At 75.5% G+C, this 57,671-nt stretch carries 33 protein-coding genes (1 of these 33 running past the window's edge); 12 read left to right on the forward strand and 21 right to left on the reverse strand.

Annotation, left to right across the window (positions count from 1 at the left end):
* Positions 1-870 precede the first annotated feature (870 nt).
* Positions 871-1,857, forward strand: a complete 987-nt coding sequence (locus OP18_RS36940; RefSeq protein WP_052387902.1) for a LacI family DNA-binding transcriptional regulator — start codon at positions 871-873, stop codon at positions 1,855-1,857.
* A 34-nt stretch (positions 1,858-1,891) separates the two neighbouring features.
* Here the strand turns inward: OP18_RS36940 and OP18_RS36945 are convergent, their stop codons facing one another.
* Positions 1,892-2,998: a type III PLP-dependent enzyme gene (locus tag OP18_RS36945; RefSeq protein ID WP_052387886.1), complete on the reverse strand. Its 1,107-nt coding sequence runs from the start codon at positions 2,996-2,998 to the stop codon at positions 1,892-1,894.
* 125 nt (positions 2,999-3,123) lie between these two features.
* Here OP18_RS36945 and OP18_RS36950 point away from each other — a divergent pair, with 125 nt between their 5' ends.
* A complete protein-coding gene (locus tag OP18_RS36950; protein ID WP_033363819.1) occupies positions 3,124-3,672 on the forward strand; it encodes a hypothetical protein in 549 nt (182 codons plus the stop codon).
* Between the two features lie 3 nt (positions 3,673-3,675).
* Here OP18_RS36950 and OP18_RS36955 read toward each other — a convergent pair whose 3' ends face one another.
* From OP18_RS36955 to OP18_RS36965, 3 genes are all read right to left on the reverse strand, one after another.
* Positions 3,676-4,290: a GNAT family N-acetyltransferase gene (locus tag OP18_RS36955; RefSeq protein WP_033363872.1), complete on the reverse strand. Its 615-nt coding sequence runs from the start codon at positions 4,288-4,290 to the stop codon at positions 3,676-3,678.
* A 47-nt stretch (positions 4,291-4,337) separates the two neighbouring features.
* Positions 4,338-5,867 carry an APC family permease gene (locus tag OP18_RS36960; protein WP_081971425.1) on the reverse strand — a complete coding sequence of 510 codons (1,530 nt, stop codon included), beginning with the start codon at positions 5,865-5,867 and terminating at the stop codon, positions 4,338-4,340.
* A 75-nt stretch (positions 5,868-5,942) separates the two neighbouring features.
* Positions 5,943-6,581 (reverse strand): GOLPH3/VPS74 family protein, encoded by a 639-nt coding sequence (locus tag OP18_RS36965; protein WP_033363874.1) that lies wholly within the window; start codon positions 6,579-6,581, stop codon positions 5,943-5,945.
* Between the two features lie 156 nt (positions 6,582-6,737).
* Here OP18_RS36965 and OP18_RS36970 point away from each other — a divergent pair, with 156 nt between their 5' ends.
* From OP18_RS36970 to OP18_RS36980, 4 genes are all read left to right on the forward strand, one after another.
* Entirely contained in the window at positions 6,738-7,607 is an 870-nt protein-coding gene (locus tag OP18_RS36970; protein ID WP_033363820.1) for a helix-turn-helix domain-containing protein, read from the forward strand.
* A gap of 49 nt (positions 7,608-7,656) precedes the next feature.
* Complete coding sequence (locus OP18_RS55910) at positions 7,657-7,869, forward strand: DUF397 domain-containing protein (RefSeq protein ID WP_245635650.1); 213 nt, start codon at positions 7,657-7,659, stop codon at positions 7,867-7,869.
* A 182-nt stretch (positions 7,870-8,051) separates the two neighbouring features.
* Entirely contained in the window at positions 8,052-8,456 is a 405-nt protein-coding gene (locus tag OP18_RS36975) for a sigma factor (RefSeq protein WP_052387887.1), read from the forward strand.
* Positions 8,457-8,672: 216 nt separating this feature from the next.
* On the forward strand, positions 8,673-8,978 hold the full coding sequence (locus OP18_RS36980; RefSeq protein WP_033363821.1) for a hypothetical protein: 306 nt from the start codon (positions 8,673-8,675) through the stop codon (positions 8,976-8,978).
* 290 nt (positions 8,979-9,268) lie between these two features.
* Here the strand turns inward: OP18_RS36980 and OP18_RS36985 are convergent, their stop codons facing one another.
* Both OP18_RS36985 and OP18_RS61155 read right to left on the reverse strand, forming a co-directional pair.
* Positions 9,269-10,270 carry a LacI family DNA-binding transcriptional regulator gene (locus OP18_RS36985; RefSeq protein WP_156090062.1) on the reverse strand — a complete coding sequence of 334 codons (1,002 nt, stop codon included), beginning with the start codon at positions 10,268-10,270 and terminating at the stop codon, positions 9,269-9,271.
* Entirely contained in the window at positions 10,179-10,775 is a 597-nt protein-coding gene (locus tag OP18_RS61155; protein ID WP_245635651.1) for a VOC family protein, read from the reverse strand. Before OP18_RS61155 ends, OP18_RS36985 begins: the two co-directional genes overlap by 92 nt.
* Positions 10,776-10,859: 84 nt before the next feature.
* Here OP18_RS61155 and ligA point away from each other — a divergent pair, with 84 nt between their 5' ends.
* Positions 10,860-12,998: an NAD-dependent DNA ligase LigA gene (gene ligA / locus OP18_RS36995; protein ID WP_245635652.1), complete on the forward strand. Its 2,139-nt coding sequence runs from the start codon at positions 10,860-10,862 to the stop codon at positions 12,996-12,998.
* Between the two features lie 1,368 nt (positions 12,999-14,366).
* Entirely contained in the window at positions 14,367-15,275 is a 909-nt protein-coding gene (locus tag OP18_RS37000; RefSeq protein WP_033363877.1) for a class I SAM-dependent methyltransferase, read from the forward strand.
* A gap of 193 nt (positions 15,276-15,468) precedes the next feature.
* Here the strand turns inward: OP18_RS37000 and OP18_RS51570 are convergent, their stop codons facing one another.
* The 7 genes from OP18_RS51570 to OP18_RS37030 form a co-directional block, all read right to left on the reverse strand.
* Positions 15,469-16,653 carry a pyridoxal-dependent decarboxylase gene (locus OP18_RS51570; protein WP_052387889.1) on the reverse strand — a complete coding sequence of 395 codons (1,185 nt, stop codon included), beginning with the start codon at positions 16,651-16,653 and terminating at the stop codon, positions 15,469-15,471.
* Positions 16,650-17,594 (reverse strand): hypothetical protein, encoded by a 945-nt coding sequence (locus OP18_RS37010; RefSeq protein ID WP_156090063.1) that lies wholly within the window; start codon positions 17,592-17,594, stop codon positions 16,650-16,652. Before OP18_RS37010 ends, OP18_RS51570 begins: the two co-directional genes overlap by 4 nt.
* A complete protein-coding gene (locus tag OP18_RS37015) occupies positions 17,587-19,047 on the reverse strand; it encodes an APC family permease (protein WP_052387890.1) in 1,461 nt (486 codons plus the stop codon). The genes OP18_RS37010 and OP18_RS37015 overlap by 8 nt, the downstream gene beginning before the upstream one ends.
* Before the next feature lie 414 nt (positions 19,048-19,461).
* Entirely contained in the window at positions 19,462-21,678 is a 2,217-nt protein-coding gene (locus OP18_RS62065; RefSeq protein WP_081971427.1) for a carbohydrate-binding protein, read from the reverse strand.
* A 78-nt stretch (positions 21,679-21,756) separates the two neighbouring features.
* Positions 21,757-22,725, reverse strand: coding sequence for a hypothetical protein (locus OP18_RS62685; protein ID WP_052387891.1), 969 nt, complete (start codon positions 22,723-22,725; stop codon positions 21,757-21,759).
* Positions 22,722-23,348 (reverse strand): RICIN domain-containing protein, encoded by a 627-nt coding sequence (locus tag OP18_RS62690; RefSeq protein ID WP_052387892.1) that lies wholly within the window; start codon positions 23,346-23,348, stop codon positions 22,722-22,724. Before OP18_RS62690 ends, OP18_RS62685 begins: the two co-directional genes overlap by 4 nt.
* A gap of 419 nt (positions 23,349-23,767) precedes the next feature.
* On the reverse strand, positions 23,768-24,820 hold the full coding sequence (locus tag OP18_RS37030; protein WP_052387893.1) for a LacI family DNA-binding transcriptional regulator: 1,053 nt from the start codon (positions 24,818-24,820) through the stop codon (positions 23,768-23,770).
* Between the two features lie 140 nt (positions 24,821-24,960).
* On the opposite strand from OP18_RS37030, the gene OP18_RS53595 reads away from it, so the two are divergent.
* Positions 24,961-25,923, forward strand: coding sequence for an alpha/beta fold hydrolase (locus OP18_RS53595; RefSeq protein ID WP_052387894.1), 963 nt, complete (start codon positions 24,961-24,963; stop codon positions 25,921-25,923).
* Here the strand turns inward: OP18_RS53595 and OP18_RS37040 are convergent.
* The gene (locus OP18_RS37040) at positions 25,844-28,246 is read right to left on the reverse strand and encodes an ABC transporter permease (RefSeq protein WP_033363825.1); all 2,403 of its coding nucleotides are present in this window, start codon (positions 28,244-28,246) and stop codon (positions 25,844-25,846) included. The genes OP18_RS53595 and OP18_RS37040 overlap by 80 nt on opposite strands.
* On the reverse strand, positions 28,243-28,950 hold the full coding sequence (locus OP18_RS37045) for an ABC transporter ATP-binding protein (RefSeq protein ID WP_052387895.1): 708 nt from the start codon (positions 28,948-28,950) through the stop codon (positions 28,243-28,245). The genes OP18_RS37040 and OP18_RS37045 overlap by 4 nt, the downstream gene beginning before the upstream one ends.
* Before the next feature lie 181 nt (positions 28,951-29,131).
* Between OP18_RS37045 and OP18_RS37050 the strand changes: the two genes are divergently transcribed.
* Positions 29,132-30,406, forward strand: coding sequence for a sensor histidine kinase (locus tag OP18_RS37050; protein WP_033363827.1), 1,275 nt, complete (start codon positions 29,132-29,134; stop codon positions 30,404-30,406).
* 151 nt (positions 30,407-30,557) lie between these two features.
* Positions 30,558-31,235: a response regulator gene (locus tag OP18_RS37055; RefSeq protein WP_033363828.1), complete on the forward strand. Its 678-nt coding sequence runs from the start codon at positions 30,558-30,560 to the stop codon at positions 31,233-31,235.
* On the opposite strand, the gene OP18_RS37060 is transcribed toward OP18_RS37055, so the two are convergent.
* The 5 genes from OP18_RS37060 to panD all read right to left on the reverse strand — a co-directional run bounded on the left by OP18_RS37060 (position 31,232) and on the right by panD (position 40,096).
* On the reverse strand, positions 31,232-33,340 hold the full coding sequence (locus OP18_RS37060; RefSeq protein WP_033363829.1) for a hypothetical protein: 2,109 nt from the start codon (positions 33,338-33,340) through the stop codon (positions 31,232-31,234). The two genes, OP18_RS37055 and OP18_RS37060, sit on opposite strands and share 4 nt — an antisense overlap.
* Positions 33,330-33,746 carry a hypothetical protein gene (locus OP18_RS53600; RefSeq protein WP_156090064.1) on the reverse strand — a complete coding sequence of 139 codons (417 nt, stop codon included), beginning with the start codon at positions 33,744-33,746 and terminating at the stop codon, positions 33,330-33,332. The genes OP18_RS37060 and OP18_RS53600 overlap by 11 nt, the downstream gene beginning before the upstream one ends.
* A gap of 89 nt (positions 33,747-33,835) precedes the next feature.
* Complete coding sequence (locus OP18_RS62070) at positions 33,836-38,536, reverse strand: HEAT repeat domain-containing protein (RefSeq protein WP_033363830.1); 4,701 nt, start codon at positions 38,534-38,536, stop codon at positions 33,836-33,838.
* A gap of 118 nt (positions 38,537-38,654) precedes the next feature.
* On the reverse strand, positions 38,655-39,533 hold the full coding sequence (locus OP18_RS37075) for an alpha/beta fold hydrolase (RefSeq protein ID WP_033363831.1): 879 nt from the start codon (positions 39,531-39,533) through the stop codon (positions 38,655-38,657).
* A gap of 128 nt (positions 39,534-39,661) precedes the next feature.
* Complete coding sequence (gene panD / locus OP18_RS37080) at positions 39,662-40,096, reverse strand: aspartate 1-decarboxylase (protein WP_033363832.1); 435 nt, start codon at positions 40,094-40,096, stop codon at positions 39,662-39,664.
* A gap of 124 nt (positions 40,097-40,220) precedes the next feature.
* On the opposite strand from panD, the gene OP18_RS37085 reads away from it, so the two are divergent.
* Complete coding sequence (locus tag OP18_RS37085; protein WP_052387897.1) at positions 40,221-41,240, forward strand: ABC transporter substrate-binding protein; 1,020 nt, start codon at positions 40,221-40,223, stop codon at positions 41,238-41,240.
* Positions 41,241-41,297: 57 nt separating this feature from the next.
* Here OP18_RS37085 and OP18_RS37090 read toward each other — a convergent pair whose 3' ends face one another.
* Positions 41,298-57,671, reverse strand: the 3' portion of a protein-coding gene (locus OP18_RS37090; protein WP_081971428.1) for a non-ribosomal peptide synthetase. 6,711 nt of this gene lie beyond the right edge of the window; 16,374 of the gene's 23,085 nt are visible here — the last part of the coding sequence; its start codon lies off the right edge, out of view — the gene reads right to left on this strand; the stop codon is at positions 41,298-41,300.

Genomic DNA, 57,671 nt, shown 5'->3' on the forward strand with positions numbered 1-57,671 from the left:
CGACTTGGTGTTCGCGGTACGCCAGCCACTCTCCGCGCCGACCTGCGCGAAGCCCATCGTGATCTTGCCGTCGTCCTTCTTACCGCTACCGGCGTCCTCGCTCTCGCCGCCGCAGGCGCTGAGCGCGCCGACCACCAACAGACCGCCGAGCACGGCCGCCGACCACTTCTTCAGCACTACGCCTTCTCCTCACGGGGTGTCTGTGCCACTACGAGTGAACGTTCACATTCAAGGGCGGACCACCCTACCGCCGGGGTGTATGGCGATAGGGGTACCTCGCTTCGGCCTGGGTTACATTGGCCGTCGCGGTTGTATGTCGAGAGTGTTAGCGTTCTCATCCCCGACGTCAAGTCCGTGACGTCGATTCGTGACCGGAGGTGCTCGTTGGCCCACCCCGCGCGCTCCGGGCGGGACCGCGGAGCCTCCGCCCGCGCCGCCGCTACCGCTGCCGCTCCCACCGATCGTGTCGCCATTCCTACGGAACGTAGCGCCTCCGCGACCACCGGCGGCGCCGCTTCCCGCGACAGCGACGCCCTGGATCCCGGCCGCGACCTGGGCGGACGGCGGACACCGCGGGCAGTCGCCGGCGGTGGGGCGTCGCGGCCGGTCCCCGATGGTGGGATGCCGCGGCCGGTCGCCGGCGGTGGGGCGCCACGGCCGGTCGCCGATGGTCGGGCGCCGCGGCCGGTCGCCGGTGGTGGGGGGCCACGGCCGCGCCAGGCCGGCGGGACGCCGGAGGAGCGGGCCGGGATGCCCGGGCCTGCCCTGCCCGGGCCGACGGGACCGGACCGCAACCGGCGGGGGCCGGTCGCGCACGCCGGTGGGGGCGCGCCCGACGCGGTAGCGGTGCCGCCGCCGCGCAAGGTCGGGATGCGCGACGTGGCCCGCCTCGCCGGGGTGTCCCACCAGACGGTGTCGCGGGTGCTCAACGACCTGCCCAACGTCAGCGACGGCACGCGCAGCCGGGTGCTGGACGCGGTGCGGATCCTCAACTACCGTCGCAACCTGGCCGCGCGGACCCTGGTCACGAGCCGGTCCCGCACGATCGGCCTGATCGGCTTCGAGACCACCCTGGCCGGTCCGGCCTCGATGATCTACGGCATCGAGAAGGCCGCCCGGGAGGCCGGGTACTACGTCAGCATCGCCACCGTGCGGTCGCTGGACCGCCACGCCGTGCTCGACGCCGTGGAGCAGCTGTGCGCGCAGGCGGTCGAGGGCATCATCGCCATCGCGCCGAAGAACTCCGTCGCCGACGCGCTCGCCCAGGCGCCGCCGGGCACCCCGGCCGTCGGGGTCGGCGGGGCCGACGAGGGCGCCGTGCCGATGCTGCGGGTCGACAACGTGCGCGGCGCCTGCCTGGCCACCCGGCACCTGCTCGACCTCGGGCACCGCACCGTGCACCACGTGCCGGGCCCGGCCGACTGGCCCGAGGGCCGCGACCGCATCGACGGCTGGCGGCAGACCCTGCACGCGGCGGGCGCCCCGGTGCCCCCGGTCACCGCCGGCGACTGGTCCGCCCGCTCCGGCTACCAGCGCGGCCAGCTCCTCGCCGCCGACCCCGCGGTCACCGCCGTCTTCTGCGGCAACGACCACATCGCCCTGGGCGTGCTGCGCGCGTTCCACGAGGCGGGCCGGTCGGTGCCCGAGGACGCCAGCATCGTCGGCTTCGACGACATGCCCGAATCCGGCTACTTCCTGCCCCCGCTGACCACCGTCCACCAGGACTTCGCCGAGCTCGGCCGGCGCAGCGTCGACCTGCTCGTCGCCCGCCTCGACGGCGCGCCGGCCCCCACCGCTCCCGTCCACCTCACCCCGTCCCTGGTGGTCCGCGCCAGCGCCGCCCGCAGCAGCGCCTGACCGGGGCGATCCCGAACGGCTTCGGCGGCCCCGGCTACCGGAACCGTCCGGGATCACGGGTGCACCGGACGTGCGGCGGGTCGAAGCCGTTGAACGAGGAGGCGTAGACGCTGGTGTACGAGCCGGCGCTGCCGATGTACACCTCGTCGCCGGCGCGCAGGCCGGCGGACAGTTCGACGTCGAACATGATGGTGTCCTGGCTGTCGCAGGTCGGGCCGGTGAGGTGGCAGCGCTCGCGGGTCGCGGCGCGGCGCGAGTCGGTCACCGGGAAGCGCAGCTCGTTGCCGGTCTCCAGGCACTCCATGAGGCCGTTGAACGCGCCGACGTCGAGGTGCACCCAGCGCCGGCCGTGCCGCACGGCGGTGCCGATGACGGTGGCGCGCAGCGTGCCGGCGGCCGCGACCACGGCCCGGCCCGGTTCGATCACCACCGGGACCGGGTACGGCAGCGCGGCCAGACCAGTTTCGATCGCCGCCGCGTATTCCGACAAAGGCGGCACCGCGCGGCCGTACCGGGCGGGGAACCCGCCGCCGACGTCGACCATGTCGAGCAGCACCTGCTCGGCGGCGAGCTTCTCCATCACCTGCCCGACGGCGCGCAGCGGTGCCCGCCACGCCTGCGGCAGCAGCATCTGCGAGCCGACGTGGAAGGCGACGCCGAACGGGCGCAGGCCGCGGTCGCGGGCGGCGAGCAGCAGCGCGGTGGCGGCGGCCGGGTCGACGCCGAACTTGCCCTCGCTGGGCACGCCGCTGCGGATCTGGTGCGCGGCGAGGCGCACGTAGACGGCCGCGCCCGGGGCCGCCGCGGCGAGCTTGTCCAGCTCCTCCTCGGAGTCGAAGGCGAAGCGCCACAGGCCGCTCGCGTGCGCGTGCTCGATGTGGGCCAGGGGCTTCACCGGGTTGCTGAACAGCGTCTCGGCGGGGTCGACACCGACCCCGGTGAGCAGGTCCAGCTCGGCGGCGGAGGCGATCTCGAAGCGGCAGCCGAGCCCGTGCAGCTCGGCCAGGATCTCGGGGTGGGGGTTGCACTTCATGGCGTAGTGCACCGTCATCCCCGGCAGGCCCGCGACGAGTGCATGATACTCCGCCGCGACCCGATCGAGGTCGATGAGCAGCTCCGGTGTTGGGCGGCTGTGGTCCACCCGGCCTCCCGTCCACTTGATTCTCCGTGGTCAGGATATTGCGGATCGTGACATCTGTACTACCGTCAATGAACCATCTATCGAAATACACTGATCAAAGCCGACGCGGATCGGAAGTGTTGGACATGAACGTCAAGACCGTCGACCAGGTGCAGGCCGAACTCCGCGAAGCGGCCTGGACGCTCTACTCCGAGGCGTTCGAGGAGCTCAACGCCCTGGCGGTGCAGCGGCACCTCATGCACCGCCACGAGTTCGACGACGTGATGGGCGACCCGCGCGTCCAGAAGTACCTCTGCCTGGACGACGACGACACGCTGCGCGGACTGGCCGTCTACACCAACGACCTGGACTCCATGCCGCTGATCTCGCCCCAGTACTTCCAGCGGCGCTGGCCGCAGCACTACGCCGAACGGCGCATCTGGTACTGCGGCTTCGTCGCCGTCCAGCGCGACGGGCGGGCCGCCACCGCGTTCGGTGAGCTCGTCACCGCCATGTACCTCGCGGCGGCCAGCCAGAACGGCCTCATCGCGCTGGACTTCTGCCGGCGCACCGACGAGGTCCGGCACATGTCCCGGGTGGTGCGGCTGATGCTGCACCGGCTCTCCGGCGACGTGCGCACGCACCGCCTCGACGAGCAGCAGTACTGGCTGTACGAGTTCCCGACCGCCGCCTGAGGATCAGGTGCAGGGCGGGCGCCACATCGGCCAGAGCGGCGGGCCGTCCGGCAGCGTGATCGGCGGGCGGCTCTGGTAGCCGTGGCGCAGGTACAGCTCACGGTTGCGGGGGTCGTTGGCCTCCAGGTACGCCGGGACGCCGGCCCGGTCCAGCCGGCTGTGGTGACGGGCGAGCATCGCGCTGCCGATGCCGAGGTTCTGCCGCTCCGGACGCACCGCCAGGAACGCCAGGTAGTGGTGCGGCACGATCGGGTGTTCCTCCTCCAGCAGCGCGTCGAGCTGGCACGCCCGGTCGAACGCCGGGCCCGACGCCTCCTTGAGCCGCCGGTCGTAGTCGACCGGCGGCGGGAGCGCCCGGGTCAGCGGGAACCACAGCGCGACCCCGGACAGCCGGCCGTCGATCGGGTCGACGGTGGCGTACACCTCGCCGAAGCGCACCGCGTGCTCGGCGAAGATGGCGAAGTACTCGGGGGCGTAGGCGCGGCGGTCGTCGGGGTCGGGCGCCATCCACCGGGCGACCGCGCCGTCGCACATCGCGGCGGTGAGGACCTCGGTGAGCTCGTCGGTGTCGACCGGTTCGATGTCGCGGACGACGACGTCCTGTATGGCGTGCGTCATGACCATCTCTCTCTCGGTGTCCACAGTGGAGGAACGGGGGTGCGCGGTCAGGAGTGGTGCGCGACGTCCGAGGTGCGGGGCAGCGAGTGCGACACCGGCAGGCCGACGCCCTCCGGGATGACCCGCTGCTCGGCGCCGCGGCCGATCCCGGCGTAGAGCTCCGGCCGCGCGGCGCGCATGACGAGCGCCCACAGGACGCCCACGAAGGCGAACACGGCGTACGCCACCGAGAACACCCAGTTGAAGACGGAGTCCGACGCGACCTGCAGCAGGTCGCCCAGCCCGATGACCGTCGCCGCGAGCACCACGCTGAGCAGCAGGAACGCCAGCAGCGGGGCGATCTGTGCGCGCCACAGGTTCTCCCGCCGGCGGTGCCGGACGAAGAAGGCGATGACCGCCGCGGACGCGCCCCACATCAGCATCAGCACGCCGAGGCCGCCGACGGTCGTGCCCCAGGCGAACAGGTGGATGAGCGCGTCGGCGCCCGTCACCTGGTACACGATGAGGACGGCCAACGCGAGCAGGCTCTGGGTGATGGAGCCCAGCAGCGGCGCGCCGGTGCGCGGGTGCGCGACACCCCACAGCCTCGGCAGCACCCGCTCCCGGCCGAGGGCGAACTGGTAGCGGGCCACGGCCGCGTGGAACGCCAGGGCGGCGGCGAACACGCTGGTCAGGAACAGCACGTAGCCGACGTTGATGAGCGCCTCGGGCACGTGCGGCTTGACCAGCGCGAACACCAGGTCGGTCTCCTCGTCCTTCGCCGCCTGCACGATGTTGGCGGGCCCGGTGTTCACCGACATCGCCCACGCCGACACACCGCAGAGCAGCCCGGGCAGCAGGACCGCCCAGTGGGTGGCCCGGCCGATGGTGCGCTTGGGGTCCTTCGCCTCCTCCGACAGCACCACGGTCGCCTCGAACCCGACGAAGCCGGCGATCGCGAGGACCAGCATCGCGGCGACCTCGGGGGTCAGCAGTTGCGCCGGGGCCAGCGACTCGGTGCTGACCCGGCCGCCGGCCGGGTGCGCGACCATGATCGCGTCGTAGATGAGCACGATGGTGATCTCGGCGGTCAGCAGCACGGCGAGGACCTTGCCGCTGAGGTCGACCCACAGCACGCCGAGCACGGCCACGAGGAACCAGCCGACGAGCGCGCAGACGAACCAGCTCGCCTTGACCCCGCTGGCCTCGAGGATGCCGGAGGCGACGACGCCGAGCAGGCCGAACAGGCCGATCTGCATCGCGGCGTACGCCGGCAGCGCGATGAACGCCGCCGCCACGCCGGTGACGCGGCCCAGCCCGTGGCTGATGTAGGAGTAGAAGGCGCCGGAGTTGACGATGTGCCGGCTCATCGCCACGAACCCGACGGTGAACACCGACAGGATCAGCGCGGCGACGAAGTACACCAGCGGCACCGCGGTGTTGCCCACCACGGCGTAGATGGTGGAGATGGCGCCCAGGATGACGGTCAGCGGCGCCGCGCCGGCGACGCCGAAGAACACCACGGACGGCACCCCCAGCCGGTTGCTGGCCAGTCCCCGGGTGACGATGTCCGGCCCGATCGCGGTGCTCCGCGCCATGTTCGGTCTCCTCACGCGGTCAGTCGTGCTGGTGCGCAACGCGCCGCGGTGATAGTGGTGGCGGCCCACCGAATGTCACCGACGACCCACGGCGAGCGCAGAGCCCACCGCGGCCTCGGTGTACTGCACGAGCTGCACGAGGTCGTCCGGCAGGGACGCCATGATCGCCGGCAGCTGGCGCATGCACTCGCGCTGCTCCTGCACGCCGGCGAACACGTGCCTGGTCAGCCCGGTGGCCACGACGAGCGCGATGAGCGCCCGGTCGTTGAGGCCCATCGAGCGCCGGTGCGCGAGCGCCTCCGACAGCCGGATCGACTCCCAGGCCGCGGTGTTGCGCTGCTCGGCGCTCAGCGGCAGGTACAGCGTCTGCGCGCTGAGCAGCTTGCGCCGGGTCACCGGCTCGACCACGCCGGCGCGCAGCAGCCGCTCGCCGACCTGGTCGGTGGCGTCGGCGGCGAGGTACGCCAGCCAGGTGCGGATCTCGCGGTGCTGCGGCTGCGCGATCAGCAGGTCGAGCACCGAGTGGGCGAGCGAGTCGCCAGGCGGCTCCTGGCTGACGACATACAGGTCGCCGGTCATGGCGCGCAGCCGCCCGTACACCATCAGCTCGCCCAGCAGCGCTGAGGCGAGGCCGAGGCCGGCGGCTCTTGGATGCAGCCGGGAACGGCCGGTTCGATCGTCGTGGGCAATCAGGTAATAGCTGTTGGCAAGCATCGCGACCACGCTCCCTCGAGTCTGCCCCGAGCACGTCAGCGAAATGGACCAGCATGCGCATGTGCTGGCTTCGATGTCCCCGAGCATCATGTACCAGACACGGCGCGTAGTGCAACGAGTACTAGACTCGGGGTATGCGCATCACGCAAATTGCATATGATCACTACCGTGGACATTGACGCCGGAAAGGACGAGGGCCCGACGCTTCGCCGCCGTCGACTGGCTGCGGAACTGAAGAAAAGTCGCGAAGAGGCCGGATTCACGCAGGAATCCGTGTCGCGGCACTTCGAATGGCACTCGGCCAAGGTCACCAGAATCGAGAACGCGCGCGTGCCGGTGACCGCCCGGGACGTGAACGACCTGCTGACCCTGTACGGGGTCCGCGACCCGGACTACCGCGAGGCGCTGCTGGCGCTGGCCCGCCAGGGCAAGCAGCGCACGTGGTGGACCGACTACCGCGACGTCATGCGGCCGGGCAACTTCGTCGGCATGGAGGCGGACGCGTCGATCACCCGCGTCTGGGAGCCGATCGTGCTGCCGGGGCTGCTGCAGTCCGAGGCGTACATGCGGGCGTTGATCGGCACCGGCCGCCGGCACGACCCGAAGGAGTCGATCGAGCGGCGGGTCGCGCTGCGCAAGATGCGGCAGGCCCGCCTGACCGCGAAGGTCCCGCTGCAGCTGGTGGCCCTGATCGACGAGTCGGTGATCCACCGCGTGGTCGGTGGCCCGTCAGTGATGCAGGAGCAGCGCCGCAAGCTCATCGAGGTCGCCGCACTGCCGAACGTGTCGATGCGGATCGTGCCGTACGGCGCCGGCGAGCACCCGTTCATGGGCGGCTCGGTCGCGTTGCTCGAGTTTCCCGACGTCGCCCACTTGGATGTCATATACCTGGAGGGTCTTGCCGGGGACTACTACGAGGAGCAGCCTGCTGAGGTCAAGCGCTACCGCGACGAGTTCGAACGGCTGAGGAGCAGGGCTCTCAGCGAGACCTCGACGATCGCCTTGATCGAACGCCTGCTCGACTGAACTCCCGCGTCCGCCACGGCTCGCCCGAAGCTGAAAGGAGGTGTGCGTTTTGTCCGCTCAATTCGCCGGTGTCAGCTGGCACAAAAGCAGCCGCAGCAACGGCAACGGCGGCAACAACTGCGTGGAAGTCGCAGTCGTTGCCTCCGCTGTCGGTGTCCGCGACAGCAAGAATCCGGACGGACCGGTGCTACGGTTCGATCCGGCGGCCTGGCAGTCGTTCGTATCCGACGCCAAGCTCGGCAATTTCGACGTGACCAGCTGAATGCTTTTCCCGGTTGCCTCAAATCCCGAACACCATTGATCCGCGCACGGGCTGATGCAGGAATGCATCAGCCCTCCGCGAAGATACTGGTCGATGCTATTACCGGCCGTCCGGACACGCCACCGTCGGCTTTCGCAGTATCTGTAACACGGCCGCGCCGTCATTGATCGCCGCGAGCTGCGGTGCGCCCGGAGCGGGAACGTGACTTCAGCGAGTACGTGCGGGCCCGGATACCGCGGCTGCACCGGGTCGCGTACCAGGTGCTCGGCGACCGGGACCGCGCCGACGACGCGGTGCAGAGCACGCCGACGGTGCTGTACCAGCGCTGGAACCGGATGCACGACGTGGAGAACCTCGACGCGAACGTCCACACGATGCTCGTGCGGTCCTGCCTGAGCGACCGGCGCCGGTGGTGGTCGAAGGTGCAGCTGTGGGAGACGACCCCGGACGTGCCGGTCGCCGCCGGTGACCCGCTCGTCGGGCAGCGGATGCTGCTGCGGGCGGCGCTGCGGCGGCTGCCGGAGGGGCAGCGCACGGTGCTGGACCCACATCGGCGAAGACAACCCGTTCGGCATCCTGACCGATGAGGCCGTGCCGGACAGTCGGGTGCGGGTCGAGGACGTCATCGCCGGTGGGCGGGCACGGGTGCGGCGGCGGCGCGGGACCCCCGTGGACCACCGCCGACGGCGCCGTCGTCACGCTGCGCAAGCCGGCGGGAGCGCTGCGGGTGTCGGCGTACGGCGTCAACACGGCCGGCGATGTCGTCGGCGAGGCGTCGATGCCGGGCAGGACGTTTCCGCGCGGTGCTGTGGCGGCACACCGCCCTCGACGCGCCGGTGCTGCTGCCGACCCCGGCCGGCAGGTCGTCGGCGGCCCACGGCATCACCGACGACGGGCGCGTCGTGGGCGACCTGGACCAGGGGGCGGTCCCGTACCGGCTCAGCGACGCCGGCCTGTGGCGCGGCGGTGCGGTGACCCCGCTGCCGGCGCCGGCCGGGTACGACCACGTATCGGTCACCTCGATCAGCGCCGACGGCCGGGTGGTCGCCGGGACCGCGACGAAGGCGACCGGGGGGTCGGTCGAGCCGTTCCGGTGGGACTGCCGCTGAGGATCCACGTCGCGGGGTGCCCCTGGGCGTCGCGGATCGCCCGGTGGTCGCGGCCTCGGCCGTGCGGGCCGCGGATGCGGGCCGTGCGGCGGTCGCGGGTCTGTCGCGGCCGTCAGGCCGCGTCGCGGCCGTCCGCGGCCGCGGGCTTGTCGCGGCCGTCAGGTCGCGGCTGGGTGACTATCGGCGGACCTGGCAGGGAGGGCCGCCAAGGCCCGACCGGTGGCTGACGGGAGCTGCGGACCGCGCCCACGACGGACCGGAGCCATGCCCTTGCTCCTGCTCGTGGCTTCTCAGCGCTTGGGGGCGGCGGTGCTGCGGCGCAGGACCAGGGTCGGCGCCACATACGGGTCGGGCTCGGGGCGGTCGGGGCCTTCCGGGAGGTCGGCCTCGATGGCGCGCAGCAGGGCGGCGATGCAGCGGCGGCCGACCTCGTCGAAGTCCTGGCGGATCGTGGTCAGCGGCGGCGACAGGAACTCGGCCTCGGGGATGTCGTCGAACCCGACGATGCTGACGTCGTCGGGGACGCGGATGCCGTGCTCGTGGAAGGCGCGCATCATGCCCAGCGCCATCTGGTCGTTGCCGGCGAAGACGGCGGTGACGTCGTCGCGGCGGGCCAGCTCCAGGCCTGCCTGGTAGCCGGAGCGGGCGGACCAGTCGCCGGTCATGAGCGGCGGGGCGGGCAGGCCGGCGTCCTCCAGGGTGCTGCGCCAGCCCTCGATGCGCCCGTGCGTCTCCAACCAGTCGCGCGGCCCGGACAGGTGCCAGACCTTGCGGTGGCCGAGGCCGAGCAGGTGCTGCACGGCGAGGCGGGCGCCGGTGACCTGGTCGACGGAGATCGCGGGGATCTCGCCGCCGACGTTGGACTCCACGGCGACGGCGGCCACGCCGAGCGGGAGGCTGTGCAGGGCGGCGGCGGCCGCGGTCTGCGGGGCGATGACGACGACCCCGGCGACGGACTGGTCGGCGAGCGCCTCCAGGGCGGCGACCATGCCGCTGTGGTCGACCTGCTCGAGGGTTACGATGCTGACCCCGTACCCCGCGGCGCGGGCGGCGCGTTCGATGCCCAGCAGCGTGGAGGCGGGCCCGTAGAGAATCGTGTCGAAACTGACCACGCCGATCACGCGGGAGCGCCGGCCGGCGAGGCCGCGGGCCATCGCGTTGGGGCGGTAGTTGAGCTGCCGGACCGCTTCGAGGACCCGCTCACGCGTGGCGGGGCTGACGCTGGGGTGCTGGTTGAGCACCCGCGACACGGTCTGATGGGAGACGCCGGCGAGTCGCGCGACATCGTTCATGACCGCAGCCCGGCCCTGGCTCGTTGGACGCATCGCCCTCCCCCCACGCTGATGTTAGCGCTGCCACGATATGCCGTCTCAGGCGGTACGCCGTGTCCCGCGGGCGGGAATGACCGTTCGGATGATGCCGGGCTCGTTCGGACGCGGTGCATGTTTCGGGAACTGGCCTCCATTCGACGCAGAACTCGTTGCCCTCAGGGTCTGCCATGACCGTCAGCTCGTCCCCGGCGTGCAGGACCGTGGCGCCGAGCGCCTCCAGCCGGGCGACCTCGTCGGCGACGGTGCCGGGCGCCCGGAGGTCGAAGTGCATGCGGTTCTTCGCGGTCTTGCCCTCCGGGACGCGGGCGAACCACATGTTGGGCCCGCCCCAGCCCGGCGCCTCCACGAACGCCTTGTCCGATGTGGACTCCTCGTCGACGTCGGTGCCGAGCGCCGCGGCCCAGAACCGGGCGAGCACGAGCGCGTCGGCGCTGTCGAACGTCACGGACTTGATGTAAGCGGCCATCGCGGCAGGCTACTGCGGGGCCCGGAATTTTGTCGTACCCCCTGACTAGGCTGCGGACAGTCATCGTCGCAGGGAGCTCATGCTGTGGAGGCCGTCGTGCAGGAAGCTGGTGCGGGTCTGGTCGTCGACGCCGCCAGGGCGGAGCCGTTCGCCAGTGTCGAGGACTACCGGGCCGCGGTCGGCCGGGTCCGCGAGGCGGCCGCCGCCTATTACAGCGGCCCCGACCTCGCTATGGACGACGCGGTCTATGACGCGTTGCTGGCCCGGGTCGCGGCGACCGAGGCGGCGCGGCCGGACTGGAAGGCCGACGAATCCCCCACCGAGGTCGTCGGCGCCGGCGGCGGGGTCGTCGGCGACGTGGTGCACAGCGCGCCGATGCTGAGCCTGGACAACGTGTTCGACGAGGACACGCTGCGCAGGTGGGCGGTGCGGCTGGAGCGGATCCTGGGCCGGCCCGCCGGCGGGTTCACCGTCGAGCCGAAGATCGACGGGCTGGCGGTCGCCGCCCGTTATGTCGACGGCCGCCTGGTGCAGGTCGCGACCCGCGGCGACGGCCGCGCCGGTGAGGACGTCACCGGGCAGGCGCGGCGGGCGGCGGGGTTGCCGGAGCGGCTCGCCGAGCCGGTGACCCTCGAGGTGCGCGGCGAGGTGTTCATGACCGACGCCGACTTCGAGCGGGCCAACGCGATGCGCACTGGCGCCGGCGAGCCGGCGTTCGCGCACCCGCGCAGCGCGGCCGCCGGCACCCTGCGGGCGCAGGACCGCACATATGACGCGCCGCTGTCGTTCTTCGCCTATTCGGTGCACCGTGCGGAGCCGCCCACGGTCGCGCACTCCGATGCGATGGCGGAGCTGGAGCGGCTCGGCGTCGCCACCACCGGCGGATCGGTCGCCGGCACGCCGGTCTGCGCGACCGTCGAGGAGGTCCTCGCCGCGGTGCAGGTGCTCAGCGCGAGCCGCGGCACGCTCGGGTTCGGCATCGACGGCGCGGTCATCAAGGCCGACCAGCCCGCCGACCGGGACGCCGCGGGCTCGTCGAGCCGGGCGCCGCGGTGGGGCGTGGCGTACAAGTTCCCGGCGGACACCCGCATGACCCGGCTGCTGGGGATCGAGGTGCAGATCGGCCGGACCGGCGTCATCACGCCCGTCGCGGTCCTGGAGCCGGTGCAGATCGACGGTGTCACGGTCACGTCGGCCACCCTGCACAACTTCGACGACCTGGTCCGGCGCAACGTGCGCCCCGGCGACGTGGTGTTCGTGCGCCGGGCCGGCGACGTCATCCCCGAGGTCACCGGCGCGAAGCTCGACGAGCGGCCGGCGGACTCGGTGCCGTTCGAGCCGCCGGTCCGCTGCCCCCGCTGCGACGGCGAGATCGACCGCACCCAGAAGCGGTGGCGGTGCACCCGCGGCCGGGCCTGCGGCGCGCACGAGTCCCTTGCGTATTACGCGGCCCGCCACTCGATGGACATCGAGGGCCTCGGCGGCAAGATCATCGACCTGGTCGTCGCGGCGGGTCTCGTCACCGACCCCGCCGACCTGTACGACCTGGACGTGCCGACCGTCGCCGGTCTCGACCGGATGGGCGAGGTGTCGGCGACGAAGCTGGTCGCGGGCATCCAGGCGTCGAAGGGGCAGCCACTCGCCCGGGTCCTGACCGGCCTCGGCGTGCGCATGACGGGCCGGTCCATGTCCCGTCGCCTGGCCCGCCACTTCGGCACCATGCAGGCGCTGCTGGACGCGTCGGTGGAGGACCTGCAGCAGGTCGAGGGCGTCGGGCCGGAGCGGGCCGTGACCATCGCCGCCGAGCTGGTCGAGCTGGCCCCGGTCATCGCGAAGCTCGCCGCCCGCGGCGTCAACATGTCCGAGCCCGACCTGCCCCCGCCGGCCGTCGCCGGCGCGCCGGCCGCCGCCGACGGTTCCGCCACGGCGGTGCCGCTGCCGCTGCGCCGCCCCGACGGCACCCCGATGACGGTCGTGGTCACGGGTTCGGTGCCGGGCCTGACCCGCGACGAGGGCAACGAGGCCGTCGAACGGCTCGGCGGCAAGTCCTCCGGCTCCGTGTCCAAGCGCACCGACCTGGTCGTCGTCGGCGACGGCGCCGGCTCGAAGGCCGACAAGGCCGAGCAGCTCGGCGTGCGCATCCTGCCGGCGGAGCGGTTCGCGACCCTGTTGGCGGCGTTCCAGGCCGGGGACGAGGCGGGCGTCGCGGAGGCGCTGGCCTGAGGCGGGGGCGGTCGCGGGAGGAATGGCCTGTCGGGCGACGGTTTGCGGTTGGAACGGGCGGGCGCGGGTGGGCCAGGCGGGCCGGGCCAGGCGGGCCGGGCCAGGCGGGCCGGGTCGGGGGTCGATAACCAGGGCGTCGACGGTCAGGGTGCGCCGGGCGGGGGTGTCTGGCGTGGTTCGGGGCAGCTGGCGGTCAGTGACTCGGCGACGGTCGGCGGGTAGCGGTCAGGGTTGACGACCGTCTGCATCAGCGTGGTAGCGGCGGTCGCTGCTGCACGTCTGGCTGAGGTGGCGCGCCGCCCCGCAGCAGGGAGCCTGCCACCGATGAAGCGGCTCGGGCCCTCGTCGCGCTCAGGCACCTGACGCTGCCGCACGGCGACACGTCTGGCGTAGTCGCAGCAAGCCGGCGATCAGCAAGCAGGCGAAGGTCGGCGGCTAACGGTCGGGGTTTGACGACCGTCTGCATCAGCCTGGTGGCGACTGTCGCTGCTGCGCGTCTGGCTGAGATGGCACGCCGCCCCGCAGCAGGAAACCTGCCACCAGCGAGCGGCCCGGGCCCTCGTCGCGCTCAGGCACCTGACGCTGCGGCACGGCGACACGTCTGGCGTAGTCGCAGCAAGCCGGCGATCAGCGACTCGGCGACGATCGGCGGGTAGCGGTCGGGGTTGACGACCGTCTGCGTCAGTGTGGTAGCGGCGGTCGCTGCTGCGCGTCTGGCTGAGACGGCACGCCGCCCCGCAGCACGGAACCTGCCAACAGCGAGCGGCCCGGACACTCGTCGCGCTCAGGCACCTGACGCTGCCGCACGGCGACACGTCTGGCGTAGTCGCACGTCTGCATCAGCGTGGTAGCGGCGGTCGCTGCTGCACGTCTGGCTGAGGTGGCGCGCCGCCCCGCAGCAGGGAACCTGCCACCAGCGAGCGGCCCGGACCCCCGTCGCGCTCAGGCACCTGACGATCAGCAAGCAGGCGAAGGTCAGCTTGTAGCGGACGGCGACTTTGACGCCCGTCTGCATCAGCGTGGCGGCGACGGTCGCTGCGCGTCTGACTGAGATGGCATGCCGCCCTGCAGGGGACCTGCTGGCAGTCAGTGACTCGGCGACGGCCCGACCGGTAGCGGTCAGCGTGTGAGGACCGTCTGAGTCAGCGTGGTCGCGGTAGTCGATGCTGCGGGTCTGCCTGCGGTGGCACGCCCCCACTGTTCAGACCTGCCGCCAGTGAGCGAGGTGGGCCGTCGTCCTGGCACCAGATGGGTATGACTGTCAGGGGTCGACGGTGGGGCTGGGCATGATGGGGGCGGGAGCGCTGGTGATCGGCATTGGTGGAGAGGGGCCCGGTGGTGGGTGGGTTTGACGAGCGGGAGCGGGCCATGTGGGCGGGGCGGGCGGAGGCGTACCTGGGCAGTTTCGCGGGGTTGTGTGCACATCCGGCGGGGACGTTGCTGGACGCGGCCGGGGTTGGGGTGGGTTGCCGGGTGCTCGATGTGGGGACGGGGCCGGGGACAGTGGCGGCGCTCGCTCGGGAGCGGGGGGCTGTGGTTGTGGCGGTGGATGCCGAGGCGAGCATGGTCGAGGCGGCGCGGCGGCGGGTGCGTGGGGTGCGGGTGGCGGAGGCGAGGTTGCCGGAGCTGCCGTTCGAGGGCGGGGCGTTCGACGTGGCGGTGGCGAACTTCGTGGTCAACCACGTCGGTGACCCGGCGGCGGCGGTCCGGGAGCTGCGGCGGGTGGTGCGGCCGGGCGGGCGGGTCGCGGTCACGATCTGGCCGCAGCCGGCGCCGCCGTTGCAGCGGATGTGGGGAGAGGTACTCGAGGCCACGGGGCTGGCGCCGGTGGCCACCGCTGCGCACGGGCAGACGCCGGCGGCAGGAGAAGCGCCGGTGACCGTCGGCACGCGGCTGGACACGCGCGGCGAAGCCGGGGTGCGGGGGCACGGCCCGACCGGCACGCCACCGGTTGGGGGGCGGGTGCGGGTCAGTGCGGAGCGGGACTTCGCACGGACGGCTGAAGGGCTGGCGGGGTTGCTGGCGGGAGCGGGGCTGACCGGCGTGCGGTGCGAGACGGTGGCGTGGACGCATCGGGTCGGGGTGGACGAGTGGTGGACCGGGCCGGCGAACGGGCTCGGGGCGCTCGGGATGGTGCTGGACGGGCAGCCGGTGGCGGTCGTGGAGCGGGTGCGGCGGGCGTACGACCAGGTCAGCGCGGCCTACCTCGGGGCGGACGGGCGGTTGGCGCTGCCGACGGCGGCACTGCTGGCGTCGGGGACGGTGACCGGACCGTGACCTCGGTCGTGGGACACGCCAGTGGAGAAGGGTGCCGGCGAGGGTCGGGCCTTGTTAGGTTCGGGGAACACGGGGATTGATGGTCGGCGTGGCGGCAGGTGCATCCCGTAGGGACCACCGCCTCCGCAGCACGGCAGCCGCCGCGCCGGTCACGGTCCATGCACCAATCGAACCGAGCGAACCGAGCGAACCGTCAGCAGGCGATCGTCTTCGGCACGGACACGGCGCCGGTCAGGGCGTGGGCGAGGTCCGCGACGAACCGGTCGACCAGTTCGCGCGTCTTGCCCGGCATGCAGACCACGTGGGCGTTGCCGCGCTCGTCCGTGGCGAGGGGCCACCGTTCCAGGAGAGGCTGCGGCGGGCGGGGGAACACCACGGTGAACGCGTGCTCCTGCGCGCGCCAGGCCGGCCAGCCGATCCCCCGCAGCTGCCGCTCCGTGTACCCGGCCAGCTCCCGGGCGGCGGCGGCGCGGCCGCGTAGGCCCGGGCGGCCCCAGTACCGCAGCAGATACCACAGCCACAGTGGGGCGTGGCCGGAGCGGGAGCCGGTGATGGTGCTGTCCGGGGCGGCCGTGTAGGTGATGCTGCCGCGGCCGGTGTGCCGGTCGGCCAGGGCGACGACGATGCCGCACGGGAACGGGGTGGCGAGGAACTTGTGACCGCTGACGGCGAAGGAGTGCACGCCGTCGGCGAAGGTGAACCCGGGGCGGCTCAGCGGGTCGCACAGCGCGAGGGGGATGCCGGCGAGGGCGGCGTCGGCGTGGATCCAGCGGTGGCCGGGGTCGACGCCGGCGAGGTTGAGGGCCTCGTCGACGAGGGCGGCGTCGTCGACGGCCTCGGTCATGGTCGTACCGATGGTGGCGACCACGATCGCGCCGGTGCCGTACCGGCGGCGACGGTGCTCGGCGACGGCGGCGCGCAGCAGGTCGTAGCGGATCTCGCCGCGGTCGTCGGCGGGGATGAGGTGCAGGGGCATGCCGAGCAGCTCGGCGTTCTTGGCGACGCTGTAGTGCGCGGCGGTGGAGGCGAACACGGCCGCGCCGGGCAGGTGCCGGCGGGCCTGCCACAGCGCCCACAGGTTGCTCTCGGTGCTGCCGGTGGTGACGTACCCGTGCCGGTTGTCCAGCGGCGCGTCGACGAGGTCCGCGACGAACTGGACGACCTCGTGCTCGACGACCTTGGTGTGCAGCCGGTACGAGCCGCCCGCGGCGTACGGGTGGCCGACGTTGTTGAGCAGCACCCGCTCGAAGCGGGACACGGCGGTCATGTCGGGCAGGTCGGTGGCGCCCGGGAAGCCGAGGTCGTACTCGGCGTGCCGGGCGAGGTCGGCGTACAGCTGGTCGAGCCGGCCGAGGATGGAGGGGTCCTCGGTGCTCACCGCGGCTGCGACCCGATGTCGATGATGCGGCCGAGCTCGCTCATCCAGCGCCAGACGTGGTATGTCGGGTCGTTCGGCTCGATCTCGGCGAGGGACGGGTTCCAGCGCCACTGCATGCTCGGCACGCCGTAGTGGGCGTTGGTGTCGTCGACGGAGCTCTCCACGGCCAGGCCGTTGAACTGCTTGCGGCCGCCGCGGTCCAGCAGCAGCCGGGTGCCGTCGATGAGGCGGGCGAAGCAGCGGCCGGGCAGGTCGAACTCGTTGGCGGCGTGCCGTTGCGCCTCGGCCCAGGTGCCGTACGGGGTGTCCAGGGTGCACACGCCGACGCCGGCGAAGACCGCGGTGGCGGACATGGGGTCGCACTTGTTGGCCATCGTGGTGCGCGGGTCGAAGCGGGGATCGCCCTGGTACCCCTCGTGCGCGTGCCGGGCCATGCCGTACAGCAGCATCGGCAGGTCGTTGGCCTCGTCGTCGGCGAGGAAGATCCGGGTCGCGGTGCGCAGCTGCTGCAGCACCGGCACGCCGCGCTCCAGGTAGAACAGGGCGATGCCGTGCGGGCTGAGCGGGTCGCGCCGGCGGCGTTCCCACGCGTGGCGGGTGTGCAGCACCGAGAAGCGGCGCAGCCGCGACACGACCTCGCCGCGGAAGGCGGCGGTGATGTCGGCCGCCGGGTCGCCGTTCGGCCCGCGGGGCGCCTCCACCGGCACCGCGTGCAGGTGCCGGCTCTCGGGTTCGTCCGGTGTGGCGGCGGCGGTACGACGGTGCGACGCCGACCGCGGCACCCCCGCCCCGGCGCCGGACGGCATGCCCTGCGGGGGGACGGAAGGCGGGTACTCGTACGACGAGGCGGCCGGCGGTGGCAGGGGCGCCGAGGACGGGTACTCGAACGGCGGGCCGGCGGGCGCGGGCGGCGGCGTCACCGTCTGGTTCGGCTCAAACATCGAGGTCCTTCAGCCGGCGGTCCAGCACCCGCAGCGGGTCCGGTCTCCCCCGCCCGACCTCGGCCAGCACCGGCGCGCGCCGGGAGCGCAGCGCCAGCGCCCACACGGCCCCGGCCAGGACGGTGATCAGCACGGCGGCCGGGATGACCGCCTGCAGCACCGGGTCGCCGGCGATGCCCAGCAGCGAGGACAGGTTGGCGACGGTGACGAGCAGGACGCCGGTGCCGGCGATGACGCCCAGCGACGGCAGGACCGTGCTGACGAGCAGGCCTTCGCTGGTACCGCCGCCGCGCCGGTAGTACCGGATGCTGCCGGCGGAGATGAGCACCAGCATCAGCAGGATGCCGATGGCGCCGGCCGCGGACAGCCAGGTGAACAGTACGGTGATCGGGTCCGCGCCGAGCGCCACGAACAGGCCGACGACGAGCAGCGCGGTCGCGCTCTGCAGGATCGACCCGCCGGTCGGTGCGCCCTCGGCCTGGCCGCCGGCGCCGGTACGGGCCAGCCATGCGGGCAGGACGCCTTCGCGGGCCATGCCGAACGCGTACCGGGCGAGCACGTTGTGGAACGAGAGCATGGCCACGAAGACGCTGGTGATGAGCAGCATGGTGGCGAGCAGGCTCAGGCCGCTGCCGTACCAGTCGTCGAGGACCGTGAACGGCAGGCCGGCGTCGGGGTCGGCGGCGACGGCGGCGATGCGGTCGGCGCCGACGGTCGCGGCGAGCGCCCACGCCGACAGCCCGTAGAACAGCGGCATGAAGATCAGGGCGGCGGTGGTGGCGCGGGTGATGCTGCGGCTGGTGCGGACCTCCTCGCTGTACGCGGGGGCGGTGTCGAAGCCGATGAACGCGGCGATGCCGAGGGCGAGCGCGCCACCGATGCCGGGCGCCCACAGCCCGTTCGGGCTGATCGGCGCGGTGGTGATCGCGCCGCCGGCGGGGTGGGAGAACGCGGCGAGGTCGAACAGGGCGATGACGACCAGCTCGACGCACAGCACGGAGCCGACGACGAACGCGGACAGCGACACGTGCAGCAGGCCGCAGATCGCGACCGCGAGCCAGAGCACGCCGGCCCACACGATCCAGTTGCCGCCGAGGAGGCCGGCGAGGGTGGCGCCGACCAGGCCGTACAGGCTCATCTGGATGCACGAGTAGAACACCAGGGCGAGGGCGCCGCCGATGATGCCGGCGGTCGGGCCGAAGCCGTGGGCGAGCAGCGCGTACGCGGGGGCGGCGTGCGGGACGTTGCGGGCCATCGACACGTAGCCGACGGCGAGCAGCGCCAGCGCGATGCCGAGCAGGGGGAAGGTCAGGGGCGTGGCCACCATGCCGGTCGTGGCGTAGGTGGCGACGATACCGCCGGCCAGGACCGCCATCGGGGAGCTGGCGCCGATCTGGAAGAGCCAGACGCCGCCGCCGGACATCTGCCGGCGGGTGAGCCCGTACCCGGTCACCGAGCGCCGGCCGGCGAGGTGCGCGGGGACGGTGCTGCGGTCGTGAGCGCAGGGGAAGGACGCATCGCGGCGCGTACTCCGATTCTGAAGTTGGCCGGTCCGTGAGGACCGCACTGCCGTGCGTGGTCAATATCGCAGCGCAGTGTATAAGCGAAGTCACTCAATGCAGGACCCCGGAAACCTCCACCGGACATCCCGGATTGTTCGGTCCCGAAGGCCCCGGAGCAGGGACGCATCGACGGATGGCGTCACCCGATCAGGTGACGGGCGGGGTCCGGGCGGCGGCAAAGTTTACCGTCGCGTGTTCGGCTCGTAACGTGCCGCGGTGCCCGGGTCCACAGGTGGCCGACCGGGGTCCAGACGTGCCGGAGCGCCCCACCGGGTAGTCCCGGTGGGGCGCCGCCGCGCCGGCCGCTACGCGGTGAGCCGCAGGTAGTCGACGTTGAACCCGCCGGTCTCGCAGTACAGGGTCAGCCGCTGGTCGCCGGCGGCGACGGTGACGGGGACGTGCACCGACTGGTAGGCGCCCCAGCCGCCGGTGTCGGGGACGGTCGCGGTGGCCAGGACCTGACCGGCCGCGTCCCGCAGCGAGATGGCGCCGGTCGCGGGGGCGCCGGTGCCGTTGGCGACGCGCAGCTCCACGTCGTACGTGCCGGCCTCGGCGACGTCGAGGCGGTACGCGAGCCAGTTGCCGGCGGCGGTCCAGCCGACGTTGCGCCCGCCGCTGGCCGCCGGGTTGGTCTCGACGAAGTTCGGCCCGCCGTCGGTCCAGCCGTGCTGGGCGACGTACGCCTCGGCCTCGATCTTCTCCCCCACCGGCGCGCCGTGCGGCTGGACGGTGACGCGGACGGTGGCCCGGTCGCTGGCGCGGCCGTCGGTGACGGTGACGGCGAGGTCGATGGTGCCGGGCACCGTCGGGTGCAGCGTGACGACGCCGGTGGCCGCGTCCACGGTCACCCCGTCGGGCAGGTCCGTGGCGTAGAAGGCGAGGGCGTCGCGGTCGGCGTCGGTGGCCCGCAGCCGCACCTGTGCGGTGCTGTACTGGTCGACCACGACCGGGCCCGGGTCGGCGAGGACCGGGGCGTGGTTGCGGCCGCGGGGCACGTCGGCGTTCCAGCGGAACGTGGCGTACGCGTGGGCGGGCACCGTCGCGACGAACGACCTGCCGGCGAGCACGACCCGCACGGTGGCGTCGGCGGCGTTCGCGTTGCCGATCACCGCGACGTAGCCGTCGTGGCGGTCGCGGTACACGACGTTGCCGATGCCGCCGGCGGTACCGCTGGACTCGACCCGCACGTGGTCGGGGCCGAGGTACCGCGCGAACTGGCCGAGCTGGTAGAGCTCGTCGCGGACGGTGAACGTGCGGGTGGTCGTGTCGACCTTGACCAGCCGGTCGGGCCACTTGGTGGTGCGGGCGACCTCGTCCCAGTCGACGTTGTTGTCGCGGGCCGGGGTCCAGTGCAGGGTGCCGCCGTCCTGGTCGGTCGCCTGCGCCCAGAGGATGTAGGACGACGCGTCGAGGCGGAAGTCGGCCAGGACCGTGGCCGGGGACAGGTCGCTGGTCTCGGTGAGGTGCACCGGCTTGCCGGTCTGCTCGTACGCGTCGCGCATGACGGTGGGGTCGCCCCAGTACGGGTGGAACGCGATCGCGTCCGCCGCGCGGGCCGCCGCCGGGTCGTCCAGGACGCGGTAGTAGTTCTTGGTGGCGGTGCTGTTGGGGTCGCGCCAGTCCCAGAAGTTGAAGTCGTGGATGTACAGGTCGACGTCGAGGCGGGCCTCGCGCAGCTCGCGGTCGATGGCGACGGCGAGCCGCCGCTGCTGCTCGACGCTGATGTCCATGGCCGGGTAGACGACGTCCATGCCGGGCTCGTTGAGCAGCGTGAGCGCGTCGACGTGGATGCCGAGGCGGGCGTACGCCTGCACGTACTTGACGTAGTAGCGGGCGAACACGTCGATGCGGTCGTCGCGCAGCTTGCCGACCTGGTAGTACTCGCTGGTGCTGCCCGGCTTGAGGGCGACCTCGCCGAGGAAGCGGTTGTTGGTCTTCATCCACGCCGGTGCGCTCCACGCCGAGGCGAGGAACGTGGCCTTCGGGTTGTACTTCTGGATCAGCTTGATCGTGTCGACGATGTGCAGGTCGATGTCGCGCTGGATGGTGAAGTACCGCAGCTCGGGGTCCTCGGTGACGCCGGCGGGCAGGTCGTCGTAGGACCAGAACGGCAGGTGCTCGATGAGGTCGGGGCTGCCGATGGTGAGCCGGAACCGGTCGAGGCCGGCGCCGGTGCGCGGGTCGACGAGCAGCCGCACCGCGTCCTCCCGCTGCGGCGGGGTGAGCTTCCACAGGTTCGACACCGTGGTCTCGTCGATGGAGAAGCCGATGCCGGTGTACGACTGCCGCGTCCTGCTCGGGTCGACCACGACCGTGGCGTCGGCGTGCACGCCGGTGCCGTCGCCGACCCGTACGTCCGGCAGCGGCTGCCAGGCGTGGGCGGCGCCGGTCGAGTAGGTGCCGGTGACGAGCGCGCCGCGGCCGGGCCGGGCCGCGTTCGCCGGGCCGGCCGCGACGGTCGCCCCGGTCAGGGTGCCCGCGGTGACCAGGGCGACGGTCGCCGCGGAGATGGATCGCCTCACGGCGCCTCCTGAGGGGTCGCGGTGCGGCGCCGCCCCGTTCGGACGGCGCCGTACCTGTCGGATCGGGCGGTGCGTGCGTTACGGGCCGCTGACCAGGTAGGTGACCTGGTTGCCGCTGTTGACGGTCCCGCCGCTGTTGTTGATCACGCGGGAGATGGTGCCGGTGCCGCCCAGCGACACGGTGACCATGTTGTGGAACTTGACGTTGGTGGTGACGGGGACCTCGAAGGAGTGGCCGAGCACGACGCTGGGGTTGGTGGAGAAGTAGCAGTAGCTGGTGTTCCAGCCGACGGTGCCGCTGTTGCCGTGGTCGGCGCGCCAGATCCAGGCGTGGTCGCCGATGACGTCGTTGCTGTTGATGCGGAGGCTGACCGTCGCCTTGCCGGCGATGGCGCCGCCGATGCGGAAGAACACGTCGTGCAGCGAGGTCGGGTTCGCCGCGTGGCTCGCCGCCGACCCGGCCGGGCCGACCTCCATGAGCACCTGCGAGTTGGTGGTGCCGGCGTCGAACAGGATGCCGGCGACCTTGACCCCGTCCACGTCGGCGACCGTCATCGCGGTGAGGGCGGCGTTGATGCTGGCGGCGGTCGCGCCGGCCTTCACGATGTAGAACTGGCTGATCGGCAGGGAGCTGCCGGCGGTCGTGCCGGTGGACCAGCTGGTGCCGCTGCTGTTGCTGCGCAGCGACGGCACGAACACCTGGTAGGCGCCGGCGTTGTCGACGTACAGGAACGGCTTCTCCCGCACCACCGGGGTGCTGCCGACGGTGGTGTACGGCGGGTTCGGGAAGCTGTTGCCGGGGGCGCCCTGCACACCGACGAAGACCTGGTTCCAGTTGGAGCCCGACCACGAGCCGATCTGGCTGTTGCGGGTGATCCACTGCTGCTGCGTACCGGACTGGATCTGCCCGTCGATCTTACTGTCGGAGATCCAGCCACCGCTGGACCAGCCACCGTCGGACAGCGCGAGGTTGCCCCGCACATGCATCCGCCGGTACGGGGCGGCCTGGGACACCGCCCACCGGTCCAGGCCACCGGTCGGCGTCACCGACAGGTTCTCCGCCGACCGCCAGAAGTTCTGCCGAACACCGACACGTTCGGACCCAGGTCCGGATTGTTCGGGTTGTTCGGCACGCCGGTGGCGGTCGCGGTGGGGGTCGGGTTGGTGGTGCCGCCGCTGAACGTCCACTTCTGGTTCGCGGTGCCGGCGCACGACCACAGCTGCAGCTTCGCGCCGTCGGCGAGGTTGTTGTCCTTGATGTCCAGGCACTTGCCGGCCGCGGTGTTGACCAGGTCGCCGGCCGCGTTCAGCTGCCACTTCTGGCTGGCGACGGTGCTGTAGCAGGTCCACATGTGCACGACGGCGCCGTCCGCGGTGGAGCCGTTGGCGACGTCGAGACACTTGCCGAGGCCCCGCACGGAGCCGTCGTCGGCGAACGTCCAGGTCTGGTTGGCGCTGCCGGTGTAGCAGGTCCACATCTGCGGCTGGTTGCCGTCCGCGGTGGAGCCGTCGGTCACGTCGAGGCACTTGCCGTTGGCGGCGCTGGTGATGCGGCCGGTCGTGGCGGCGGAGGCGGTGGTCATGGCGATCGCGCCGATCGTGCCGACGGCGGCGACGGTGGCGCCGACCGCCAGCAGGGCGGTGCGCCACCTGCGGTGCGTTCGTTGCATGCGGGAATCCTGTTCTGGGGCATGACCGGGTGCCCGGCGACTGAGCGGGTCGCCGGGTCGGGGGCGGGGGTACGTGCGCCGGGATCCATCGGCGCTTGTAACGATGGGTGTAACAGGAAGGAAACACGTCAACGCATCGACGTGTCAACACGAGGCAGCAACTTTTTTCGCGACACAATGAAAGTGGCACTGAAACACGCAGCATCGCGGGGGCGGCAGGGGTGAGCCCGCCGCCGCGGCGGTGGTCAGGACCAGCATGCCGGCGGCGGTGGTGAGCGCCCGAGTATGCCGCGGCGCCGGGGGCCACGGCCGGCGGTCAGGGCGGGCAGCATGGGCGGCCGCGAGGGCGAGGCCGAACGGCTGGGCGCTCTGCGGGCCGTCATCGCCAGCGCGCCGGCGACCGGCGTCTGCGCGAGGGCTCAGGCCGCCGGGCCGGTGGAGCCGCGCACGACGAGGTCCGTGGCGAGCTCCACGTGCAGCGCGTCGAGCTCGTGCCCGGCGAGCATGCGGCCGAGGAGGCTCACGGCCATCCGGCCCATCTCGCCGAGCGGCTGGCGCACGGTGGTCAGCGCCGGGTGGGTGGCCCGGGCCACGTCGATGTCGTCGAAGCCGGCGACCGACAGGTCGTGCGGGACGCGCAGGCCGCGGTCGGCGGCGGCGTGCAGGGCGCCGACGGCCATCTTGTCGTTGAACGCGACCAGCGCCGTCGGGCGGTCGCGGCGGTCGAGCAGCTCGGCGGCGACCCGGTAGCCCTCCTCCACGGTCGGGTCGGTCACGGAGCGGACCAGGTCGGGGGTGGGCAGCACGCCGACGCCGACGAGCGGGGCCAGGTAGCCGGCGAGGCGGTCGGTGCTGGCCATCCACTCCGGCGGGCCGCCGAGCACGCCGATGCGCCGGTGGCCGAGCTCGGTCAGGTGGGTGACCAGCCGGCGGGCGCCGGCGAAGTTGGCGGCGGAGACCGCGGCGATGTCGCGCGGCGGTGACGTGCGCGGGTCCACCACGACGAACGGGAAGCCCTGGTCGCGCAGCCGCTCCAGGTCCGCCTCGGGCTCCGAGGGCAGGATGAGCAGGGCCCCGGCGACCTGGGGCCAGCCGGTGAGGGTCTTGAGCACCTCGGTGCGCTTCCACGACGACTCGCCGGCGTCGACGATCGCGTGCATGCCGTGCACGTCGAGGGCCTCGGCGATCGCGGAGACGATCAGCCCGAAGTAGTCCGTCAGCACGTACGGGCACCGCACGTAGACGCCGTTGTCCGCCTTCTTCGCGCCGGAGCCGCGCCGGCGCGGTGCCTGCCGGCCCAGCCCGCCCATCGCCTCGAGGACCCGGTCACGGGTGTCGGGGGCGACGTTGGAACGGCCGTTGAGCACGCGCGACACCGTCGCGATCGACAGACCGGTCTGCTGTGCCACGTCCCGGATCGTGACGCGCTGCGGTGCCGCGGTGCGCTGCGTTGTTTCACGGACTTGTTCCATCACCGTCGAGCATAGTCGGCCGGCTGATACGTCGGTGTGGCGACAGCGCGAGCACGTCGTTGTACGCAGTGCGCCGGCGCGTCCGGCGGTGCCATACGAGGGTCAACCGTCCTCGATGCCCGCCCGCAAGGAGCGCCCCGATGCGGCTGCCGGTGATCAGATGGCCGGCGAAGGACCAGACCCGGCGCATCGGGTCGCTGTTCGTCAACCCCGGCGGGCCCGGCGGGTCCGGGGTGGCGTTCCTGCGCGGGGCGCCGCCCGGGGCGCTGGACGCGTTCGCCCGCTTCGACGTGGTCAGCTGGGACCCGCGCGGGATCGGCGGCAGCGTCCCCGCCGTGGACTGCACCACGCCCGAGGAGGACGACGCGGCGGTCAGCACCACGTTCACGCCGCTGGTCGAGGCCGACGTGCCGGCGGCGGTGCGCGACGCCCGCCGGGCCGTGCGGGCCTGCGCCGAGCGCAACCCCGGCGTCCTGCCGTACCTGGCGACGGCGAACACCGCGCGGGACCTCGACCTGCTGCGCCGGGCCGTCGGCGACGAGCGGCTGACGTACCTCGGCATGTCCTACGGCGCGCACATCGGCGCCACGTACGCGAGCCTGTTCCCCGGCCGGGCCCGGGCGATGATGCTGGACTTCCCCGTCGACCCGGACGCGTGGGCGAACCGGCCGTTCGAGTTCCGGCGGGAGCAGAACGCGTCGTTCGAGGACTCCCTGGACCGGTTCTTCGCCGCCGGCGGGTTCACCGAGGACGGCTTCGACGACCTGGTCGCGGCGATGAACCGGGCGCCGCTGCCCGCGCCCGGCGCCACCCACCCCGACCCGGTCCGCGGCGACGACGCGCTGCGGGTGGCGACCCTGGCCATGTGCTCCCGCGCCGACTGGACCGGGCTCGTGTACGCAACGTGCCCCCGCCGCGGCCGTCGCGGGCGGCACGGCGCGGTGGGCGGTGCCACTGGAGCGCTGAACGGGCCGCGGGGCCGGACCGGTCGACGTTCCCCGGTCCGGCCCCGCGGCGCCGCCGTCATTCGGTGCGCAGGGCGGTGGCGGTGCGGATGCGGGCCGCCCAGCCCGCCGGCAGCAGCGCGCCGCAGCCGGCTATGACGAGCCCGCCGAGGACCAGCGGCAGCACCGTCAGCGGGTCGAACACCGCGATGTACCCGGGCGGGATCCCGGTGCCCGCGGCCCGGCCCATCGCCGGCAGCACCGCGTGGTGCAGCAGCACCCCGGCCGGCACCCCGATCACCCCGGCGAGCAGGCCGGTGCCGGCGACGGACGTGAGGACCATGGCGACGGTCTGCCGCGGCGACATGCCGAGAGCCTTGAACACGCCGAGGTCGTGGACGCGTTCGCGGGTGTCGAGCACGACCGTGTTGAGCACGCCCATCCCGGCGACGACCACGAGCATGACGGTGAGCGTGCCGGCGAGGGTGTCCATCGCCACGACGGTGCTGCTGATCTCGCCGACGTTGACCTGCGCGCCGGCGCCCAACGGCTGCAGGACGGTGTTCAAGGCGTCCACGTACGCCTTGGCGCCGACGCCCGCGTCGAGGTCGACGTGCAGCTCGAACCCGCGCGGCTCGACGGCGTCGCCGAGGCCCGCGAGGGTGTCCGCGTCGGTGACGACGACCCGGCCGTCCTGGCTGAGGTCCAGGGACTCCCCGACGATGCGCGCCTTCACGGAGCGCCCGGCGTCGGACAGGGTGACCGCGTCGCCGAGGCGCAGGCCGGTCGCGCGCAGGAACGCCGTCGGCACGACCACCTGCCCCGGACCGTCGAACCAGCGCCCGGAGATGATCTCGTAGCTGCCCCAGGAGGCGTCGCCGTCGAAGGCGATGACGCTGGTCGCGCCGGCCAGGCCCGAGACGCTGAGCTCCACCTCGGCGGTGCTGAACATGCGGCGGGTCCCCGGCTGCGCCTCGACCGCGGCGGTCACCTTCTCGGCGGCCGCGTCCCGCTCGGCCTGCGTCTGCGGTCCGGCCGCCCCCTGCCCCGGCGCGCCCGGCCCCGGCGCGCCCTGGCCGGGCGGCGGGCCCACCCGGGTCTGCACGATGACCGCGCCCGCGTCCCGCCGGTTCAGCCCCTGCTGGATGTCGGCGAGGGAGGTGGCGAGGCCGACGCCGAACGTGACGCCGAGCGCGCCCAGGGCGACCGCGGCGACGATCGTCGCCGACCGCGACGGGCTGGTGAACGGGTTGGCCAGGCCCAGGCTGACCGGCCGGGGCAGCGGCAGGCGGCCCAGCAGCCGCCGGGCCGTGCGGCCGCGCCCGGTGACCGGGGTCCGGCCCACCGACAGCGCGCCGACGGTGTGCAGCCGGCCGGCCCGCAGCGCCGGGACGAACGCGGTGGCGGCGACCGCGACCAGCGCGACGACCGGCACCACGACGCTCACCCACGGCTCGATCGTCATCGTGGCGGTGCCGAACGCCTCGCTCTCGTCCCGCAGCACCGGCACCGCGGCGAGGTTGCCCAGCACGACACCGAGGACGGTGCCGACCCCGGCGGGGATCAGCGCCTGGCCGACGTAGGCCCGGGTGACCTGCGCCGGGGTGAACCCGACCGCCTTCAGGATGCCGATGCGCCGGGTGGCGGCGCCGACGGACCCGCTGACCACGACGCCGATGATGAGCACCGACATGCACAGGCCCAGCACGCCGAACGCGACCACGAACGGCACGAACGTCGCCGCGGTGCGCTCCGCCGTGTGCTTCACCGTGAGGTACGAGGTGGCGCCGGTCATCGCGTCGGCCGGCACGGCACCGGCGATCGCGGTGCGGTGCGCGGTCAGCTGCGCCTCGGTGGCGGCGTCGGTGAAGCGGTACAGCATCTGGTAACCGCCGGCCTTGTCGGCGACCATCGCGGCGAGCTGCTGCGGGGTCGTCCACGCCTCGGCGGTGCCGCTGACGGACCGGGCCAGCCCGACGACGGTCAGCGTCGGCCGGCCGGGCGCGTCGGCGAACGTGACCCGGTCCCCGACGGCGAACGGTGCCCGCCCCGCCGCCCACACGATCTCCCCGGTCGCGGTCGCCCACCGTCCGGCGGTCAGGTCGAGCCGGTCGACGGGGCCGGCGGCGTCGGGCCGGCCGACCAGCGCCGCCGGTGGCAGCGTGACCCCCTCGGGGATCTCCCGGCCGGAGGACGCCGTCGTCGGGCGCAGCGACACGGTCCGGAACGGGCCCGCGGACGCGGCCGACCCCGCGGCGGTGGCGGCCACGGCGTCCCGGGTGACGAGCGCCGCGTCGAACGCGGCGGTCAGGTGGGCGCCCTGCTGCTTGGCGAACCCCTTGTCGAACGGGGCCCGCGACGCGACCAGCAGCCCCGCCGCGAGGACCGACGCGGTGACGGCGAGCAGCGTCGTCAGCGCCATCACGACCGACTGCACGCGGCGCCGACCGCCGGCGCGCACGATCCGGCCGACGCCGCTCACCGGGCACCACCGGCGGGCGCGCCGGCGTGCCGCACGTCGCGGCTGAGGCGGCCGTCGACGAGCTCGACGGTGCGGGTCGCGCACTCCTGCGCGAGGGTGGTGTCGTGGGTGACCAGGACGACCGTCTGCCCGTCACGGTGCAGGGCGGTCAGCAGGTCACGGACCTCCCGGCCGGAGGCGGTGTCCAGCGCGCCGGTCGGCTCGTCGGCCAGCAGCAGCGACGGCCGGTTCATCAGCGCCCGGGCGACCGCGACCCGCTGCCGCTCCCCGCCGGACAGCCGGCCGGGGAACGCCCGCGCGTGCCGCTGCACGCCGAGCCGCTCCAGCAGTTCGCCGGCGCGGGCGGCGGCCTCGCCGCGGGGCACCCCGGCGAGCTGGGCGGGCAGCAGCACGTTGTCGTGCACGGTCAGGTCGTCGACGAGGTTGAAGAACTGGAAGACCATGCCGATGCGGGCGCGGCGGTACTTCGCCGACGCGGCCTCGCCCAGCCCGTCGACCCGGACCCCGTCGACGGTGACGCTGCCGGACGTCGGCCGGTCCAGCCCGGCGATGAGGTTGAGCAGGGTCGACTTGCCGCTGCCGGACGCGCCCAGCACGGCGACGGCCTCGCCGGCGTCGATGCGCAGGGTCAGGCCGGCGAGGGCCGGCGGTCCGTCGTCGTAGCGTTTGCTCACGTCGCTGATCTGGATGAGTGGCGCGGTCACGGGTACCTCCACGGCTGCGGTGACTTTCACGCACCGACCGTAGGAACGGGACGGGGCCGCGCACGTCGCCCGCAGTGACGCAATCCGGTCCCGGCGTCATCACAACGGACTACGCCGCGCGGCGCCCGCATGGTCACCGAAGCCGATGCCGCGCGGCGGGACCGGTTGGCAGACTGGTGCGATGGACACGGGCGACCTCAGGCGGCGGCTGCGGGCGATCACCGCCGAGCTGTGGCGCGTCACGGGACCGCCGCCGAAGCTGAGCCGGTGGGCGTGGGCCGCCGACGCCGTCCTCGCCCTCGTGCTCACCATCGCCTCCGTCGACGCCGCCATAAACCGGGGCGACGAGCAGGCGCCGGTGGAGGTGTCGCCGGCCGACCGGTTCCCGGCGCCCCCGGAGCTGCCCGGCCTGCGGCCGCCGGCGCCCTGGGAGCGCAGCGAGGTCACCGGCTGGCCCCTGGCGCTGGTGGCGTTGACCGCGCTGCCGCTGCTGACCCGCCGCCGGTACCCGCTGGCGTCGCTGTGGGTCATCGTGGCCGCCACGCAGGCGCTGCAGCGGGAGCTGCCCACGCTCGACCTGACCCCGGCGCTGGTGTGCTTCGCGATCGCCGCCTACAGCGCCGCCCTGTACAGCCGCCGCCGGGTCCTCGCGATCGGCAGCGTCGTCGTGGGCGCGGCGCTGGTGGTCTCCGTCGACAGCGAGAACGCGCCGGCGCCCGGGTACGCGATGTTCCTGCTGCTGTGCGCGGTCAGCCTCATCGCCAACGCGATCCACACCTGGAAGCAGCGGGCCCTCGCCCTGCAGCGGGAGCAGGAGGCGGTGGCCGGCCTCGCCGTGCAGCGGGAACGGGCCCGGCTCGCCGGGGAGCTGCACGACGTGGTCAGCCACAACGTGAGCATGATGGTGGTGCAGGCCGGCGCAGCCCGTACGGTGCTCGACACGGCGCCGGAGCTGGCCCGGGAGGCGCTGCTCGCGGTCGAGTCCAGCGGCCGGGCCGCGATGGTCGAGCTGCGCCACGTCATGGGGCTGCTGACGATGGACGGCGACGGGCCCGGCCTCGCCCCCACGCCGGGCCTCGACCAGCTCGAGGTCCTCGCCGACGGGGTCCGCCGGGCCGGGGTGCCGGTCGGGCTCGTCCAGACCGGCACGCGGGTGCCGCTGCCGGCCGGGGTGGAGCTGGCCGCGTACCGGGTCGTGCAGGAGGCGCTCACCAACACCGTCAAGCACGCGGTCGGCGCGTCGGTCACCGTCACCGTCGAGCACGCGCCGGACGCGCTGCGCGTCGAGGTGACCGACACCGGCGGCACCGGCGCCGCGCGGGCCGACCACGGCAGCGGCCGGGGCCTCGCCGGGCTGCGGGAACGACTCGACGTGCACGGCGGTAGCCTGGCCGCGGGCCCGACCGGCACCGGCGGCTTCCGGGTCCGCGCCGTGATACCGACCGGGAACTCATGAGCGGCCCGCAGCGCAGCGGAGGTGGCGGCATGAGCGGCCCGCAGCGCAGCGGAGGTGGCGGCATGAGCGGGCCGCAGCGCAGCGAGGAGCCGCGAATCATGGGCTCAGAGTGCAGCTCAGGCCGACGCCGGAGCGCAGCGGAGGTGGCGGCATGAGCGGGTCTTTGCGGGTGGTGGTCGCCGATGACCAGGCGCTGGTGCGCACCGGTTTCCGGATGATCCTGACCGCGGCCGGCATCGAGGTCGTCGCCGAGGCCGTCGACGGCGCGGAGGCGGTCGACGCGGTGCGCCGCACGGGGCCCGACGTGGTGCTGATGGACGTGCGGATGCCGCGGATGGACGGCCTGGAGGCGACCCGCCGCATCCTGGGCGGCCCCGGCGGCCCGGGCGGGGCGCCGCGGGTCATCATTCTCACCACGTTCGACCTGGACCAGTACGTGTACGCGGCGCTGTCGGCGGGCGCGAGCGGGTTCCTGCTCAAGGACGTCAGCCCCGAGCAGCTGGTCGCGGCGGTGCGGCTGGTGCGGGCCGGCGACGCCCTGCTGGCGCCGACGATCACGCGGCGGCTCATCGAGCGGTACGCCAACCGCGACGGCCGCACGGCGAGCCTGCACCGGGACCTGTCCGGGCTGACGCCCCGCGAGGTCGAGGTGCTGCGGCTGCTCGCGCGCGGGCTGAGCAACGCCGAGCTCGCCGCCGAGCTGCAGCTCAGCGACGCCACGGTGAAGACCCACATCGCCCGCATCCTGTCGAAGCTGCAGCTGCGCGACCGGGCGCAGGCGATCGTCGCGGCGTACGAGACCGGCCTGGTCACGCCCGGGGCGCGTTAACGGGCGGCCGGCACCTCGGCGCGGAACGCGGCGGCGTCCAGGTCGTAGCGTTCCAGGAAGTCCGCGACCGCCTCGACCACGACCCGTTCGACGATCTTCACGTACTTGGCCGCCTCCAGCGCGGGCAGCGCGGCGCCGGGGTCGCCGACCAGCTCCCGCACGCCGAGCCGGGCGCTGTGGTCGTGCCAGCCGCCCCGCCGCCGGCGTCGCGCCGCCGCCCGCGCCCGGTGCGCCGCCGTGCGGGCCAGCCGCCACGGCGCGCCCGTCAGGTGTGTCAGCAGCTCCACCGGTACGGCCACCGCCGGCGGCTCGGCGCACGACGTACCGATCGGTGGCAGGACGTGCGCGGACAGCTCGACGTACAGGACGGACGCCTCGATCGCCGTGTGCACGAACACCGACACGTGCCCGTCGCCGTCGTCCGACGGCAGGACGGGCCGGCCCTCGGCGGTGGTGACGGCGCGGGCCCGGGGCACGATCACCACCCGGTCGTAGTGGCGCAGCCCTTCCTGGGGGCCGCGCACGACGGCGTCGAGGGCCTCCCGGGACGCCAGCGGCAGTGGGGTGCCGCCGTCCAGCAGCGGGTCGCCGGCGCCGCGGATGCCGTCCGCGGCGAGGTACGGGGTGACGCTCAGCCCCGGCAGCCCCGCGTGGCCGGCACCGTCGCCGAGGCCCTGCAACGCCTGGCCGACGTGCCGGCGCAGCAGCACCGGGTCGAGCGTCGCGGGGCCGCGCGGCCGGTAGCCGCCGGCGTCGTCGGTCCGTAGCGCGACCGCGACGGACCAGCCGCGCATCCGCGGCCCGGCGCCGACGAACGGGTCGGCGCGGCTGAACACCACGTTGCCGCGCTGGGCGGCGGCGACGGTCGCGACCCGGGCGGCCGTGGCCGCCCGGCGCGGCACGGGGTGGGTGGCGGCGGTGAGGGCGGCGCCGGTCCACCACAGGTGCCCGAGGTGCGCGGCGACCGTGCCGGCCACGAGGACCGCGACCCCGGCCCACATCCGGGGGCCGGGCGCGGCGGTGAGCCAGCCGGCGCCGGGCGCGACGCCGAGCCAGCCGCCGGGCGGCACCGCGGCGGACCCGCCACCGCCGGGCGGCGGGCCGGCGAACCCACCGCCGGCCGGCGCGACCGCGGCGAGCACGGTCAGCGCCGCACCAACCGCGGCGACCAGCGCGAACACGAGCGCGGCGGCGAACAGCGCCCGGCCGGCCGGGGGCGCCGCCCGCACCACCCGGGCCCGGCACAAGGCGACCGCCGCGCCGGCCAGCAGCACGGCGGCGGCGGTGCGGGGCGCGAGGACCAGCGCGGCGACCAGCACGGCGGTGAGGGACACGTCGCGGGCGGTGACGAGGAGCCTGGCCCGCAGCGCGTGGCACAGCACCGGCTCCAGGTCGAAGCCGACGGACGGCACGACGGCGCGGCGCGGGTCGTCGGTGAGCTCCGCGACGACCCGCGCGGCGAGGCCGGGGTCGAGGTGGACGGCCGTGCGCAGCCGCCGGGTCGTGGTCGACGGCAGGCGCCGGGCCGGGGCCGCGTCGGGCATGGAGAACAGCGGCGGCGGCCACGGCTCCCGCGTCGCCTGCCGCGGCGGGTCCGCGCGCCCGGCGGTGCGGGCCGGGCGGACCTCGCCGGGCTCCGGCGGCTGACCGGCCGGGGCGGGTGGCGCCACGGCCGTGCGGCGCAGTCGCGCGACGAGCGCGGTCAGAGCCTTCCGGCGCAGTCCGCCGTCCCGCGCGGGCGCGGCGGTGCCGCCGACGGCAGGGCTGGTCAGGGGTCCGCCGTCCCGCGCGGACGCCGCGGTGGTGCCGCCGACGGCAAGGGTGGTCAGAGGTCCGCCGTCCCGCGCGGACGCCGTGGTGGTGCCGCCGACGGCAGGGGTGGTCAGGGATCCGCCGTCCCGCGCGGGCGCGATGGTGCCGCCGACGGCGGGGGTGGTCAGGGCCTTCCGCCGGGGTCCGGCGTCCCGGGTGGACGCGGTCGTGGTGCCGCCGAAGGCCGGGGTGTCGCGGCTGAGGGCGGCGAGCAGCGGGACCCGGGTCACCGCGTCACCGCCGGTGCGGGCGAGGGCGGCGGCGACCCGCGCGGCGAGGCGGTCAACCGGCACGGTAGTCGTCGCCGGTCTTCTTGCGGGCGGCGGGCAGCTTCACCCGCAGCCGCGCCGGCCGGGCCCTGACGGGCAGCGGCGGCACGGCGACGGGCGGTGCGGCGGGACCGGCCTCGGCGGCGGGCCGGGCGAGCCGGACGAGGTGCGTCAGCAGCAGCGGCGCCGCGACCCCGGCGGCGGCCGCCCCGCCCGCGGTGGTGACCTGTCCCGACGCGGCGAGGGCGGCGGCGGTGCCCGCGCCGGCGAGGCAGCGCAGCGCGACCGAGATGGCGTACGGCGCCGCGCCCGCCTCCCCTGCCCCGCGCCACGGTGGCCTGCCCGACCGGCGCAGGGCCCCGAGCAGGTCGAGGGATTCGAGCGCGAGCGCCGCGAACAGACCCCACATGGCGGCACCCGCTGCGCTCATCGGACCACCATAGGGACGGCCCGGTCCGCCGCCCGGAAGATCGACGGTCCTTCACCCGGTCGGGTGTCCCCCTCGGGTGTCGCCGTTCGTCAGCCGGCGGCGGCGATGCCGTCCAGGACGGTGGTGTACACGCCCCTGCGGTCGGGGCGGGCGCGGCCGGCGGCCTTGGTGAGGGCGGGTACGGCGGCCGGGCCGAAGCGGGTGAGTCCCGCCTCGGCGGTGCGCCGTACGGTGGGATCGGGGTGCAGCAGGAGCCCGACCACGGCCCCGATCGCCGGGGTCCACGCGGCGCCGCTGACGGCCCGGACCGCGGCGCGGACGATGTCCGGTTGCGGGTCGGCGAGCAGGATCTCGCTGTGCCGCAGGTACGCGGGCCGGTCCAGCACCTGCCGCGACACCCGGTGGGCGTGCAGGCGCACCTTGGCGTCGGGGTGGCGCAGCAGGGACGCCAGCAGCTCGGCCAGCTCGGCGTCCGTGCCGCTCTCGCCCGGGCCGGGGCCGGTCCCGGTGCCGCTCGTCTCGGCGAGGGTGGTCAGGGCGGCCCGGATCTGCGCGGTGTCGCCGTTGCCGGCGCGGTCGAAGAGGTCCCGGCGGGTCGGCGGGGCGGCGGCGCGGGGCGGCGCGGGGCGGCGCAGCAGGGCGGCCGGCAGGAGCGGGTCGACGGGCTCCGGGGTGAGCAGCGGCGCGACGGGTTCGCCGAGGACGGCGGCGCGGATCGGGTCCGGCAACCGGCGCAGGACGCCGTCGGCCGCGCTCCGGGCGGCCGGGGTGCCGTGCTCGCGCAGCCGCCGCAGCGCTGGCAGGAGCGGCGCGAGCTCCGCCGGGGCGAGGTGGCCGGCGAGCCGTGCCGCCCGCACCAGGACCGCGTCGCCGGTGCCGTCCCCCGCGGTGAGGTCGCCGGGGGTGAGCGTGCGGGCCAGGGTGGCGCTCGCCGGTACGTCGGGGTCGCCGCGCAGGTGCGCGTCGAGCAGCCGCCGCCTGATGTCCGGTTCGGGCCAGTGCAGCAGGGTCGCGGCGGCGCGGCGGCGCTGGGTGGTGCCCGGGGCCGGGGAGTCGAGCATGGCGAGGAGGCGGTCACGCTGGGTGGCCGAGCGGGGCTGGTCCAGGTCCCCGTCGTGCGGCGACCTGACCGGCGGGCCCGGCCGGTGCGCCTCCTCCGAGATCGTCCACAGTGGAGCATCCACGGGCTGCAGGGCGGCCATCCTCGCCAGCAGCGCCGGCCGGTCGCCGGGAGCGGCCGCGGGCCACGCGTCGATCAGCGCCGCGAGCCGCCTCCGCGACCCGTCGACCAGCCGCGCGCCGGAGCCGCCGACCGGCCGCTCGCCGGATCCGTCGGCCGGCCGCGCGCCGGATCCGTCGGCCGGCCGCTCGCCGGACCAGTCTGCCGGGCCGCGCCGCGACCCGTCGGCGGGCACGTCGTCGGGGACCCCGAACGCTTCCCGCAGCACCCGCACCTCCCCCTGCCACGGGTCGGCGCCGAGCGCGGCGTCGGCCAGGGCCCGCTCGACGTCGGCGACGGTGAGCACCGCACCGCAGCGGCGCAGCACCGCCAGGACGCCGCGGCGCCCCGCGGGGGCGGCCGGTGCCCGGCGCAGCCCGCACACCACGTCGAACGCGGCGGCCGGGGTGAGGTGCCCGGCCAGGTCCTCGAGGACGGCGAGCAGCGCGTCGCGGTCCGCGCCCGCCAGCTCCCCGGCGCCGGCCACCAGGACGTGCCGCCAGGTGGTGCCCGAGGCCCGTTCCGCGGCGGTCCACGGCGGCGGGCAGCAGCGCAGGACGAGGCGCAGCACGGCGGGGCGGATCGCGGGGGCCGTCGCGGCGAGGCGCAGCCAGTCCGGCAGCAGCCGCCGCAGCGCGGGCAGCAGCGGCGCGGGCAGGTCCGCGGGGTCGTGGCCGGTGGCGACGCGGCGGGCGGCGCGTTCGTGCCAGCCGTCGCGGGTCAGCGCGACCAGGTCGGGGTGTGGCTCGGCGGCCGGGCACACCGCCGGCGGGGTCACGCCGTGGGCGGCCATCAGGCCGGCGAGGTCGGCGGGGGTGCCGTGGGTGAGGCGTACCGTCGCGGCGGCCACCAACCGCAGCAGCGCGGGGGCGGCCGGGGAGCCCTGCTCCGTCAGCGCCGCGACCGCGTGGGCCGGCAGCGCCCGGTCGAGGGACTCCAGCAGCAGGTCCCGGGTGCGGCCCGGCTCGGCCTGCTCGGCGGCGGCGAGGACGGTCGCCTCGGTGGCCGCGCCGAGGACGGCCCGCAGCGCGGCGGTGAGCGCCGCCCGCAGGCCCGGGTTGTCGTGCCGGCCCAGCCAGTCGAGCAGCCGCGGCACGGTCGCCGGGGTGCCGGCGGTGCGCAGCGCGTCGGCGGCGGCCTTCTTCACGTTCATGTTCGGGTGGTCGAGGCAGGCGGCGACCGCGTGCGCCGCCCAGCGGGCGCCGACCTCGCCGAGCGCGATGAGCGCGTGCCGGGCCGTCTGCACGTCGGCGGCGCCGGTGAGCACGGCCAGCGTCGCGGACAGGGCCTCGGCGCCGCCGCCGTCGCCGGCCAGCAGCGCGATGACGTGTTTGCGCACGTGCGGGTCGCGGTGGCGGAGCAGGCGGTGCACGCGGGCGCGGGTGCCGGCGTACGGTGCCCGCCGCAGCACCTCGAGCAGCACCGCCAGCTCGGTCGGCGACGGCCCGGGCCGCTCGATCAGGTCCAGCGCGACACCGGCCACGAGGGCGTCGCCGGCGGCCTGCTCCGATGCGGCGTCCAGGATGCAGACCGGGCGGATGCGGCGTCGGCGGTACAGCCTGCGCCCCAGCTCGTGCACCGCGTCGACGGCCGGCTGCGGCACGACGGGCATCGTGGTGGTGGCGGGCCGGTCCGCGGCGGCGAGGTCGGCGAGGTCGGCCGGGAGCCGGTGCCGCTGCCCGGGTGGGTTGCCGCGGGTGTCCCAGGCGGCCGCCAGCTCGGCGACGACGCGGCCGAGGAGGTCGGTGACGGCGGGCAGGGTGCCGGTGTCCGCGTGCCGGGCGAGACCGACGAGGGCGTCGACCGGCCGGCCGGGGTCGGCCCGGGCGCGCAGCACGGCGAGCTCCGCCTCGGCGGGGTGGCCGAGGTCGGCGGCGATCGTGTCGCTGAGCGCCGCCGGGTCGAGCCGCCGCAGCAGCGCGTGCCGGTCGCCCGGGTCACCGGTCAGCCGCCAGCACAGCTCCAGGGCCTGGCGCCGCCACGGTCGCAGGTGCTCCGGCACCTCCCCGTCGAGCGCTCCGAGCAGCTGCGCCACGGTCCGCGCACCACCCACCGCCTCCAGCGCGTCCAGCGCGGCGGCGGGCGCCGTGGGCAGGGCGGCGAGGACGGCGTCCTCGGCGGGGGCGTACCGCAGCGCCCGGATCGCGGCGAGCACCGGCCCCGGGTCGGCGGCCCCCGGCAGCAGCGCGGTCACGTCGGCGCCGAGGTCGAGGTCCGGCGCCCCCTGCCGGGCGAGCGCGACGAGCAGCGCCAGCCGCCGCGGCCATCCCGGGTCGGCGGGCCCGGCGTCCAGGAGCGCGTCGCGGAGGCGGTGCCGGCTGGTGTACAGCAGCATCGCCACGTCCTCGGCGCCGATCGTATGGTCGGCGAGCGCGATCCCGGCGACGGCCGCCGCGTCCCCGGCGCCGACGAACAGCCCCCTGTGGTGCATGCCGGCGAGGCACTCGACGGCGGGCGCCCCGAGCAGCAGCGGGTCGCCCCCGGCGAGACGGACCACGGCGGGGATGTCGCCCCGGTCGAGCAGCCCACCGAGCGCCCGGAGCGCGGCCTGCCGCACCCGGGGCGGCCTGCCCGGGTCGGCGGCGACGGCGAGCAACGGCTCACGCAACCCGTGCCGGGCCGCGGCGGCCGTGGCGGCAGCGGCCACGTCGGGCGCGGTGTCCGGCACGGTTTCGGGCCGGGTGTCAGACGCGGTGTCAGACGCGGTGTCAGGCACGGTGTCGGGCCCGGTGTCGGGCCCGGTGTCGGGCCCGGTGTCGGGCCCGGTGTCGGGCCCGGTGTCGGGCCCGGTGTCGGGCGCGGTGGCCGGGAGGCGCGTCGTGGCGGCGGTGGGGGCGGCGGCGGTCGGGTCAGCTTCGGCGGGGGCGGTGGTGGGGCCAGGAGCGAGCAGGGTGTGCAGGCGGGGCGGGGCGACCGGGTCGACGGCCGCCCACGGCTCGGCGAGCTCGGTGAGGGCGCCCGCGACGACGGAGGCGGCGGGGCTGTCCAGCAGGCGGGTCAGGACGCGGCGGGCGGGTGCCGGGGCGAGGACCGCGGCGTGCAGCGCCTCCCGGCACAGGCGCAGGGCGGCGGCGTGCAGGACCGGGTCGTCGCCGGCGGCGAGGTCCTCGACGAGCCGGCGCGGGTCGGGCGCGTCGGTGGCCCGCAGCCCCGCCACGGCCTGGTACAGCGGCTCGCCGGGCGGCTCGGCGGCGGCTCGGCCCGGCAGGTGCAGCAGCTCGGCCCGCAGCCAGGCGACCCGCACGACGGCCGGCGGCGGGCGGTCCCGCCACCGTGGCCAGGCGGCGGGCAGGAGCCGGCCGTGGCGCTGGAACAGCTCGGCGGTGGCCAGGGCCACCTCGGGGGTGTCGTCGAGGTGCTCCGGCAGGAGTCGCGCGACGTCGTCGGGGTCGTCGCGCAGCCGGTCGCCGAGCCAGCGGACCGCGAGCAGCCGCAGCCGCGGGTCGGCGTGGCGGGCGAGCCGGGACAGCAGGGTGGGCGGGCAGGCGGTGCCGTCGACGGCGGTGGCGAGCCAGTCGGCGTCTCCCCGCTCCACGGCGGCGGCGATGGACGACTCCGACGGCTGGGTCACGGACCGATCCTAGGCAGCGCCGCAACCGCTGCCCCGGCTCGCGCCGCCCGGACGGCGACGCGAAGCAGCGGGCCGCCCGCGGAAGACGACCGCCAGGCCGAGCGGGGAAGAACGGCGGTCAGGCGGCGCGGCGGGCGACCCCGGTGAGCGCGCCGAGCTCGCCGACGAACTCCGGCCACAGCGGCCGGGGCAGGTCGTGGCCCATGCCCGGGTACACGACCAGGCGGGCGCCGGGCACGGCGGCGGCGGTGGCGCGGCCGCCCGAGACGCGCACGAGCGGGTCGGCGTCGCCGTGCAGCACGAGGGTCGGCACGCGGACCCCGGCGAGGCCCGGCCGGCGGTCGCCGGAGGCGCGGATCGCGGCGAGCTGGCGGCGGGCGCCGGCGGGGTCGTGGCCGCGGTCGTACGCGCGGCGGCCCACGTCCCGCAGCCACTGCTCCTCCACGGGGTAGCGGGGCGAGCCGATGGCGCGGAACACCCGGACCATGCGCTCGCCCGCGGCGTCCCGGGACGCGGCGGGCGGGATGCCGAGCGCCGCGAGCGCGCCGGGGCGGGGGCGGCCGATGCGCGGTGACGGGGTGGACATGATGGACGTGAGGGTGCGGACCCGGCCGGGGTGCCGGATGGCGAGGGTCTGGCTGATCATGCCGCCGAGGGAGGCGCCGGCCACGTGGGCGGTGGGCCAGCCGACCGCGTCGAGGACGGCGGCGGCGTCGTCGGCCATGTCGGTGAGGCGGTACGGCGCGACGGCCGCCGGTCGGGTCAGCAGCGGCAGCAGCCCGGGGTTGCCGGTGAAGTGGGTGGACTGCCCGGCGTCGCGGTTGTCGAAGCGCACGACGCTGAAGCCGCGGTCGACGAGCATCGCGCAGAACTCGTCGGGCCACGACAGCAGCTGCATGCCGAGGCCCATGACGAGCAGCAGCGGCTCGCCGCCGGCGGGGCCGAGCCGCTCGTAGGCGATGGTGACGTCATGGTGCCGCGCCAGTCCGGTGACCATCGGGCCAGCATCCGTCATGAGACGCGATCTCTGGAAGGGCCGCCGCGGCGGGTCACGCGATCCGGTCGACCGGGTGGGGGTGCGGCCGCCCGGGCATCACGGCGACGCCCGGGCCGCCGCTCATTACCTCAGCGGCCCGCCGTCAGCACGGCCGGCCCGCGGCCGGAACGCTGGCCGGAGTCGCCGGGCACCGGGGCGGCCGGGTCGCTGCCCAGCTCGACGATGCGGTTGGCCCGGTCGACGTGCACGACCCGGGGGCGGTGCCGGGCGAGCTCGGTGGCGTCGACCAGCTCGAACGACATGATGATGACCAGGTCGCCGGGCGAGACGAGGCGGGCCGCGGCGCCGTTGACGCCGATGATCCCGCTGTCGCGGGGGCCCTCGATGACGTACGTGGTGAGGCGTGCACCGGTGTCGATGTCGACGACCTGCACCTGCTCCCCCTCGACGAGACCGGCGGCCTCCAGCAGCGTGCCGTCGATCGTGATCGATCCGACGTAGTGCAGGTCGGCCTGGGTCACCGTCGCGCGGTGGATCTTGCCGCCGAGCAGGGTGCGCAGCATGCGTCGTCCTCTCCGAAAGGGGGAAGCGCCAATTAAGTTAGGCAATGCTAACCTACATTTCTGCCGCACGGCGCTGAAGGGCCCGGCCGGCTGTGACGACCCGAATCCCTCCAAGGAGCCCTTGATGATCCGCGCCCCCCGATCCGGGAACTGGCTGCGCCGAACGGCGCTCGCCGCCGCGGCGGTGCTCGCCGCGACCGCCCTCACCGCCTGCGGCGGCGACGACCAGGAGACCGCCGCCCCGGCGAGCGGATCCGCCGCGCCCGCCGCGTTCCCGGTGAGCATCGAGCACAAGTTCGGCACCACGAAGATCGAGGCCGAGCCGAAGCGGGTCCTCACCGTCGGCTGGAACGACCAGGACTTCGTCCTCGCCCTCGGCGTCACGCCGGTCAGCACCCGCGAGTGGTTCACCGAGTACCCGAACTACCCGTGGGTCAGGTCGGCGCTCGGCGGCAAGCCGCTGCCGACCTTCTCCGCCGAGATCAACTTCGAGGCGATCCTCAAGGAGAAGCCGGACCTGATCCTGGCCATCTACGAGACGATCAACCAGGAGACGTACGACCGGCTCAGCCAGATCGCCCCGACGGTCGTGCAGTCCAAGGACTACGCCGACGAGCAGACCCCGTGGGACGTGCAGACCCTCACCACCGGCAAGGCGCTGGGAAAGCACGCCGAGGCGAAGGCGCTCGTCGACAAGGTGAACGCGAAGCTCGCCGAGGTCCGCAAGGCGCACCCCGAGTTCGCCGGCAAGGTGCTCGTGGAGGACTTCGGCCCGGAGAACGGCCAGCACTGGCTGATCGCCGCCAAGGACCCGCGCCGCGCGCTGTTCGACGCCCTCGGCTTCGCCGCCCAGGCGGAGCAGGACGAGATCAGCGAGGAGCGGCTGGACCTGCTCGACAAGGACGTGCTGTTCGTCAACGGCGCCACGAAGGCCACGATGACCGCCTCGCCGGTGTTCGCCAAGCTCAAGGTCGTCACGTCCGACCGCACCCTGTACACCACGTTCGAGACCCCGCTGTCGGGCGCGCTGTCCTACAGCGGCCCCAACGCGCTGCTGTTCGCGCTGGACCTGCTGGTGCCCGCGCTCGCCGCCGCCGTCGACAACGACCCGGCCACCAAGGTCCCGGACCTCGCGGCCGGGTAACCGCACGAGCACACCGAGGGGGCGGCGCCGGGACCGGCGCCGCCCCCTTCCGTCCGCTCAGAGCGCCCCGGCCACCAGCGGCCCGAGCCGCTCCAGCACCCCGGGGTCGAGCAGCTCCGAGTGCCCGCAGGCGATCCCGACCGTCCTCAGTCGACCGTCCACATGGGATCGCCAGCCGTCCGACGCCGTACCGGCGAAACCGCGCTCCGGCACGGTCGCGTCGACGAACAGCACGTCGGCGGCGAGGACCCCGGGCCGCGTCCCGGCCGTCATCCGGTCGCTGTCGAGGTAGTTCTCCACCACCCGGGCGATCTGCGCGTCGGTGAGCGCGGCCACGCCACCACCGGCCGCCCGCACGAACGCCACCGCGTCCGCCACGGTCGGTGCCGCGTCCACCGGTACGTCGTAGCCCAGCTCCCGCAGCAGCGCCGCGACCGCCTCCGGCCCGTCCCAGTCGCCGGAGGTCCCGGTGGTCGCGGGGATCCGGGTGTCGAGCATGCCGACGAACGGCACGTCCCGCCCGGCCGCGAGCAGCCGGCCGGCGAGCGCGTGCGCGACCGCGCCGCCGAACGACCAGCCGAGCAGCCGCACCGGCCCGTCCGGGGCGATCTCGGTGACCCGGGCGGCCAGCTCGGCGGCGAGGTCGTCGAGGGTGGCCGGCAGGTCGGTGGCCCGGCTCAGCCTCGGCGACTGCAGCCCGATGACCGGCACGTCGGCCGGCAGGTGCCGCTTGAGCCCGGCGAACTGCCACACCAGGCCGCTGGCCGGCGGCAGGCAGAACAGCGGCGGCGCGCCCCCACCGGCGTGCAGCGTGACGACCGGGGCCAGGGCGTCGCCGGGCGGCAGGGCACCGTCGAGCCGGCGGGCCAGGCCCCGCACGGTCGGCGCGGTGAACAGGTCCGCGACCGGCACGTCGACGCCGAGCTCCCGCCGGACCGCGGCGGCGAGCCGGACCAGCAGCAGCGAGTGCGCGCCGAGGGCGAAGAAGTCGTCGCCGACCCCGACCGCCGCGACCCCGAGCACCTCGGCGGTCAGCTCGCACAGCCGGGCCTCGGTGCGGCTGCGCGGCCGGTCCCCCGCCGTCGCGGCGGTGAACTCAGGATCGGGCAGCGCGGCCCGGTCGACCTTGCCGTTCGGCGTCTGCGGCACCGCGTCGAGGACCACGAACGCCGCCGGCACCATGTACCCGGGCAGCCGGTCGGCGAGGTACCGGCCGAGGTCACCCACGTCGCCACCGTCCACTGTGGTCACGTAGCCGATGAGCCGGCCGTCGCGGGCGGCGACGACCGCGCGGGCCACCGCCGGGTGCGCGGCGAGGACCGCCTCGACCTCGCCCAGCTCGATGCGGTGGCCGCGGACCTTCACCTGGAAGTCGGTGCGGCCCAGGAACTCCAGGTCCCCGCCGGGCAGCCGGCGCACGAGGTCGCCGGTGCGGTACAGGCGGCCGCCACCGTCGGTGGCCACGAACCGGCCCGCGGTGAGCCCGGGCCGGCCGAGGTAGCCGCGGGTCACCTGGGCGCCGCCGAGGTACAGCTCGCCGGCCACCCCCGGGGGCACCGGCCGCAGCGCCGCGTCCAGCACGACGGCGGTGGTGCCGGGCAGCGGCCGGCCGATGGTGGGCCGGTCCGCGCCGACGGCGGCGGCGGTCGCCCAGACGGTGACCTCGGTGGGCCCGTACAGGTTGGTCACCGACCGGGTCCGCCGGTGCAGCCGCGCGGCGAGGGACGGCGGCAGCGCCTCACCGCCGACCAGGGCCCGCACGCCGGTGAGGTCCACGTCGGACGCCTCCAGCAGCGCCGCCCACAGTGACGGCGTGGCCTGCACGACGGTCGCGCCGCCCGCGAGGGGCGCCAGCAGCGCCGGGTCGCGGACCTCGGCGCCGGAGGCGAGCACGACGCAGCCGCCGGTGCGCAGCGGCTGCAGCAGCTCCAGGACCGAGATGTCGAACGACAGGGTGGTCACGGCGAGGAGCCGGTCCGCGGCGGTCATCGGCACGGCCTCCCCGACCGCGGCGAGGAACGCCTCGAGGTCCCGGTGGGTGACCACGACGCCCTTCGGCCGCCCCGTGGACCCGGAGGTGTAGATGACGTACGCGGCGCTGTCCGGCGCCACCGGCACCTGCGGTGGCGCGTCGCCGGAAGGCAGGTCGGTGTCCGGGTCGAGCACCACGACCGGCCGGGCGTCGTCCACCATGAACGCCAGCCGCTCGGCCGGGAACGCGGGGTCCAGCGGCAGGTAGGCCGCGCCGGTCTTGTGCACCGCGAGGACCGCCACGACGAGGTCGGCGGTGCGCGGCAGCGCGATCCCGACGAGCCGCTCCGGCCCGGCGCCCTGGGCGGCCAGCGCCGCGGCGAGCCGGTCGGAGGCGGCGTCGAGCTCGGCGTAGCTCCAGGTGCGCCCGGCGCTGACGAGCGCGTCGGCGTGCGGGGCCCGGGCCGCGTGACCACGGAACGCGGCGACCCACGACCCGGTGGCCGGCAGCGGACCGCCGGCCTGCCAGGCGGCGAGGTCGGCCTCGTCGGCGGGGGCGAGCAGCGCCGCCTCGCGGACCGGGCGGCCGGGGTGCCCGGCCAGGTCGGTGAGGAGCCGCACGAGCCGCCCGGTGAGCCGTTCGGCGGTGCCGGCGGTGAAGCGGGCGGTGTCGTACTCGACGGTGACGTCGACGGTGTCTCCGGCGGTGTCTCCGGCGGTGTCTCCGGCGGTGACGAACGTGACGTTGAGGTCGACCTTCGCGTCGGCGGCGTGGCCGGGCTCCGGCCCGACTGGCAGGCCCAGGACGGTGCCGTCGCCGCCGGAGCGCTGATGGTAGCCGATCATCACCTGGAACAGCGGGTTGCGCCCGGCCGCGCGTGGCGGGTTGACCGCCTCGACGACCTGCTGGAACGGCAGCTCGGCGTGGTCGAACGCGGCGAGGTCGGCGGCGCGGACCCGCCGCAGCAGGTCGGTGTAGGTCGGCGTGCCCGACAGGTCCGTGCGCAGCACCACGGTGTTGACGAAGAAGCCGACGAGGTCGGTCAGCGCCGGGTCGCCGCGGCCCGACGTGGGGGTGCCGATCGGGATGTCGTCGCCGGCGCCGTGCCGCGACAGCAGGACCGCGAGCCCGGCGTGCAGGGCCATGAACAGGCTCGCGGACTGCTCCGCGGCGATGGCGCGCAGCCGGGCGACGAGGCCGGCGGGCAGCGTCGCGGTGGCCTGCCCGGCGGGGCCGGGCGCGGTGCGCGGCAGCGCGCCGGGCAGCGGGATCTCCTCCGGCAGGCCGCGCAGCCGCTCCTGCCAGAACCGCCGGGACGTCGCGTGGCCGCTGTCCGGGTCGGCCGGGTCGCCGAGCACGTCGGCCTGCCAGGCGGCGTAGTCGGCGTACTGCACCGGCAGCGGCGCCCACGCCGGGGCCTGCCCGGCGAGGCGGGCCGTGTACGCCTCGGTGAGGTCGCGCAGCAGCGGCCGGTCCGACCACTCGTCCATCGCGATGTGGTGCAGCACCAGCGCGAGCAGCGTGCCGCCGCCGGGCCCGGCGACGACGGCGGCCCGGATCGGCGGCTCCACGGCGAGATCGAACGGGCGGGACAGAGCGTCGTCGAACCGGTCGTGCACCGGCACCCGCACCGACGGCAGGATCCGCTGCCCGTCGAGGGTGACGAGGGTGCGCAGCACCTCGTGCCGGTCGGTCACGTCGCCCAGCGCGGCCCGCAGGGCAGCGGGGTCCACGGTCCCCCGCAGCCGCATGACGAGCGGGTAGTTGTACGCGGTGGAGGCCGGGTCGAGGTGGTGCAGCAGCAGGAGCCGCTCCTGCGCCGGGGACAGCGGGATCCGCTCCGGCCGCGGCCGGGCGGTCAGCGCGGGCCGCGCGCCCCCGGTGCCCGTCGCCAGCAGCAACGCCAGCCGTTCCGGGGTCGGCGCGTCGAACAGGGCGCGCAGCGGCAGGTCGGCGCCGAGGTCAGCGCGGAGCCGGCCGAGGAGCCGCATCGCGATGAGCGAGTGGCCGCCCCGGTCGAAGAAGTCGTCCTCGACGCCGTACCCGGGCACGCCCAGGACCTCGCCGAACACGGCGCACAGCCGCCGTTCGGGGTCCGTGGCCGGGGCGCGCCCGCCGGTGGCCACCGATTGCGGCTCCGGCAGCGCCGCGACGTCGAGCTTGCCGTTGACGGTCAGCGGCAGGGCGGGCACCACGGCGTACGCGGCGGGCACCAGGTACGCCGGCAGCGACGCCTTCAGCGCACCACGCAGCGCGGCCACGTCGAACGGGTCGGCGTCGGGCACCACGTACGCGACGAGGCGCTTGCCGCCGGCCCCGTCGGCGGCGGCGAGGACCGCGCACCGCCGCACGCCGGGCTGCGCCGCGACGGCGGCCTGGACCTCGCCGAGCTCGACGCGGTGCCCGCGGATCTTCACCTGGTCGTCGGTGCGGCCGAGGAAGTCCAGCAGCCCGTCGGGCCGGACCCGGACGAGGTCGCCGGTGCGGTACATGCGCCCGCCGGGGACCGCGGGGTCGGCGACGAACCGCCCGGCGGTCAGCCCGGGCCGGCGCAGGTAGCCGCGGGCCAGCCCGGCGCCGGTGACGTACAGCTCGCCCGGCACCCCCGGCGGGACCGGGCGCAGCCAGTCGTCCAGCACGTAGCCGCGGGTGTTCCGGATCGGGGTGCCGACGGTGGAGGTGGCGCTGTCGGTGGTGCCGCCGCCGAGGGTGTTGATGGTGTACTCGGTGGGGCCGTACAGGTTGTAGCCGAGGACGCCGTCGGTGTCGCGCAGCGTCGCCCACAGCCCCTCCGGCACGTGCTCGCCGCCGAGCAGCACCAGCGCCGGCCGGTGCGCGCCGTCGAGCAGGCCCGCGTCGATGAGGTGCTGCGCGTACGTCGGGGTGACGTTGACGACGTCGACGCGGGCCTGCGCGCAGTAGGCGGCGAGCGCGACCGCGTCGCGGCGCAGGTGCTCGTCGCACACGTGCACGTGGTGGCCCTCGACCAGCCACAGCAGCTCCTCCCACGACATGTCGAAGGAGAACGACACGGTGTGGGCGATGGTGAGAGTACGGCCGCCCTGCGCGGCGACCGTCGGGGCGAAGATCGCCTGCCGGTGGTTCTGCTGCATGTTCGTCAGCCCCAGGTACGGGGTGACCACACCCTTCGGCCGGCCGGTCGAGCCGGACGTGTAGATGACGTACGCGGGGTGCCGCAGGCGGCCGGGCGTGCCGGGCGCGAACGCGCCGAGCTCCTCGCCGGTCAGCGGCGCGGCGGACTCCGCGGACAGGTCGAGGGTGTCGAGGCGGACCCCGTCGAGCCGGCCGGCGGTCAGGACGATCGCCGGGCCGGCGTCCTCGATCATCGCCAGGAGCCGCTCGTCGGGGTGGTCGAGCTCCAGCGGCAGGTACGCCGCGCCGGTGCGCAGCACCGCGAACAGCGCGACGACCATGTCGACGCAGCGCGGCAGGGCGAGGGCGACGATGCGTTCGGGGCCGGCGCCGAGCCGCAGCAGGTGCCTGGCCAGGCGGTTGACGCGGGCGTCGAGGTCGGCGTACGTGACGGTGACCGGGCCGCAGGTGAGCGCGGGCGCGTCCGGGGTGCGGGCCGCCTGGGCCGCCATCAGCTCGGCGACGGTCTCCGGCAGGACCTGCCCCGGCACCCCCTCCAGGGCCGCGCCCGCGGCGACCGGCAGCGCCGCGACCGGCGCCGCGACGTCGTCGGCGAGGGCCAGCAGCACCCGCTCCAGCCGGTCGAGCAGCGCCTCGGCCTCGCCGGCCGGGACGACGTCGGCGCGGTGCTCCAGCCGGATCCGCAGCCGCCGCCCGGGCGTGACGACCCAGGTCAGCGGGTAGTGGGTGGCGTCGACCGCGGTGACGCCGACGATCCCGTGCTCGGTCTCCAGGTCCGTGAACGTGTCGTCGTCGAGGAAGTTCTGCAGCACGTACAGGCTGTCGAACAGGGTGGTGCGCCCGGCGGCGCGCTGGATCTCGCCGAGGCCGAGGTACTCGTGCGGCATCAGGTCGATCCGCTCGGCCTGGACGCGGCGCAGCAGACCGGCGGCGGGCTCGCCGGGGGCGAGGGTGACCCTCGCCGGGACGGTGTTGAGGAAGACGCCGACGACCTCGTCGATGCCGGGCAGCTCGGTGGGGCGGCCGGCGACGGTGGTGCCGAACACGGCCTCCTTGCGGCCGGTGGCGTGCGCGAGGACGACGCCGAGCGCGGCGCTGAGCACGGCGTTGAGGGTGACCCCCTGGGCGCGGGCCTGCGCGGTGAGCCGGGCCGTGTCCTCCTCGGTGAGCTGCCGGGCGATGCTGGTGGCCAGGACCGGCCGGGTCCCGGCGGCCGCCGGGTACAGCACCGTCGGCTCGAGGCCACGCAGCGCGTCGGCCCATGCCCGCGCCGACGCCGCGGTGTCCTGCCCGGCGAGCCAGTCGAGGTAGTCGGTGAACCGGGCCGCCGGCGGCGCCGGGGCCCGCCCGGCGTAGTGCGCGAACAGGTCCCGCAGCACCAGCTCCCGGGACCAGCCGTCCCACAGCAGCAGGTGGTAGGTGAACAGCAGCCGGTCGGTGCCGTCGGGCCGGCGCAGCACGGTGAGCCGGGCCAGCGGCGGGGCGGCCAGGTCGAACGGCCGGGTCCGGTCCGCGGCCATGACGGCGTCCAGGTCGCCGGTCGCCACGACGGTCACCTCACCGCGCAGGGCGGGGGCGGGCACGGCGACCGGGCCGCCGTCGCGCGTGGTGAAGCCGATCCGGATCGCCGGGTGCCGCGTAAGCACCGCCGTCCAGGCGGCGGCGAGCCGGTCGGGGTCGAGCCGGCCGGCGAAGTCGAACGCGTTCTGCGCCACGTACACGTCGGCGTCGCCGGCGAGGCGGGCCTGCACGTACAGGCCCTCCTGCAGCGGGGACAGCGGCCACACCCGCTCGACGGGCGCGCACAGGTCCCGCATCGCGGCCGCCCAGTGCGCCGCCAGGCCGGGCACGTCCAGGCCCTCGTCGGCGTAGGTGAGCACGGCCCGCAGCCGCGGCCCGTCGGGGGTGACGTGGCAGGCGGCGTTGATCTCCAGCAGGTACGGGGTGCCGAGGTCCGGGTCGGGTGCGGTACGCAGCGCGCCGGCCTCCGGGGCGGTGTCCCAGTCGGCGCCGGACGGCGCCGGGAACCGGCCCAGGTAGTTGAACAGCACCTGGGGCGTGCCGAGCCGGGCCAGGGCCGGCGCGGTGCGGGCGTTGGCGTAGCGCAGCAGCCCGAAGCCGAGCCCGTCGCCCGGTGCGGCCGTGACGTGCCGGTGCGTCTCGGCGAGCGCCGCCGGCCCGTCCGGCACGGCCGGCAGCCGCACCGGGGCGATGGCGGTGAACCAGCCGACGGTGCGGGACAGGTCGGCGCCGTCGAGCTCCTCCCGCCCGTGCCGCTCCAGGTCGACGGTGAGCGGCGCGTCCGCCGCGGACCGCCCGGCCCGCCACCGGCTGACCGCGATCCGCAGCGCGGCGACGAGCACCGTGGTGACGTCGACCCCGGCGGCGGCCGGCACGGCGCCGAGCAGCGGCCCGGTGACCTCCGGCGGCAGGCGCAGCTCGTGCTCGCGGGTCCGGCCGACGGTCAGCCCGGCGGTGTGCCGGGACGCGTCGAGCTCGCCGCCTGGGGCGAGGGCGGCGGCCCAGTGCTCGAACTCGCCGAGCCGCGCCGCCTGGCCGGCCTGCTCGTGCAGGCGCCGGGCGTACGCGCGCAGCGACGTGCCGGTGACCGGGGCGGCGGCGGTGCCGTCGCGCAGGTCGTCGGTGATGATCCGCCAGGACACGCCGTCGACGACCAGGTGGTGGGCGACCAGCAGCAGCCGGCCCCGCTCCCCCGGCCCGCGGTCGAACCAGACGGCCTGCAGCATCGTGCCGGCGTCCGGGTCGAGCCGGTCGGTGGCGGCGTCGGACTCGGCACCGACCAGCTCGCGCAGCGCGGCGTCGTCGAGCCCGGCCGCGGCGACCCGCCGCACGTCGACGGCGGGCGGCTGCGAGGGCGGGCGGGCCTCGAGGGACCACAGCATCGGCGACGGGCGGTGCAGCCGCAGCCGCAGCGCGTCGTGGCGGCGCACCAGACCGTCGACGAGCGCGGTGACCGCGTCGTGGCTGAGGCCGGCCGGGGTGAGCAGCAGGTCCGCCTGGTTGTGCCGGTGGATGCGGCCGCCCAGCTCGGCGAGGCGCTGCACGATCGGCAGCAGCGGCACCTCCCCGACGCCGTCCGGGTCCGGCTGGGCGGTGACGGCCGGCGCGGCGGACGGCGACGGCGCGACGGACGGCGACGGCTCGGCGGACGGCGACGGCTCGGCGGACGGCGACGGCTCGGCGGACGGCGACGGCTCGGCGGACGGCGACGGCTCGGCGAGGGTGGCGAGGGCCGCGGCGGTGCGGTGGACGAACACGTCCCGCGGGGTGATGGGCAGCCCGGCCCGGCGGGCCCGGTTCGCCAGCTGGATCGCGATGATGCTGTCGCCGCCGACGGTGAAGAAGTCCTCGTCGGGTCCGACGGCGGTGACGCCGACGACCTCGGCGATCAGCTCCCGCAGCAGCCGCCGGGCCGCCGTCTCCCCCGTCTCGACCTCGACCGGCGCGGCCCGTTCGCCGCTCGGCGCCGGCAGCGCGGCCCGGTCGAGCTTGCCGTTGACGGTCAGCGGCAGCGCCGGCAGCCGCACGTACGCGGCCGGGAGCATGTAGTCCGGCAGCCGCCCGGCGAGCCGCGCCCGGACCGTCGCGTCGTCCACTGTGGACGCTCCGGCGAGGTAGGCGACGAGCCGCCCGTCGTGCAGGGTGACGGCGGCGTCGGTGCCGCCGACGGCGTCCAGCAGCGCGGCCTCGATCTCGCCCGGCTCGATGCGGTAGCCGCGGACCTTGACCTGGTGGTCGGAGCGGCCGGCGTAGACGAGGTCGCCACGGTCGGTCCAGGTGGCGAGGTCGCCGCTGCGGTACAGCCGGCCGGGGCCGAACGGGTTCGCCACGAACCGGGCCGCGGTGAGCCCGGGCCGGTCGAGGTAGCCGCGGGCGAGCTGGTCGCCGGCGACGTACAGCTCACCGGTGACCCCGGCCGGCACCGGGCGCAGCCGCTCGTCGAGCAGGTACGCGCGCAGACCGGGCAGCGCGGCGCCGATGACGCTGCCGGTGTCGGCCCGGCGCAGCGCCCGGAACGTGACGTGCACGGTGGTCTCGGTGATGCCGTACATGTTGACCAGCAGCGGCGCGTCGTCGGCGTGGGTGGCGTACCAGCCGCGCAGCCGCCCCGGGTCGAGGGCCTCGCCGCCGAACACGACGTAGCGCAGCGCGAGCCCGCCGGTGTCCTCGGCGGTGAGCGGGTAGAACGCCGACGGGGTCTGGTTGAGCACCGTGACCCGTTCGGCGCGCAGCAGCTCGGCGAAGCGGCGCGGGTCGCGGGCGACGTCGCCGTCGACGAGGACGAGCCGGCCGCCGTGCAGCAGGGCGCCCCACAGCTCCCAGACGGAGAAGTCGAACGCGGCGGAGTGGAACATCGTCCACACGTCGTCGGGGCCGAACGTGAACAGCCGCTCGGCGGCGGCGAACAGGGTCAGCACGTTGCGGTGGGTGACCGCGACGCCCTTCGGCCGGCCGGTCGAGCCGGACGTGTAGATGACGTACGCCGTGTTGTCCGGCCGCGGCCGGGTGACGGTGCCGGGGCCGGGCGCGGGCAGCGGGCGGTCGACGAGGACCGTCGGGACGGCGGTGTCCAGCACGGCGGCGGTGGCGGCGTCGGTGAGCAGGCACACGGGCGCGGCGTCGGTGAGGATGTACGCGGTGCGGGCGGCCGGCGCGCCGGTGTCGACGGGTACGTAGCAGCCGCCGGCGCGGATGACGGCGAGCAGCGCGACGACGAGGTCGGTGCCGCGGGGCAGCGCGACGGCGACCCGCGACTCGGGCCGCACCCCGCGCGCGGTCAGTACGCGGGCCAGCCGGTCGGCCCGGGCGTCGAGCTCGGCGTAGGTGAGCCGGTCCGTGCCGTGGCTGACGGCGACCGCCGCCGGGTCCACCGCGGCGCGGCGCTCGGCGAGCGTCCCGGTGACCGCCGGCAGCTCCGCCGCGACGCCGCGCTCGACCAGGGCCCCGGTGACCGCCGGGGGCTGTCCGGGCGTGGCGGCGGTGAGGGCTCCGACCGGGGCGGCCAGGCCGGCGGTGAAGGCGCGCAGGATCGTCTCGACCTCGGCGAGCAGCCCCCGGGCCCGGGCGGCGCCGACGAGCGCCACGTCGTACTTGATCTCCAGGGTGAGCGCGTCGCCGGGGAACGCGACCAGCGCGACCGGGTAGTGCGGCGAGTCGGTGCCGGTGAACCCGTCGACCCGCAGCGCCGAGCGGTCGCCTGCGCGCACCGCGGGGAAGTTCTCCACCACGACCATCGAGTCGAACAGCTCGCGCACCCCGGCGAGGCGGGCGAGCTCGGCGAGGCCGACGTGCTGGGCGTCCAGCACCTCGGTCTGCCGGTCCTGCAGGCGGGTCAGCACCGCGCCGAGCGGCTCGTCGGGCCGCCACGCCATCGGCAGCGGCAGTGTGTTGATGAGCAGCCCGACCACCGTCTCGACGCCGGGCAGGTCGCCGCCGCGGCCGGAGACGGTCGAGCCGAACACGACCCGGTCCCGGCCGAGGAGCCGGCCGAGCAGCAGCCCCCAGGCGGCGTGCACGGCGGTGCCCAGGGTGACGCCGTGCGCGCGGACCGCGGCGGCGAGGTCCGCGGTGTCCTGTGTGGACAGTGCGTGGTGGACGCTGTCGTGCGCGGCGACGGGGCTGCCGGCCGGGTACAGCAGCGAGGGGGTCACCCCGTCCAGGGCGCGGGTCCACACGGCGCGGGCCGCGCCCCGGTCGCGGGCCGCGACGGCCTCGACGTGGTCGCGGAACGTGGTCGCGGGTGCGGGCAGGTCGGCGCCGAGCTCGTACGCGGCGACGATGTCGCCGAACACCAGCGGGTAGGACCAGCCGTCGGCGAGGACGTGGTGCATGGTCTCGACGAGGCGGTGGTCGTGCTCGCCGAGGGACACCAGCGCGTAGCGCAGCGCGGGCGGCCGGGCCAGGTCGAACGGCCGGGCCAGCTCGTCGGCGGCGACGGCGGCCAGGACGCCGAGGTCGCCGCGCTCGTGCCGCCACGGCACGTCCACGGCGGGCGCGATCGCCTGCACGATCCGGCCGTCGCGCAGCTCCCGGAAGCCGGCGCGCAGGGCGGCGTGCCGGCGCACCGTCGCCTCGACCGCGGCGCGCAGCCGCACCGGGTCGACCGGTCCGGTGAGGCGGGCGATCTGCTGCACCCGGTACGTGTCGGCGCCGGGCTCGGCGAGCGCGTGGTGGACGTACATGCCCTCCTGCAGCGGCAGCAGCGGCAGGATATCCTCGGCGCCGGCGAGGTCGTCGACGTCGCGCTGGGTGAGGCTGACCAGCGGGAAGTCCGACGGGGTGGGCCCGGCGAGGTCCGCGCAGCGGCCGAGGGCGGCGAGGGCCGCCAGCCAGCGCTCCGCGAGCGCGGCGACGTCGGCCTCGGCGAACAGCCCGGCCGGGTAGGACAGTGCCGCGGTGAACGTGACGCCGTCGGGCCCGTCGGCGGCGTACGCGTTGACCTCGAGGGTCATCGCCGGGTTCGCCGGGTCGACGCCCTCGCGCAACGGCCCGGCCGGCGCCCAGTCCGCGGCGCCGCCGGCCGGGAAGCGGCCCAGGTAGTTGAACAGGATCTGCGGCACCGGGCCGGTCAGCTCCTGCCGCAGGTGGCGCAGGACGCCGTAGCCGAGGCCCTTGCCGGGCACGGCCCGCAGCTGCTCCTTGACCGCGCGGGCGGCGCCGGCCAGGGCGGGGCCGGCGGCGAGGACGTCGTCCCACGCGACGGCGCCCGGGTCGAGCCGCACCGGGTGGATGGCGGTGAACCAGCCGACGGTGCGGGACAGGTCGACGTCGGCGCCGTAGACGTCGCCCTCCCGGCCGTGGCCTTCGAGGCTGACCACGACCGCCGGGTCCGGCGCCGGCCGCCAGGCGCGCACGGCGAGGGCGAACGCGGTCAGCAGCACGTCGTTGACGGTGCCGTGCATGGCCGCCGGGGCCCGGTTGAGGGCGGCGCCGCTGTCGGCGGCCGACAGCGTGACGGTGACGGTCCGCACGGTCGCGGCGGTGTCGACGGCCGGGTCGGCGGCGCGGGCGCCGAGGAGCGGATCGGGGGTGGCCAGGACGGCGCGCCAGTGGCCGGTCTCGGCGGCGAACCGCCCGGAGCGCTCGGCGGCCAGCCGGGCCCAGCCGCGGAACGACGCCGGGGCCGGCTCCAGCGCGACGGGCCGGCCGGCGGCGGCGTCGGACCAGGCGCGGGCCAGGTCGGCGCCGATGATGCGCCAGGAGACGCCGTCGACGACGAGGTGGTGCGCGACGAGCAGCAGCCGCCGGCCGGCGGGCGACCAGACGGCCTGGAGCATGACGCCGCGGTGCGGGTCGAGCCGCGCCACCGCGGCGGCCAGGGCGGCCTCGTCGGGCTCGCCCTCGGTGACCGGCACGGGGCGGCCGGCGGGCGGGACGGTGAACGTCCAGTCGGGGGTGACGACGGCCCGCAGCAGGTGGTGGGTGCCGACGAGGGCGCGCAGCACCGCGTCGAGCGCGGGCCGGGTCAGCCCGGCCGGGGTGCGGAACGTCATCGCCTGGTGGAAGCCGGTCAGCGGGGTCGCCGCCGCGCGGGTCTCGGCGAGCATCGGGGTCAGCGGCACGGTGCCGACGCCGTCGTCCTCCCGCTGCCCCGGGTCGGCCGTGGCCGCGACCGCGGGCAGCGCGGCGACGACGGCCTGGACGGTGCGGCGGCGGAAGATGTCGCGGGGGGTGACCGGCAGCCCTTCGCGGCGGGCCCGGCCGGCGACCGCGATGGAGCCGATGCTGTCGCCGCCGGCGACGAAGAAGTCCTCGTCGACGCCGACCGCGGGCAGGCCCAGGACGTCGGCGTAGATCGCGCACAGCACCCGCTCGCGCTCGTCGCGCGGGCCCTGCACGGCGCCGGCGCCGCCGGGGGCGGCCGGCTCGGGCAGCGCGGCGAGGTCGAGCTTGCCGTTGACGGTGAGCGGCAGCGCGTCCACGACGCCGTACAGCGCCGGCACCAGGTACGACGGCAGCCGCTGCGCCAGCGCCGCCCGGACCGCACCGGCCAGGCCGGTCGGGTCGCCGGCCGGCACCAGGTACGCGACGAGCTTGCGCAGCCCCGGCACGGTGCCGTCGGCGCGGGCGACCACGGCGGCCTGCCGGACCCCGGGCACGGCGGCGACGGCGGCCTCGACCTCGCCGAGCTCGACCCGGTAGCCGCGGATCTTCACCTGGTCGTCGGTGCGGCCGAGGAAGTCCAGCAGCCCGTCGGGCCGCTCGCGCACGAGGTCGCCGGTGCGGTACATGCGCCCGCCGGGGGTGTTCGGGTCGGCGACGAACCGGGCGGCGGTGAGCCCGGCGGCGCGCAGGTAGCCGCGGGCCAGGCCGGCACCGGCGACGTACAGCTCACCGGCGGTGCCGGGCAGGACCGGCCGCAGGAACGCGTCGAGGACGTAGCCGCGGGTGTTCCAGATGGGCCGCCCGACGGTCGGGGTGGCGCTGTCGTCCGTGCCCGCGCCGAGGGTGTTGATCGTGTACTCGGTGGGGCCGTACAGGTTGTAGCCGGTCGACCCGCCGGAGCCGCGCAGCCGGGACCACACGGCGTCGGAGACCGCCTCCCCACCCAGCAGCACCAGGCACGGCGGGTAGCCGGCCGGGTCGAGCAGGCCCTCGTCGAACAGGTGGTGCGCGTACGTCGGCGTCACGTTGATCACGTCGACGCGCCGCGTCCGGCAGTACGCGACGAGCGCGACGGCGTCCCGGCGCAGCTCCTCGTCGCACACGTGCACCTCGTGGCCCTCCACGAGCCACAGCAGCTCCTCCCACGACATGTCGAAGGAGAACGACACGGTGTGCGCGATGCGCAGCCGGTCCCGGCCGGCGGCCCGGGCGCGGGCGACCGCCGGGGCGAAGATCTCCGCCCGGTGGTTGAGCTGCATGTTGGTGAGGCCGCGGTACGGGGTGACGACGCCCTTCGGCCGGCCCGTCGACCCGGAGGTGTAGATGACGTACGCGGGGCGGTCCAGGCGGTGCGGGTCGGCGGGCACCGGCGGCGGGTCCGCCGGGAACGGCGCGGCGTCGGCGGGGGCGACCACGGCGCCGTCGAACCGGCCGGCCAGGGGCGTGCCGGGCGGCGCGACGAGCAGCACCGGCCGGGCGTCGTCGAGCATGCCGGCCAGCCGGTCGACGGGGTGGTCCAGGTCCAGCGGCAGGTACGCCGCACCCGCCCGCAGCACCGCGAACAGCGCGACGACCATGTCGACGCCGCGGGGCAGGGCGAGCGCGACGATGCGTTCCGGGCCGGCGCCGCCCGCCAGCAGCAGCCGGGCGGTGCGGTTCACCCGGGCGTCGAGCTCGGCGTAGGTGAGCGCCTCCGCGCCGGCGACCAGGGCGGTGTCGGCGGGGCACGCGGCGGCCCGCTCGGCGAGCAGGTCGGCGATGGTCGCGGTGCCGATCGGGTGCCCGGTGGCCCGCCACGCGGCGCGCAGCGCCGCCGTTTCGGCGGCCGAGCGCAGGTCCAGGGCGCCGACGGCGACGTCGAGGCCGCCGGCCAGGGTGGTGAGCAGCCGCACGAGCCGGTCGGTCAGCGCCGCCGCCTGTGCCCGGGTGAACACGTCGGGGCGGTACTCGAGCTTGACGCGCAGGTTCGCGCCGGGGGTGAGGACCCAGGTCAGCGGGTAGTGGGTGGTGTCGGTGTAGTCGACGGCGGCGATGCCGTGCTCGCGTTCCAGGTCGGCGAACGTGTCGTCGGCGAGGAAGTTCTGCAGCACGTACAGCACGTCGAAGAGCTGCTCGTGCCCGGCGGCGCGCTGGATCTCGCCGAGGCCGAGGTACTCGTGCGGGCCGAGGTCGAGCCGGGCGGCCTGGGCGCGGCGGGCGAGGTCCAGCACGGTCGCGGCGGCGGTCGCGGTGACCCGGGCGGGCACCGTGTTGAGGAACAGCCCGACGACCCGGTCGATGCCGGGCAGCTCGGTGGGGCGGCCGGCGACGGTGGTGCCGAACACGACGTCGGTGCGGCCCGTCTGGTAGCCCAGCACGATGCCGAGCGCGGCGGTGAGCAGCGCGTTGAGGGTGACGCCGGCGTGCCGGGCCTGTCCGGTGAGGCGGGCGGTGACCCCGGCGGGCAGGGCGGCGAGGACCCGCTCGGACAGCATCGGCGCGCGCCCGGCCGCCTCCGGCGCGACGAGGGTCGCCTCGGTGACGCCGCCGAGCGCGCGGCGCCAGGCGGCCGCGGACGCGGCCGTGTCGCGGGTGGCGAGCCAGCCGAGGTAGTCGGTGAACGAGGCGGCCGGCGCGGCGGGGGTCCGGCCCGCGTACAGCTCGAACAGGTCCCGCAGGACCAGCTCCCGGGACCAGCCGTCCCAGAGCAGGAAATGGCTGGTCAGCAGCAGCGTGTCGGCGCCGTCCGGGGAGCGGGCCACGGTGAGGCGGACCAGCGGCGGCGTTGCCGGGTCGAACGGCTCGGTCCGGTCGCGGGCGACCAGCGCCTCCAGCGCGGCCGCGCCCTCGGCGCCGGCGGGCAGGTCGACCACGGCGACGGCGGCGGGCACGTCGGCGGCGATGACCTGCACCGGCGCGGGGACGCCGGCGCCGACGAACGCGGCCCGCAGCGTCGGGTGCCGGCGCAGCAGCTCGCCGAAGGCGCGGGTCATCGCGTCGACGTCGACGCGCCGGTCGAGCGTGAACACGTTCTGCGCGATGTACGTGCTGGCGACCTGGTCGAACGTGGCCTGGTAGTACACGCCGCGCTGCAACGGCGACAGGTCCCACACCTCGGCGGCCGGCGGGGCCTGCCGGGGCAGCGTCTCCAGGGCGCGCCACCACCGCTCGGCGAGCCCGGCACCGTCCACGCCGGGCACGTGCCGCAGGGTCGCCTCGACCCGGCCGTCGCCGGTGAGGGCGAGGTCGCACTGTACGGCGTACCGGGTGCCGAGCAGCGGGTCGGCGGGCTGCTCGACGGCCAGCCGGGCCCACCCGGCGGGGGCGCCGAAGCCGGTGGTGCGGCACAGGACGCGGGGCTCGGCGGCGCGTTCGAGGGCCTCCAGGGCGCGGCCGACCCGCGGGTTGGCGTGGCGCAGCAGGCCGTGCCCGACGCCGTGGCCGGGTGCGGCGCCGAGCGCGGCGGCGGCGTGGGCGAGCGCCGCGGCGCCGTCCGCGGCGGCGGCGACCCGCACGGGCACGACGGTGGCGCACAGCCCGGCGGTGCGGGTGAGGTCCTCGTCCGGGGTGACCCGCACCAGGTCGCGGGCCGCGCGTTCGACCTCCACGACCAGGTCTGCCGGGTCCTGCACGGCGACGCGCAGCGCCGCGACGGCGGCCAGCTCGGGCGCGGCGGCGAGCTTCGCCGCGACGGCCCCGGCGAAGACGCGGGTGTGCCGGCCGGTGGCGGCGCCGCCGCG

Origin of the sequence: Dactylosporangium aurantiacum (assembly GCF_000716715.1) — a bacterium.
Classification (GTDB): domain Bacteria; phylum Actinomycetota; class Actinomycetes; order Mycobacteriales; family Micromonosporaceae; genus Dactylosporangium; species Dactylosporangium aurantiacum.

What these genes read in the sequence shown, in the direction of transcription:
- OP18_RS62690 (WP_052387892.1), bottom strand. Translation starts at nt 23,348, where the DNA reads ATGCAACGAACGCACCGCAGGTGGCGCACCGCCCTGCTGGCGGTCGGC.
- OP18_RS37055 (WP_033363828.1), top strand. Translation starts at nt 30,558, where the DNA reads ATGAGCGGGTCTTTGCGGGTGGTGGTCGCCGATGACCAGGCGCTGGTG.
- OP18_RS37085 (WP_052387897.1), top strand. Translation starts at nt 40,221, where the DNA reads ATGATCCGCGCCCCCCGATCCGGGAACTGGCTGCGCCGAACGGCGCTC.
- OP18_RS53595 (WP_052387894.1), top strand. Translation starts at nt 24,961, where the DNA reads ATGCGGCTGCCGGTGATCAGATGGCCGGCGAAGGACCAGACCCGGCGC.
- OP18_RS36955 (WP_033363872.1), bottom strand. Translation starts at nt 4,290, where the DNA reads ATGACGCACGCCATACAGGACGTCGTCGTCCGCGACATCGAACCGGTC.
- OP18_RS36950 (WP_033363819.1), top strand. Translation starts at nt 3,124, where the DNA reads ATGAACGTCAAGACCGTCGACCAGGTGCAGGCCGAACTCCGCGAAGCG.
- OP18_RS61155 (WP_245635651.1), bottom strand. Translation starts at nt 10,775, where the DNA reads ATGGCCGCTTACATCAAGTCCGTGACGTTCGACAGCGCCGACGCGCTC.
- OP18_RS37050 (WP_033363827.1), top strand. Translation starts at nt 29,132, where the DNA reads ATGGACACGGGCGACCTCAGGCGGCGGCTGCGGGCGATCACCGCCGAG.
- OP18_RS37000 (WP_033363877.1), top strand. Translation starts at nt 14,367, where the DNA reads ATGTGGGCGGGGCGGGCGGAGGCGTACCTGGGCAGTTTCGCGGGGTTG.
- OP18_RS37075 (WP_033363831.1), bottom strand. Translation starts at nt 39,533, where the DNA reads ATGGTCACCGGACTGGCGCGGCACCATGACGTCACCATCGCCTACGAG.
- OP18_RS36965 (WP_033363874.1), bottom strand. Translation starts at nt 6,581, where the DNA reads ATGCTTGCCAACAGCTATTACCTGATTGCCCACGACGATCGAACCGGC.
- panD (WP_033363832.1), bottom strand. Translation starts at nt 40,096, where the DNA reads ATGCTGCGCACCCTGCTCGGCGGCAAGATCCACCGCGCGACGGTGACC.
- OP18_RS37030 (WP_052387893.1), bottom strand. Translation starts at nt 24,820, where the DNA reads ATGGAACAAGTCCGTGAAACAACGCAGCGCACCGCGGCACCGCAGCGC.
- OP18_RS53600 (WP_156090064.1), bottom strand. Translation starts at nt 33,746, where the DNA reads ATGAGCGCAGCGGGTGCCGCCATGTGGGGTCTGTTCGCGGCGCTCGCG.
- OP18_RS36970 (WP_033363820.1), top strand. Translation starts at nt 6,738, where the DNA reads ATGATCACTACCGTGGACATTGACGCCGGAAAGGACGAGGGCCCGACG.
- OP18_RS36985 (WP_156090062.1), bottom strand. Translation starts at nt 10,270, where the DNA reads ATGAACGATGTCGCGCGACTCGCCGGCGTCTCCCATCAGACCGTGTCG.
- OP18_RS36960 (WP_081971425.1), bottom strand. Translation starts at nt 5,867, where the DNA reads ATGGCGCGGAGCACCGCGATCGGGCCGGACATCGTCACCCGGGGACTG.
- OP18_RS36940 (WP_052387902.1), top strand. Translation starts at nt 871, where the DNA reads ATGCGCGACGTGGCCCGCCTCGCCGGGGTGTCCCACCAGACGGTGTCG.
- OP18_RS37010 (WP_156090063.1), bottom strand. Translation starts at nt 17,594, where the DNA reads ATGTTTGAGCCGAACCAGACGGTGACGCCGCCGCCCGCGCCCGCCGGC.